The organism is Herbaspirillum rhizosphaerae, from assembly GCF_046025915.1.
GTDB lineage: Bacteria > Pseudomonadota > Gammaproteobacteria > Burkholderiales > Burkholderiaceae_D > Herbaspirillum > Herbaspirillum rhizosphaerae_A.
Genome location: NZ_JAQQFR010000015.1, coordinates 1 through 57,543, shown reverse-complemented (window position 1 = coordinate 57,543; position 57,543 = coordinate 1). Strand labels below are relative to the sequence as shown.

Annotated in this window: 51 protein-coding genes and 1 tRNA gene; 24 read left to right on the top strand and 28 right to left on the bottom strand. The window is 56.5% G+C overall.

All coding sequences use genetic code 11. The features are described from left to right. Positions 1-86: 86 nt before the first annotated feature. The 3 genes from PQR63_RS20325 to PQR63_RS20315 all read right to left on the bottom strand — a co-directional run bounded on the left by PQR63_RS20325 (position 87) and on the right by PQR63_RS20315 (position 2,340). On the bottom strand, positions 87-575 hold the full coding sequence (locus PQR63_RS20325) for a PAAR domain-containing protein (protein ID WP_408169763.1): 489 nt from the start codon (positions 573-575) through the stop codon (positions 87-89). Further along, on the bottom strand, positions 572-1,003 hold the full coding sequence (locus PQR63_RS20320) for a PAAR domain-containing protein (RefSeq protein WP_408169762.1): 432 nt from the start codon (positions 1,001-1,003) through the stop codon (positions 572-574). Before PQR63_RS20320 ends, PQR63_RS20325 begins: the two co-directional genes overlap by 4 nt. Before the next feature lie 269 nt (positions 1,004-1,272). Continuing rightward, positions 1,273-2,340 carry a type II asparaginase gene (locus PQR63_RS20315; protein ID WP_408169761.1) on the bottom strand — a complete coding sequence of 356 codons (1,068 nt, stop codon included), beginning with the start codon at positions 2,338-2,340 and terminating at the stop codon, positions 1,273-1,275. Between the two features lie 617 nt (positions 2,341-2,957). On the opposite strand from PQR63_RS20315, the gene PQR63_RS20310 reads away from it, so the two are divergent. Further along, positions 2,958-4,457, top strand: a complete 1,500-nt coding sequence (locus tag PQR63_RS20310) for an AMP nucleosidase (RefSeq protein ID WP_408169760.1) — start codon at positions 2,958-2,960, stop codon at positions 4,455-4,457. A gap of 92 nt (positions 4,458-4,549) precedes the next feature. On the opposite strand, the gene PQR63_RS20305 is transcribed toward PQR63_RS20310, so the two are convergent. Continuing rightward, positions 4,550-5,767 (bottom strand): YbfB/YjiJ family MFS transporter, encoded by a 1,218-nt coding sequence (locus PQR63_RS20305; RefSeq protein ID WP_408169759.1) that lies wholly within the window; start codon positions 5,765-5,767, stop codon positions 4,550-4,552. Positions 5,768-5,972: 205 nt separating this feature from the next. Between PQR63_RS20305 and PQR63_RS20300 the strand changes: the two genes are divergently transcribed. Further along, positions 5,973-6,836: a LysR family transcriptional regulator gene (locus PQR63_RS20300; protein WP_408169758.1), complete on the top strand. Its 864-nt coding sequence runs from the start codon at positions 5,973-5,975 to the stop codon at positions 6,834-6,836. Positions 6,837-7,058: 222 nt separating this feature from the next. Here the strand turns inward: PQR63_RS20300 and nhaR are convergent, their stop codons facing one another. Continuing rightward, entirely contained in the window at positions 7,059-7,970 is a 912-nt protein-coding gene (gene nhaR, locus PQR63_RS20295) for a transcriptional activator NhaR (protein ID WP_408169757.1), read from the bottom strand. A gap of 114 nt (positions 7,971-8,084) precedes the next feature. Between nhaR and PQR63_RS20290 the strand changes: the two genes are divergently transcribed. The 6 genes from PQR63_RS20290 to PQR63_RS20265 all read left to right on the top strand — a co-directional run bounded on the left by PQR63_RS20290 (position 8,085) and on the right by PQR63_RS20265 (position 18,719). Beyond that, complete coding sequence (locus PQR63_RS20290; protein WP_408169756.1) at positions 8,085-8,405, top strand: TFIIB-type zinc ribbon-containing protein; 321 nt, start codon at positions 8,085-8,087, stop codon at positions 8,403-8,405. A 36-nt stretch (positions 8,406-8,441) separates the two neighbouring features. Then, complete coding sequence (locus PQR63_RS20285; RefSeq protein ID WP_408169755.1) at positions 8,442-9,407, top strand: TerC family protein; 966 nt, start codon at positions 8,442-8,444, stop codon at positions 9,405-9,407. 123 nt (positions 9,408-9,530) lie between these two features. Further along, a complete protein-coding gene (locus PQR63_RS20280; protein WP_408169754.1) occupies positions 9,531-10,268 on the top strand; it encodes a transposase in 738 nt (245 codons plus the stop codon). A 173-nt stretch (positions 10,269-10,441) separates the two neighbouring features. Beyond that, the gene (locus PQR63_RS20275) at positions 10,442-15,118 is read left to right on the top strand and encodes a glutamate synthase-related protein (RefSeq protein ID WP_408169753.1); all 4,677 of its coding nucleotides are present in this window, start codon (positions 10,442-10,444) and stop codon (positions 15,116-15,118) included. Between the two features lie 123 nt (positions 15,119-15,241). Next, a complete protein-coding gene (locus tag PQR63_RS20270) occupies positions 15,242-16,705 on the top strand; it encodes a glutamate synthase subunit beta (RefSeq protein WP_408169752.1) in 1,464 nt (487 codons plus the stop codon). Between the two features lie 226 nt (positions 16,706-16,931). Then, the gene (locus PQR63_RS20265) at positions 16,932-18,719 is read left to right on the top strand and encodes a M61 family metallopeptidase (RefSeq protein ID WP_408169751.1); all 1,788 of its coding nucleotides are present in this window, start codon (positions 16,932-16,934) and stop codon (positions 18,717-18,719) included. A gap of 159 nt (positions 18,720-18,878) precedes the next feature. Here the strand turns inward: PQR63_RS20265 and PQR63_RS20260 are convergent, their stop codons facing one another. The 6 genes from PQR63_RS20260 to PQR63_RS20235 all read right to left on the bottom strand — a co-directional run bounded on the left by PQR63_RS20260 (position 18,879) and on the right by PQR63_RS20235 (position 24,265). Beyond that, positions 18,879-19,487, bottom strand: a complete 609-nt coding sequence (locus PQR63_RS20260; protein WP_408169750.1) for a 50S ribosomal protein L25/general stress protein Ctc — start codon at positions 19,485-19,487, stop codon at positions 18,879-18,881. A 136-nt stretch (positions 19,488-19,623) separates the two neighbouring features. Beyond that, positions 19,624-20,574, bottom strand: a complete 951-nt coding sequence (locus PQR63_RS20255; RefSeq protein ID WP_007880734.1) for a ribose-phosphate pyrophosphokinase — start codon at positions 20,572-20,574, stop codon at positions 19,624-19,626. Positions 20,575-20,706: 132 nt separating this feature from the next. Continuing rightward, positions 20,707-20,783, bottom strand: a tRNA-Gln gene (locus PQR63_RS20250). Between the two features lie 81 nt (positions 20,784-20,864). After that, a complete protein-coding gene (ispE, locus tag PQR63_RS20245; protein WP_408169749.1) occupies positions 20,865-21,734 on the bottom strand; it encodes a 4-(cytidine 5'-diphospho)-2-C-methyl-D-erythritol kinase in 870 nt (289 codons plus the stop codon). Between the two features lie 72 nt (positions 21,735-21,806). Then, the gene (lolB, locus tag PQR63_RS20240; RefSeq protein ID WP_408169748.1) at positions 21,807-22,436 is read right to left on the bottom strand and encodes a lipoprotein insertase outer membrane protein LolB; all 630 of its coding nucleotides are present in this window, start codon (positions 22,434-22,436) and stop codon (positions 21,807-21,809) included. Between the two features lie 23 nt (positions 22,437-22,459). Further along, entirely contained in the window at positions 22,460-24,265 is a 1,806-nt protein-coding gene (locus PQR63_RS20235) for a tetratricopeptide repeat protein (protein WP_408169747.1), read from the bottom strand. Between the two features lie 198 nt (positions 24,266-24,463). Between PQR63_RS20235 and mutM the strand changes: the two genes are divergently transcribed. Both mutM and mutY read left to right on the top strand, forming a co-directional pair. Beyond that, positions 24,464-25,285 (top strand): bifunctional DNA-formamidopyrimidine glycosylase/DNA-(apurinic or apyrimidinic site) lyase, encoded by an 822-nt coding sequence (gene mutM / locus PQR63_RS20230; protein ID WP_408169746.1) that lies wholly within the window; start codon positions 24,464-24,466, stop codon positions 25,283-25,285. Continuing rightward, positions 25,282-26,433 carry an A/G-specific adenine glycosylase gene (gene mutY / locus PQR63_RS20225; protein ID WP_408169745.1) on the top strand — a complete coding sequence of 384 codons (1,152 nt, stop codon included), beginning with the start codon at positions 25,282-25,284 and terminating at the stop codon, positions 26,431-26,433. Before mutM ends, mutY begins: the two co-directional genes overlap by 4 nt. A gap of 24 nt (positions 26,434-26,457) precedes the next feature. Here mutY and rapZ read toward each other — a convergent pair whose 3' ends face one another. The 6 genes from rapZ to ilvA all read right to left on the bottom strand — a co-directional run bounded on the left by rapZ (position 26,458) and on the right by ilvA (position 32,698). Further along, positions 26,458-27,321 (bottom strand): RNase adapter RapZ, encoded by an 864-nt coding sequence (gene rapZ, locus PQR63_RS20220; protein ID WP_408169744.1) that lies wholly within the window; start codon positions 27,319-27,321, stop codon positions 26,458-26,460. Between the two features lie 121 nt (positions 27,322-27,442). After that, a complete protein-coding gene (gene hprK / locus PQR63_RS20215; RefSeq protein ID WP_408169743.1) occupies positions 27,443-28,381 on the bottom strand; it encodes an HPr(Ser) kinase/phosphatase in 939 nt (312 codons plus the stop codon). A gap of 108 nt (positions 28,382-28,489) precedes the next feature. After that, positions 28,490-28,963, bottom strand: coding sequence for a PTS sugar transporter subunit IIA (locus PQR63_RS20210; RefSeq protein WP_050476568.1), 474 nt, complete (start codon positions 28,961-28,963; stop codon positions 28,490-28,492). 189 nt (positions 28,964-29,152) lie between these two features. Then, positions 29,153-29,659: a hypothetical protein gene (locus PQR63_RS20205; RefSeq protein ID WP_094566135.1), complete on the bottom strand. Its 507-nt coding sequence runs from the start codon at positions 29,657-29,659 to the stop codon at positions 29,153-29,155. A gap of 616 nt (positions 29,660-30,275) precedes the next feature. Next, a complete protein-coding gene (queF, locus tag PQR63_RS20200) occupies positions 30,276-31,115 on the bottom strand; it encodes an NADPH-dependent 7-cyano-7-deazaguanine reductase QueF (RefSeq protein WP_408169742.1) in 840 nt (279 codons plus the stop codon). Positions 31,116-31,171: 56 nt separating this feature from the next. After that, positions 31,172-32,698, bottom strand: coding sequence for a threonine ammonia-lyase, biosynthetic (gene ilvA / locus PQR63_RS20195; RefSeq protein WP_408169741.1), 1,527 nt, complete (start codon positions 32,696-32,698; stop codon positions 31,172-31,174). A 272-nt stretch (positions 32,699-32,970) separates the two neighbouring features. Here ilvA and PQR63_RS20190 point away from each other — a divergent pair, with 272 nt between their 5' ends. Further along, positions 32,971-33,462: a YqaA family protein gene (locus PQR63_RS20190; protein WP_094562642.1), complete on the top strand. Its 492-nt coding sequence runs from the start codon at positions 32,971-32,973 to the stop codon at positions 33,460-33,462. On the opposite strand, the gene PQR63_RS20185 is transcribed toward PQR63_RS20190, so the two are convergent. After that, positions 33,454-34,398 carry a ZIP family metal transporter gene (locus tag PQR63_RS20185; RefSeq protein ID WP_408169740.1) on the bottom strand — a complete coding sequence of 315 codons (945 nt, stop codon included), beginning with the start codon at positions 34,396-34,398 and terminating at the stop codon, positions 33,454-33,456. The two genes, PQR63_RS20190 and PQR63_RS20185, sit on opposite strands and share 9 nt — an antisense overlap. A gap of 369 nt (positions 34,399-34,767) precedes the next feature. Between PQR63_RS20185 and PQR63_RS20180 the strand changes: the two genes are divergently transcribed. From PQR63_RS20180 to PQR63_RS20140, 9 genes are all read left to right on the top strand, one after another. Next, complete coding sequence (locus PQR63_RS20180; protein ID WP_408169739.1) at positions 34,768-38,769, top strand: DUF3683 domain-containing protein; 4,002 nt, start codon at positions 34,768-34,770, stop codon at positions 38,767-38,769. 2 nt (positions 38,770-38,771) lie between these two features. After that, the gene (locus PQR63_RS20175; protein ID WP_408169738.1) at positions 38,772-39,209 is read left to right on the top strand and encodes an HIT family protein; all 438 of its coding nucleotides are present in this window, start codon (positions 38,772-38,774) and stop codon (positions 39,207-39,209) included. Positions 39,210-39,297: 88 nt separating this feature from the next. Next, positions 39,298-39,726 (top strand): gamma-butyrobetaine hydroxylase family protein, encoded by a 429-nt coding sequence (locus tag PQR63_RS20170; RefSeq protein WP_408169737.1) that lies wholly within the window; start codon positions 39,298-39,300, stop codon positions 39,724-39,726. Continuing rightward, on the top strand, positions 39,704-40,219 hold the full coding sequence (locus PQR63_RS20165; RefSeq protein ID WP_408169736.1) for a GNAT family N-acetyltransferase: 516 nt from the start codon (positions 39,704-39,706) through the stop codon (positions 40,217-40,219). The genes PQR63_RS20170 and PQR63_RS20165 overlap by 23 nt, the downstream gene beginning before the upstream one ends. A 64-nt stretch (positions 40,220-40,283) precedes the next feature. Further along, positions 40,284-41,018 carry a bifunctional demethylmenaquinone methyltransferase/2-methoxy-6-polyprenyl-1,4-benzoquinol methylase UbiE gene (gene ubiE / locus PQR63_RS20160; RefSeq protein WP_408169735.1) on the top strand — a complete coding sequence of 245 codons (735 nt, stop codon included), beginning with the start codon at positions 40,284-40,286 and terminating at the stop codon, positions 41,016-41,018. A 25-nt stretch (positions 41,019-41,043) separates the two neighbouring features. After that, positions 41,044-42,006 (top strand): Tim44 domain-containing protein, encoded by a 963-nt coding sequence (locus PQR63_RS20155; protein ID WP_408169734.1) that lies wholly within the window; start codon positions 41,044-41,046, stop codon positions 42,004-42,006. Positions 42,007-42,151: 145 nt separating this feature from the next. Next, the gene (locus PQR63_RS20150) at positions 42,152-42,718 is read left to right on the top strand and encodes a ubiquinone biosynthesis accessory factor UbiJ (protein WP_408169838.1); all 567 of its coding nucleotides are present in this window, start codon (positions 42,152-42,154) and stop codon (positions 42,716-42,718) included. Beyond that, positions 42,718-44,289, top strand: coding sequence for a ubiquinone biosynthesis regulatory protein kinase UbiB (gene ubiB / locus PQR63_RS20145; protein ID WP_408169733.1), 1,572 nt, complete (start codon positions 42,718-42,720; stop codon positions 44,287-44,289). The genes PQR63_RS20150 and ubiB overlap by 1 nt, the downstream gene beginning before the upstream one ends. 89 nt (positions 44,290-44,378) lie before the next feature. Beyond that, positions 44,379-45,821, top strand: a complete 1,443-nt coding sequence (locus tag PQR63_RS20140; protein WP_408169732.1) for a DHA2 family efflux MFS transporter permease subunit — start codon at positions 44,379-44,381, stop codon at positions 45,819-45,821. A gap of 4 nt (positions 45,822-45,825) precedes the next feature. Here PQR63_RS20140 and PQR63_RS20135 read toward each other — a convergent pair whose 3' ends face one another. Next, the gene (locus PQR63_RS20135) at positions 45,826-46,758 is read right to left on the bottom strand and encodes a LysR family transcriptional regulator (protein ID WP_408169731.1); all 933 of its coding nucleotides are present in this window, start codon (positions 46,756-46,758) and stop codon (positions 45,826-45,828) included. Between the two features lie 175 nt (positions 46,759-46,933). Between PQR63_RS20135 and PQR63_RS20130 the strand changes: the two genes are divergently transcribed. Further along, entirely contained in the window at positions 46,934-47,695 is a 762-nt protein-coding gene (locus PQR63_RS20130; RefSeq protein WP_408169730.1) for a 3-oxoacyl-ACP reductase family protein, read from the top strand. A gap of 78 nt (positions 47,696-47,773) precedes the next feature. On the opposite strand, the gene trpC is transcribed toward PQR63_RS20130, so the two are convergent. From trpC to rpe, 7 genes are all read right to left on the bottom strand, one after another. Further along, entirely contained in the window at positions 47,774-48,574 is an 801-nt protein-coding gene (gene trpC / locus PQR63_RS20125) for an indole-3-glycerol phosphate synthase TrpC (RefSeq protein WP_408169729.1), read from the bottom strand. Positions 48,575-48,621: 47 nt separating this feature from the next. After that, the gene (locus tag PQR63_RS20120; RefSeq protein ID WP_408169728.1) at positions 48,622-49,254 is read right to left on the bottom strand and encodes a LysE family translocator; all 633 of its coding nucleotides are present in this window, start codon (positions 49,252-49,254) and stop codon (positions 48,622-48,624) included. Between the two features lie 27 nt (positions 49,255-49,281). Beyond that, positions 49,282-50,319, bottom strand: a complete 1,038-nt coding sequence (gene trpD / locus PQR63_RS20115) for an anthranilate phosphoribosyltransferase (RefSeq protein WP_408169727.1) — start codon at positions 50,317-50,319, stop codon at positions 49,282-49,284. A 37-nt stretch (positions 50,320-50,356) separates the two neighbouring features. Then, a complete protein-coding gene (locus tag PQR63_RS20110; RefSeq protein WP_408169726.1) occupies positions 50,357-50,932 on the bottom strand; it encodes an aminodeoxychorismate/anthranilate synthase component II in 576 nt (191 codons plus the stop codon). Further along, positions 50,933-52,444: an anthranilate synthase component I gene (trpE, locus tag PQR63_RS20105; RefSeq protein ID WP_408169725.1), complete on the bottom strand. Its 1,512-nt coding sequence runs from the start codon at positions 52,442-52,444 to the stop codon at positions 50,933-50,935. Between the two features lie 295 nt (positions 52,445-52,739). After that, positions 52,740-53,408: a phosphoglycolate phosphatase gene (locus PQR63_RS20100; RefSeq protein ID WP_094562658.1), complete on the bottom strand. Its 669-nt coding sequence runs from the start codon at positions 53,406-53,408 to the stop codon at positions 52,740-52,742. A 29-nt stretch (positions 53,409-53,437) separates the two neighbouring features. After that, positions 53,438-54,100, bottom strand: coding sequence for a ribulose-phosphate 3-epimerase (gene rpe / locus PQR63_RS20095; RefSeq protein ID WP_408169724.1), 663 nt, complete (start codon positions 54,098-54,100; stop codon positions 53,438-53,440). Between the two features lie 147 nt (positions 54,101-54,247). On the opposite strand from rpe, the gene apaG reads away from it, so the two are divergent. Further along, positions 54,248-54,622 carry a Co2+/Mg2+ efflux facilitator ApaG/CorD gene (apaG, locus tag PQR63_RS20090; protein WP_094566138.1) on the top strand — a complete coding sequence of 125 codons (375 nt, stop codon included), beginning with the start codon at positions 54,248-54,250 and terminating at the stop codon, positions 54,620-54,622. 31 nt (positions 54,623-54,653) lie between these two features. Here the strand turns inward: apaG and PQR63_RS20085 are convergent, their stop codons facing one another. Beyond that, complete coding sequence (locus tag PQR63_RS20085; protein WP_408169723.1) at positions 54,654-54,797, bottom strand: hypothetical protein; 144 nt, start codon at positions 54,795-54,797, stop codon at positions 54,654-54,656. A gap of 15 nt (positions 54,798-54,812) precedes the next feature. Here PQR63_RS20085 and mltA point away from each other — a divergent pair, with 15 nt between their 5' ends. Then, the gene (gene mltA, locus PQR63_RS20080; RefSeq protein ID WP_408169722.1) at positions 54,813-56,012 is read left to right on the top strand and encodes a murein transglycosylase A; all 1,200 of its coding nucleotides are present in this window, start codon (positions 54,813-54,815) and stop codon (positions 56,010-56,012) included. A 127-nt stretch (positions 56,013-56,139) separates the two neighbouring features. Here the strand turns inward: mltA and PQR63_RS20075 are convergent, their stop codons facing one another. Continuing rightward, a complete protein-coding gene (locus PQR63_RS20075) occupies positions 56,140-56,577 on the bottom strand; it encodes a universal stress protein (RefSeq protein ID WP_408169721.1) in 438 nt (145 codons plus the stop codon). 169 nt (positions 56,578-56,746) lie between these two features. On the opposite strand from PQR63_RS20075, the gene PQR63_RS20070 reads away from it, so the two are divergent. Continuing rightward, a complete protein-coding gene (locus PQR63_RS20070) occupies positions 56,747-57,523 on the top strand; it encodes an enoyl-CoA hydratase (protein WP_050476592.1) in 777 nt (258 codons plus the stop codon). The last annotated feature ends 20 nt before the right edge of the window (positions 57,524-57,543 follow it).

The following is a 57,543-nucleotide window of genomic DNA, read 5'->3' as shown; positions in this document are numbered from 1 at the left end:
TCCCGCTCTGCTCTTTCAGGTGTTTGTGTATCGTTGTTCGCTATTTTTAGATTTTTCTTCACGGTAAATTTGACCGCTTGCGGCGTCTAGGCACGCTCAGTTTTTCCATCCTTGTCTGTGAAACCCTCAAGGCGGTGACCGTCGGCAGACTCCATGACATAGGGATAATTTGTCAGCGGACGCCCTTTTTTTGACCTAAGAATGAATTGCACACTGTGTTCGCGCATCTCCGCTGCTGGCGTTGCAGCGTCTTGAACTGTGCCGAAGCCTTGGGCAGCCATTTCTTCCACAGTCATCATTTGCCAATCGTTATCCTGATAAGCGATCAGTTTTGGCGCCGGCCTGCAACCACAGACACATATATCGTCATTGAGGGCGGGACGCTTTCCCATCCAGTTGTCATTCAGACGCGCGCCTTGTCCAACGACAGTGCCGGTCTTCTTACACGCTGGGCAGTAGACCTTATCGTTCAGCATGATGTACTTGCGACCATGCCAGGTAGAGTGGTCTTGCGACGCTATCGGTGTCCCGCCAGATGAGGTCTTGTCACCTTCGAAAATGTAGAAGCGCCTCATGCCAGCGAGGCTTCCAAAGGAGGCGGTACGTATCCCTCTTCGAGAAAACCGGGGATGGGTGGCATGCCTGCTCGAATAACGATACCGTGACCTTTCTGGTCACTGGTTTCGATTACGTCGCCATTGCTGACATGGCTACCCTCAACGGCAAGGGACTTTCCGTCATATATCGACGCAGCGCCCGCGCCTGAGGTGATATAGGCAATTTCCCCATTCGGATAGCGCACCTCATCGCCAACTAACGCCACTGAAATACCATTAATGGTTCGGCCTGAGGTGGCTGTGTGAACTACGCCGCCATTCTTGGTTTTTGAACCTAAAGTGATGAAATCATGCTTACTAATGATGGGTAACGCTTTTATTCGCTGATTTTCTTCTATCCACCAAATCGCGTTTAGATCAGTTACTTCGATTCCGTCGTACAGCATGCATGCCCCTCAGTCTTGAGTTATCAAATTGGCATGTTAGTCATATAAAAGTTTCCGGCAACCCCCAATGCTGTCCGGTTAAAACAAAAAAGCGCCGCTGCGAAGTTATTCGCAGCGGCGCCCCTTATTTTTACGACTCTTTCGCTTCAAAAATCGAAGCTGATTGAGCTTAACTGAACAGCATTATCGGCAAGCCCCTATTTCCTGTGGGCTGCGCCACAGGCCAGGGTGAGGGGAGCGGTAAAACGGAGGACAGGCGGAGCCAGCGATCAATACGAGTAGAAAATCTTTTGGATTTCTTTGGTATCGGATGTCTTGGTCAGTGCCAGCATCAGCAGGATGCGTGCTTTTTGCGCGTTCAGCGTATCCGAGACAACGAAGTCCAGCTTGTCGTCATCCGCTTCGCCGTTACGCGCCACGATGCCTTGGCCGACGCGGCTGGCACGAACGATCACAACGCCTTTCTTACGTGCTTCAGTCAGCGATGGCGCAACCATGTTGTTCAGGCTGCCGTCACCCACACCAGCGTGGATGATGCCCTTGGCGCCAGCGGCGACGAAGGCGTTCAGCGCGATCGGGTTCATGTTGGCATAGCCGTAGACGATGTCGACTTGCGGCAGGACGTCCAGTTTCGAGATGTCGAATTCCGAATCAACAGTGTGTTTGCGTGTCGACTGACGATAGAAGAATGGCTTGCTGCCTTGGATGTAGCCCAGGAAACCCAGTTCAGGTGTCTTGAAAGTATCCAGTGTGGATGTGTTTGTCTTGGTCACTTCGCGAGCAGCATTGATCTGGTCGTTCAGTGTCACCAGCACGCCCTTGCCGATGGCTTCCTGGCTGCCTGCCAGCAACACGGCGTTGTACAGGTTGATCGGGCCGTCGGCGCTGATCGCTGTCGATGGGCGCATTGCGCCGACGATCACCACCGGCTTCTTGCTGTGCACGGTCAGGTCGAGGAAGTAAGCTGTTTCTTCGATCGTGTCGGTGCCGTGGGTGATCACGATACCGTCAACATCGCTTTGCGCCAGCAGTGTATTCACGCGTTTGGACAGCTTCAGCCAGTAATCGTTGTTCATGTTTTCGCTGGCGATCTGGAACACTTGCTCGCCCTTGACGTTCGCGACTTTCTTCAGTTCAGGCACGGCATCGATCAGTGCTTCAACGCCAATTTTTGCTGCGGTGTAGCCGACGGTTGTCGTGCTGGTGGCGCCGGTGCCTGCGATAGTGCCGCCGGTTGCCAGGATCATCACGTTAGGGAGTTTTTGTGCGTGTGCGACGGATACCAGAGCAGCACAGGCCAGGATCAAAAACTGGCCGAAGATCTTTTTCGAATACATGTCGTTCCTCTTGGTGAAAGTATGTTTTTTAGTCTCTTCCCCGTTTGTACCGACGCGAGCAGAACTCGTCGGAAGCAGCCCTCGTGAGGCGCGGAGAGCAGCCACGATAGCACTCATTAACGCTTCTTAGAAGATCTCTTGAATAAAATCGGGAACTATTTTTTCGCGCAAATAATCGCTTGTCATATTTGCCCGCAAGGAGTGCATGCGCAGCGCTTTTTAAGGGCACGAAAGCGAGGGATTTGCACTCAAATTGCTCGTGCGGAGCAATATGGAAACGGCGTCAGGGTGACGCAAATTACATACTCAAAAGAATGGCGAATACAGATGTTTTGGATTTGCGAGTATTTTGAATTTTTGATGTTTCTTTATTTTGCTAAATCCAAAAAAACAATGTCGAATTCTTAATTCTATTCAAGAATTTAGCTGTCCGGGGAATTGAATGAAATACCGTTGTTGCCCACAGTCAGTTTTCCTTTCCGCGTTCGGAATTGAATTGGCCTTTTTGTTTATATAGGTACAATGAAATCGGACGTTGCCACTCTATGTGAATCGAGAAAATCAGTGAAGTCACACAGACGGCAGCGCGTCGAGAACTGGAATTGATTGGAGAAAAGTTGTTGACCGAAAAATTTACCGATCCGCAAGCGGCGGTCGATCGCGTGATCGAGATCTATGAGCACAACACCGCCATCCTTCGCGATGCCTTCAAACAATTCGCCAAAGGCGAAGTGTTGCAGGAGCGTGTGCGAGCGTGCTATCCCTTTGTGCGCATTACAACCGAAAAGGTGACCCACACTGACACGCGCCAGTCATTTGGTTTTGTCGCCGGGCCGGGAACGTACCAGACGACGTTGACGCGTCCGACGCTGTTCAAGAATTATCTGCTGAGTCAGTTCAAGCTCTTGCTGGCCAATCATCAGGAGCCGCTGGAAATCGGCGTCAGCGATTTGCCGATTCCGGTTCACTTCGCGTTTGCCGAGGGCATTCACGTTGAGGGGGATCTGGATCCGGACCATTTGCGTCTGTTGCCGGACGTGTTTGATTTGCCCGATCTGGCCGAGATGGATGATCGCATCGTCAACGGTACCTATGAAGTTGACAACGGCGGCTGGCGCGATGGCGTTCATCCGCTGGCATTGTTCACCGGGCCACGCATTGATTACTCGCTGCATCGTCTGCGTCATTACACGGCGACGGCGCCGCAGCAGTTCCAGCGCTATGTGCTGTTCACGAATTACGCGTTCTATGTCGATGAGTTCGTGCGCATGGGGCGCGAGCTGATGCAGGCGACCGACGATCCTGAGCTGCGCACTTATCGTCAGCAGTACACGGCCTTCGTTGAGCCGGGCAACGTGACGACACCGAATGCCAATGTCGAAGGAATGAAGGGCATGCCGAGTACCGGTACGCCGCCGGTGCGTCAGCCGCAGATGCCGGCTTATCACTTGCAACGCGCAGACGGCACCGGTATCACGCTGGTCAATATCGGCGTGGGCCCGTCAAATGCAAAGACGATTACAGATCACATTGCCGTGCTGCGTCCGCATGGCTGGATCATGCTTGGCCATTGCGCAGGTTTGTCGTCGTCGCAACGTATGGGCGATTACGTTTTGGCCCATGCTTACGTCCGCGACGATCATGTGCTGGATGATGACTTGCCGCTGTGGGTGCCGATTCCGGCGTTGGCGGAAGTGCAACTTGCGTTGCAGGATGCCGTTGCCGGCATCACGCAACTGGAAGGATATGAGTTGAAGCGCATCATGCGCACCGGTACCGTGGCCTCGGTAGATGATCGTAACTGGGAACTGCGCGATCATCGCACGCCCTTGCTGCGCTTCAGTCAGAGTCGGGCAATTGCGCTGGATATGGAAAGCGCGACGGTAGCCGCCAACGGTTTCCGTTTCCGCGTTCCGTACGGCACCTTGCTGTGCGTGTCCGACAAGCCTTTGCATGGTGAGATCAAGTTGCCGGGTATGGCGAATCGCTTTTATGAGCAACGCGTCGCTCAGCATTTAAAGATCGGTATCCGCGCGCTGGAGTTGCTGCGTAATCACGGCATCGAGCAATTGCACAGCCGCAAGCTGCGCAGTTTCGGCGAACCGGCATTCCGTTAACTCTGCAGTCTTAGCTGTTGTCGTTGTTATAAGCGAGCCGATACTGATGATTCAGCATCGGCTCGTTGCATTTCAAGGCCGTTTATTTAACGTCAGGTTGCGGTTGTTGTCTGATCCGGGCGTGAGCGCAGGCTCAGCCACACATACAAGGCGGCACCGGCGAGCAATGCAAGCGCGGCGATACTTAGCGAAGGCGTGAACGAGCCGGTCGCATGCACTAGTCGTGTCGCCAGCGGCGGTCCGGCAATCTGGCCGATGCCGTAGGATGCCGTCATCAATCCCATCAGTCCCGCCGCGTAATGGCTGCGCAGGCGGCGTGCTTCGCGCATGGCAAATAGCGTGATGGCGGTGAACGGTAAACCGAGCAAAATACTGCCGAGTGCGAATCCGACTTCATTAGGGAAAATCGCGCTGCTGACCACGCCGATTGCCTGCATCACATAACTGATCGCCAGCAGCAAGCGCTGATCAAAGTGCACAGGAATCCGTGTCGCACCAAGCGCACCGAGCGCTACGCACAAACCAAACAACGGCCAGAAAAAATCCGGCCACGCCGAACCGGGCGGCAATGCCTGGCGTGCAATGACAGGGAGGAAGGTGGCGGTGATGATGTAGCCGAATCCTGCCATGCCGTAGGCCAGCACTTGCCAGCGGACTTCCTGACTGATCGCTGCGGGTTCGGCACTCTCTGTTCCCGCTTGGGTGGTATTGCCTGCGCGCAAATCAAGATTGCCGCTGAAGGTGCTCCACACTGCCGCCGTCAACACGGCCGCCAACAAGCCGAATGCGATCCAGCCGGTATCGGCATGCCAGCCGTTGCTGACCATGCCGCTGCTGGACAAGCCGGTGAGCATGATGCCGATGCCGGGACCGCAATAGATGATGCCGCCCAGAGCAGGCAATTGCAGTTGCGCCAGACGTTGCAGACACCATCCCGAGCTGTAGACGAATACCAGTGCGCTGGCGATGCCGGATAGCAGGCGCAACGCCAGCCAGATCGCTTGTGCATGCAACAAGCCCATGCCGAGCGTCAGCAACACCGTGGCAATCAGCCCGGCGCGAATCGTGCGCGTCGGCGGCAAGCCTCGCCAGAACGCGCATAACATGGCGCCGATGAAATAACCGAGATAGTTCGATGTCGCCAGCCAGCCGCCGCTGTTGAGGTCGATGGTCTGGTCATGCAGCATCATCGGCAGCAGCGGGGTGAAGGCGAAGCGGCCGATGCCCATGGCTGCAGCGAGCGCAATCAGGCCGGCGAAGGCGATGCGCAGGGCGCTTTTACGGTTGTGACTTGCGTCCGGAGTAGTCATTGCTTCCTGTTCTTGAGGCGCTGTCGGGGATTGATCGCCGGGCGTCATTATTATTGAGTGGTGTCTGTTGCGACCTTGCTAACTTAGCTGAGGTTGTCGCGAATGTTGCAATGTTAGCTTGTCTTTATCATTCTAAAAAATGAATAATTAGAATGTAATCATCTTTTTATGAGATGGTGGGTGAGGATTTTTAATCGGAGTCAGCATGGAACTTGCCGAACTTGAAATTTTTCGCGCGGTCGTGGCCGAGGGTGGCGTCACGCGCGCTGCCGAGCGTCTGCATCGTGTGCAGTCGAATGTGACCACGCGCCTGCGGCAGTTGGAGGAGTCAGTGGGTGTTTCGCTGTTTATCCGCGATCGCAAACGTCTGGTGTTGACGCCTGCCGGTGAAATATTGCTCGACTATTCCGAACGCATCCTCGGTCTCGTGCAAGAAGCCAGGCATGCGATGGTGCCGCAAGAGCCGCGCGGCAGGCTGCGCGTTGGGGCGATGGAGAGTACTTCCGCAAGTCGTTTGCCAGGACCGCTGGCAGCATTCCATCAGCGCTGGCCGGAAGTGCAACTGGAGTTGACCACGGGAGCAACGAAACATCTGATCGATCAGGTGCGCAGCTTCAAGCTTGATGCTGCACTGGTGGCAGGGCCGATTCCGGAAGATGTTTTTTTCTCAACGCCGTTATACCAGGAAGAACTGATGATCACCGTGCCGCGTGGTCATGGGCGGGTGAAGACACCGGATGATTTGAAGGTGGAGACATTGATTGTCTTTGAACAAGGTTGCACCTATCGCAGCTTCGCAGAACAATGGTTTGCTTCCGGCAGCATCAAGGACCGTCGTCCTCTGCGGATTCTGGAGCTTGGCTCATATCACGCGATGCTTGCTTGCATCGCGGCGGGCATCGGTATGGCTTTTGTTCCGCGTTCGATATTAAATATGCATGGACAACAGAATTTTTCCGCCTATTCTTTAGGTAAGGACGGGCGGATTACGACCTCCCTGATTTGTCGCCGTGAGCAACAGACCATGGTCTTCAATGCGTTGCGAACCCTTTTGCTGACTGAGTCCTGACGGAATATGTTACGAAGCGGAGGGTGGCGTAACAATTTGTAAAAAACACTGCGACGCTACTCTGCTTTTCTTATAGTTGGTTTTCCCCCTCCATTCTCTCCCCCGAGAATGGGATTTACCCCACGATCCGCAAGGAGCGTGGGGTTTTTTCTTTGTGCTTCCGCTTTGTTTGGATATTGCCGCAATGGCATGTTGGTAGATGACGTCCGCGTTTCCCTGCGTTTACTTTCCCTTTGGAATGATCAGACTCTCACGCGCTGCCGACTGTATCGCCAGCACGGCAGGATGTGTCAGTCGCCGCTCAACCGAGATGGCGTAGAACTGTTCAGTGATCTGCTCGGTTTGTCCGATCTGCACGACGCCGAGTTGTTGCTTCAATTGCATGGTCACCGCCGAGGGAGCCGCGAAGATACCGGTACCGGCTTCCCCGAAAGCATTCAGCAGCGCGCCATCATCGAACTCACCGGCGATTCGCGGGCGTATCTTTTCCTTTTCAAACCAGCGCAGCAATTTTGGCCGAACCGCAGCATCTTCTCCCGGCATCAGGAATGGCGCGTCATCAAGGCTCTGCGGGAAATTCTTCTTGTAGTGTTTAGCCAGTGCTGGCGTGGCGAAAAAACTGGTATTGCACTCACCCAGCAGATGGCTGTAACCGCGCACGTCAATATTGGCAGGCATGGGGCTGTCGGCGATGACGATATCCAGACGATGGATCGCCAGATCGCCGAGAAGGCTGTTGAGCTTGCCTTCACGGCAAACGATGCGTACCGGGTCATCAAGTTTCAGCGCCGTCTCCAGCAGCAGATACGCGATCGTTTTGGGGACCGCATCAGCGACGCCGACTCTGAATTGCAAAGGACTGCCGCCCGGGCGAAAGCGCATGACTTCCTCCAGCTCTTCGCCGAGCGTGAAGATTTGATCGGCATAGGCGAACACGGTGCGGCCGACATCGTTGAGTTCCAGTTTGCGACCGATACGGTTGAACAACTTGTAGCCCAGGCTGTCTTCGAAGAGCGTAATCTGACCGCTGATGGTCTGTGCCGTCAGATGCAGGCGCTCGCCGGCACGCGCAATGCCCCCGGTTTTGGCGACGACCCAGAAATAGTGAAGATGTTTGTAATTGAGCGCGGCCATGGCTTGTCCTATTCATCGTTTTTTCCGAAGATAAATGAAAGTATATTCGAATTTTCAATAGGCTAGGATCCAGCTACAGTACGGCTTGTCTATTGCAAAGCCATGGAGGCCGTCATGAAGTGTCCTGTCTGTACTACCGTCAATCTGAACATGAGCGATCGTCAGGGCGTCGAGATCGACTATTGCCCGCAATGCCGTGGCGTCTGGCTGGATCGCGGTGAATTGGATAAGCTGATTGAGCGTTCACAGGCTGCCGCGGCGCCGATGCAACAAGCGATTCCGCAGCCGCATCATCAACCAGCTCAGCAGCGCGCACCGGCACCGCAATACGCGCCGCAACAGCAGCGAGGCTACGACGATGGTCATCGTTACAACAAGGATTATCAGTCGCGCAAGAAGAAGGGATTTTTGGGCGAATTTTTCGACTTCGATTAATCAACTAATCAGTCGTTATAAATAAAGGGGAATACCGTGAACGGTGTAGAAAGTTTTGCAAGTCCGCTGATGTGGGGCGGATTTATCGTGTTTGTACTTGGGATGCTGGCGTTCGATATGCTGGTGCTCGGTGGCCGTCATTCGCATAAGGTGACGGTCAAGGAGGCACTGGGCTGGTCGATCGCATGGGTGATGCTGGCATTGCTCTTCAGTGGCTTGCTGTGGTGGTATCTGGATCACAGCATCGGCCGCGAATTCGCCAATCAGAAGAGCCTGGAGTTTCTCTCCGGTTATCTGATTGAAAAGTCGCTGTCGGTGGATAACATCTTCGTCTTCCTGGTGATCTTCGGCTACTTCGCCGTGCCGGCCGAGATGCAGCGCCGTGTGTTGTTGTACGGCGTGGTCGGTGCGATTGTCATGCGTGCCGTCATGATTTTGCTGGGTGCCTGGCTGATCGCGCAGTTCAGCTGGATCATGTATCTGTTCGGCGCTTTCCTGATCATCACCGGCATCAAGATGCTGATCTTTGCGGACAAGGAGAGTGATCTCAACGACAATCCTTTGCTGAAGTTCTTGCGCAAACATATGCGTATCAGCAATGAGTACGACGGCGAGAAGTTCTTTACGATGCGCAACGGCGTACGCTATTTCACGCCGCTGATGCTGGTGCTGATCCTGATTGAAGTGACGGACCTGATTTTTGCAGTCGACAGCATTCCGGCGATTTTCGCGATCACGACTGACCCGTTCATCGTGTTCACGTCGAACATGTTTGCGATCATGGGTTTGCGGGCGCTGTACTTCTTGCTGGCTGATGTGGCAGATCGCTTCCACTATCTCAAATACGGTTTGGCGCTTGTGCTGGTATTTGTGGGTGGCAAGATGCTGCTGGCGTACTGGTTCCACATTCCAGTGATGATTTCGCTGCTGGTGGTTGGCCTGATCCTGCTGGCGTCTGTGTTGATCAGTCTGGTGCTCTCACGCAAGAAGGTTGTGGCTTAAGTTGTAAGTTGTCGCTTGAACCGATAGATCCACAAAGGATCGGGCGAAACGAGCAAAAATTGGGGTCGGAGTTGATTTACAATCGTGAATCGCCTCCGGCCTTTTTTGTTTTAGTCGTCATCTATGGCTCGCTTACCCCGCCTCGTCGTCCCGAATCAACCGCATCACATCATTCAGCGTGGACATGACAAACAATCAATATTTCGCGATTCTGCGGATCATGCGGCGTTCCTGGACTGGCTGAAAGAAGGGGCCAAGCGCTTCAAGGTCGCCGTACACGCTTATGTACTCATGCCCGACCACATCCATGTGCTGGCGACACCTGTCGATGCCGACGGGCTGGCACGAATGATGCAATGGGTTGGGCGGTATTACGTTCCTTATTACAACCAGAAATATGAAAGAGGCGGCACCCTGTGGCAGGGGCGTTACCGAGCCACGGTGCTGGACGCCGAGCGTTACCTGCTGTTGTGCAGTCGCTACATCGAGCTGAATCCGGTCCGTAACGCACTTGTCGCAGGGCCGGCGGATTATCCATGGTCGAGTTACATGCATCACATTGGCGCAAAGTCGGATCCGCTGATCACCGACCACCGCTTGTATTGGGCTTTGGGCAATACGCCGTTCGACCGCGAGATCGCCTACAAACTGTTGGCCGAGCAGTCGCTGGCCAGTCAGGAAGTGGAGGCGATCACGCAGGCGACCTTGAAGGGCTGGGCCTTGGGTGCCGACGACTTTAAATCAGGCCTGGAAAAACAGGTCAGCCGCCGTGTTAGTCCTGCCAAGCGGGGGCGTCCAGCTAAGAAAGTGGATATTGCACCGGTGCAAGATGATGATGCCGATGAACTGAAAGTCGAATAAAAGTCTTTTAATACAAAGAGTTAACGCGGTTGTTAATTTACTCTGTCCCCAATTAAAAAATATTAAAAATTCTGAGGTTTTTAATTTTACTCTGACCCCTTTTGTTCTTATTGAAGATTTGGGTGCAGTGCACTATCCTTAAATCCTTACTCTCAAAGTGGTGGAGCACCGTTATGCATGCGCAAGGCCTATACGACCCAGCTAATGAACACGACGCCTGTGGTGTCGGTTTTATCGCCCATATCAAGGGGAAGAAAAACCATTCTATCGTTGAGCAAGGCTTGCTCATTCTGAAGAATCTCGACCACCGGGGTGCTGTCGGCGCTGATCCGCTCATGGGCGATGGTGCCGGTATCCTGATCCAGATTCCGGATCAGTACTACCGCGAAGAAATGTCCAAGCAAGGCGTCGAACTGCCGCCACCAGGTGAATACGGCGTCGGCATGATCTTTCTGCCTAAGGAAAACGCTTCCCGCATCGCCTGTGAGCAGGAAATCGAGCGGTCGGTATTGGCTGAAGGCCAGGTTGTGCTGGGCTGGCGCGATGTGCCGGTCGACATGGACATGCCGATGTCGCCGACCGTGCGTGAAAAAGAGCCGGTCATCCGTCAGATCTTCATCGGTCGCGGCCCGGACATCATGGTGACTGACGCACTGGAGCGTAAGTTATATGTGATTCGCAAATCATCCGGTCACGCCATTCAGGCCCTGAACCTGATCCACGGCAAGGAATTCTTCGTGCCGTCTATGTCGGCGCGCACCGTGGTCTACAAGGGTCTGTTGCTGGCTGATCAGGTTGGCGTGTACTACAAGGATCTGCAAGACCCGCGCTGCGTTTCTGCGCTGGCGCTGGTGCATCAACGTTTCTCCACCAATACTTTCCCTGAGTGGCCACTGGCTCACCCATACCGCCTGATCGCTCACAACGGCGAAATCAACACGGTCAAGGGCAACTTCAACTGGATGCGCGCACGCGAAGGCGTGATGCAGTCGGCCGTGCTGGGCGACGATCTGAAGAAGCTGTTCCCGCTGATCTATGAAGGTCAGTCCGACACTGCTTGCTTCGACAACGCACTGGAACTGTTGCTGATGGCGGGCTATCCGCTGGCGCAAGCCATGATGATGATGGTGCCGGAAGCCTGGGAAAACCACACCCTGATGGACGACAACCGTCGCGCCTTCTACGAATACCACGCCGCGATGATGGAACCATGGGACGGTCCGGCCGCCCTGGCCTTCACCGACGGCCGTCACATCGGCGGCACGCTGGACCGTAACGGTCTGCGTCCTGCACGTTACATCGTGACTGACGACGACCTGGTCGTGATGGCTTCCGAATCCGGCGTGCTGCCGATTCCAGAATCCAAGATCATCCAGAAATGGCGCCTGCAACCGGGCAAGATGTTCTTGATCGACCTCGACGCCGGCCGCATCATCGATGACAAGGAACTGAAGGACACTTACGCCAACGCCAAGCCATACAAGCAATGGATTTCGTCGGTGCGCGTCAAGCTGGACGAACTGAAGGCCGAGCCGTTTGAATCCGGCTCGACCATTCCGCTGCTGGATCGCCAGCAAGTGTTCGGTTACACCCAGGAAGACGTCAAGTTCCTGATGGCGCCGATGGCGTCGGGTGGCGAAGAAGCGATCGGCTCGATGGGCAACGACTCGCCGCTGGCAGTCATGTCCAACAAGAACAAGACGCTCTATAACTACTTCAAGCAATTGTTCGCGCAAGTGACCAACCCGCCGATCGACCCGATCCGCGAAGCGATGGTCATGTCGCTGGTGTCCTTTATTGGCCCACGTCCGAACCTGCTCGACACCAACAACATCAACCCGCCGATGCGTCTGGAAGTGTCGCAGCCGATTCTCGACTACGCCGACATCGCCAAGCTGCGCAACATCAGCGCGCATACCGGCGGCAAGTTCAAGTCGCATGAGCTGAATATCTGCTACCCGGTCGCATGGGGCAAGGAAGGCATCGAAGCACGTCTGGCATCGCTGTGCGCCAAGGCAGTCGACGCCGTCAAGTCGGGCCACAACATCCTGATCATTTCGGATCGCAAGGTAGACTCCGAACAAGTCGCGATTCCTGCATTGCTGGCGACTTCCGCAATCCACTTGCACCTGGTGAGCAAGGGCTTGCGTACGTCGACTGGTCTGGTCGTCGACACCGGCTCTGCACGCGAAACGCATCACTTCGCACTGCTGGCGGGCTACGGCGCCGAAGCGATCCACCCGTACCTCGCAATGGATACCCTGACCGAAATGGCCAAGGGTTTGCCGGGTGATCTGTCGGGCGACAAGGCGATCTACAACTTCCAAAAGGCAATCGGCAAGGGCTTGCTGAAGGTCATGTCGAAGATGGGTATTTCGACTTACATGTCCTACTGCGGCGCGCAGATTTTTGAAGCCATCGGTCTGAACAAGGCGCTGGTCGACAAGTACTTCAAGGGCACTGCATCGAATGTCGAAGGTATCGGCGTGTTCGAAGTCGCCGAAGAAGCGCTGCGTCTGCACCGCGCTGCCTTCAGCAACGATCCGGTTCTGGCCAATGCGTTGGACGCGGGCGGCGAATATGCCTTCCGTATCCGTGGTGAAGAGCACATGTGGACACCAGATGCGATCGCCAAGCTGCAACACTCGACTCGCGCGAATAACTTCAATTCGTACAAGGAATACGCGCAGATCATCAACGATCAATCCAAGCGCCACATGACATTGCGCGGTCTGTTCGAATTCAAGATCGATCCGTCGAAGGCGATCTCGATCGATGAAGTCGAGCCAGCCAAGGAAATCGTCAAGCGTTTCGCTACCGGCGCGATGTCGCTGGGTTCGATCTCGACCGAAGCGCATGCCACGCTGGCAATTGCGATGAACCGCATTGGCGGCAAGTCCAACACCGGCGAAGGCGGCGAAGACGTCAATCGTTACCGCAACGAACTGAAGGGCATCCCGATCAAGCAAGGCGCAACCCTGGCATCGGAAATCGGCAAGGACGTCATCGAAGTCGACATCCCGCTGCAAGCCGGCGACTCGCTGCGCTCACGCATCAAGCAGGTGGCATCCGGCCGTTTCGGCGTGTCGGCCGAATACCTGATCTCTGCCGACCAGATCCAGATCAAGATGGCGCAGGGCGCGAAGCCGGGCGAAGGCGGTCAGCTGCCAGGCCACAAGGTCACTGATTACATTGCGACATTGCGCGTGTCGGTACCGGGCGTTGGTCTGATTTCGCCGCCGCCGCACCATGACATCTATTCGATCGAAGATCTGGCACAGCTGATCCACGATCTGAAGAACGTCAATCCGCGCGCATCGATCTCAGTCAAGCTGGTGTCGGAAGTCGGCGTCGGTACGGTTGCCGCAGGTGTTGCCAAGGCCAAGTCGGATCACGTCGTAATCGCCGGCCATGACGGCGGCACCGGTGCATCGCCGCTGTCCTCGATCAAGCATGCCGGTTCGCCATGGGAACTCGGCCTGGCCGAAACCCAGCAAACTCTGGTGCTGAACGGTTTGCGTAACCGCATCCGCGTGCAGGCCGACGGTCAGATGAAGACCGGTCGCGACGTCGTTATCGGCGCACTGCTGGGCGCGGACGAATTCGGTTTTGCTACGGCACCGCTGGTCGTCGAAGGCTGCATCATGATGCGCAAGTGCCATCTGAACACTTGCCCGGTCGGCGTGGCGACTCAGGATCCTGTCCTGCGCGCCAAGTTCTCCGGCAAGCCTGAACACGTGGTCAACTTCTTCTTCTTCATCGCGGAAGAAGCACGTCAGATCATGGCGCAACTGGGTATCCGTACTTTCAACGAACTGATCGGCCGTTCCGATCTGCTGGACCGTACCAAGGCTATCCAACACTGGAAGGCGCAAGGTCTGGATTTCAGCAAGATCTTCTATCAACCTGTCAGCGCGACACCGTACTTCCACACCGAGAATCAAGACCACGGTCTGGATAAGGCGCTGGATCACAAGCTGATTGCACAGGCACGTACCGCACTCGATAAGGGCGAGAAGGTTTCCTTCATTTCGCCGATCCGCAACCTGAACCGCACCGTCGGCGCCATGTTGTCGGGAGAAGTGGCCAAGCGTTACGGCAATGAAGGTCTGCCGGACGACACCATCCACATCCAGTTGCAGGGCACCGCAGGCCAATCGGCAGGCGCGTTCCTGGCGCACGGCGTGACGCTGGATCTGGTCGGCGAAGGCAACGATTATGTCGGCAAGGGCTTGTCGGGTGGTCGCATCATCGTGCGTCCAAACACCGAGTTCCGCGGCCGCGCAGTCGACAACATGATCTCCGGTAACACCGTGCTGTACGGCGCGACCTCCGGCGAAGCATTCATCAACGGCGTGGTCGGCGAGCGTTTCGCCGTGCGTAACTCCGGCGCGATTGCAGTTGTTGAAGGCACCGGCGACCACGGTTGCGAATACATGACTGGCGGCACCGTCGTTGTACTGGGCGCCACTGGCCGTAACTTTGCGGCGGGTATGTCGGGCGGCATCGCTTATGTCTACGACGAGGCAGGTGACTTCGCGGGCAAGTGCAACATGGCCATGGTCGCACTGGACAAGGTCTTGTCCGATACCGAACAGGAAGCCTCGACCGATCGCGCCATCTGGCACAGCCTGCAACGCGGCGGCAACGGCCAGACCGATGAAGTGATATTGCGTGGTCTGATCGAGCGTCACTTCAAGTACACCGGCAGCACGCGCGCGCGCTATCTGCTGGACAACTGGGCGGCATCGCGCGGCAAGTTCGTCAAGGTCTTCCCGACCGAGTACAAACGTGCACTGGGCGAACTGAATGCTGCCAAAGCGACGCCTAAGGACAAGATTCCGGCATAAACAAGTAAGTGCCGAATCAGTCCGAACGATCAATATCAATATACGCAAGGCTGACGATTTCCGAGTTCTCCAAGTACAACGAATCGTCAGCCACCTATCCTTAGCGAAGAATGTGAGTGGAAAATGGGTAAAGTAACCGGCTTTATGGAATATGAGCGCCTGAAAGAGGCGAGCGAAGCGCCACCGTCGCGCATGAAGCATTACAAGGAATTTGTCCTGCATCTGGGTGATGCAGAAGCTAAAGTGCAAGGCGCACGCTGCATGGATTGCGGCATCCCGTTCTGCAACAATGGCTGCCCGGTCAACAATATCATCCCCGACTGGAATGATCTGGTCTATCGCGGCGACTACAAGGAAGCACTGGACACGCTGCATTCGACCAACAACTTCCCCGAATTCACCGGCCGTATCTGCCCGGCGCCGTGCGAAGCAGCTTGCACGCTGGGTATCAACAGCGACGCTGTCGGCATCAAGTCGATCGAGCATTTCATCATCGACAAGGGATGGGAAAACGGCTGGGTCACGCCGCAACCGGCCGCCGTCAAAACCGGCAAGAAGGTCGCCGTGGTCGGTTCCGGTCCCGCAGGCCTGGCCGCTGCACAACAGCTGGCGCGCGCCGGCCATGACGTGACCGTGTTCGAAAAGAACGATCGCGTTGGCGGCTTGCTGCGTTACGGCATCCCCGATTTCAAGATGGAAAAGTCGCACATCGACCTGCGCGTCGAGCAGATGCAGGCAGAAGGCGTCGTCTTCCGCACCAGCACGCTGGTAGGCAAGGACTTCCCGGCCAACATCACCAACTGGTCCAAGGAAACAGTTTCTCCCGACGACCTGAAGAAAGATTTCGACGCTGTCGTCATCGCCGGCGGTGCAGAACTGCCGCGTGACTTGCCGGTGCCGGGCCGCGAATTGAAGGGTGTACATTTCGCCATGGAATTCCTGCCGCTGCAAAACAAGGTCAATGCCGGCGACAAGCTCAAGGGCCAGATCATGGCGACCGACAAGCACGTGGTCGTGATCGGTGGCGGCGATACCGGTTCAGACTGCGTTGGGACTTCGAACCGTCACGGCGCTGCTTCGGTGGCCCAGTTCGAACTGATGCCGCAACCACCGGAAACAGAAAACAAGCCAATGGTCTGGCCTTACTGGCCAACTAAGTTGCGCACATCGTCGTCGCATGAAGAAGGTTGCGACCGCGATTGGGCCGTGGCGACCAAGCGCCTGGAAGGCAAGAACGGCAAGGTTGAAAAGCTGATCGCCGCGCGTGTCGAATGGAAGGACGGCAAGATGCAGGAAGTGCCTAATTCCGAATTCGAAATGAAGGCTGATCTGGTGCTGCTGGCCATGGGCTTCGTCTCGCCGGTGCAGCAAGTGCTGGAATCGTTCGGCGTCGACAAGGACCAACGCGGCAACGCCAAAGCGACAACCGATGGCGAAGGCTGCTACAAGACTTCGGTCGACAAGGTGTTTGCGGCAGGCGACATGCGTCGCGGCCAATCACTGGTGGTGTGGGCGATTCGCGAAGGCCGTCAGTGCGCGCGCGCAGTGGATGAGTTCCTGATGGGATCGTCGGTACTGCCACGCTGACACCTGGAAGTAAAAAATGCGGTAAAGAAGCCGGATTGACGAAAGTCTTTCCGGCTTTTTACTTGGCGGCTCAGGTCCCGGAATGGCAGCGGGCCAAGCGAAATCAGCCTGGTGTCAGCCCGGACTCGCCTTGCTCAAGTACAATGGAATTTCACTTTTCAGATACGGCTTGTCGTCGCGATTATTGGCGATTGTTGGCGATAACCCGCGATAACCGAAGAACAACATGACTACCCCGATTCGCTACAGCATCACCTCCAACGATTGCGCCGCCCACGTGTTCGACGTCACCCTGACAGTCGATACGCCGGCTGCCGACGGACAAGTATTTTCCTTGCCGGCGTGGATTCCCGGCAGCTACATGATTCGCGAATTCGCGCGCAATATCGTGCAAATCCGCGGCGAAGCCGGCGGCAAGAAAGTCGTACTGCGCAAGCTCGATAAACACACCTGGCGCGCTGCGCCGTGTACCGGCCCGCTGACGTTGAGCTATCAGGTCTACGCCTGGGATTTGTCGGTGCGTACCGCACATCTGGATCAGACCCACGCTTTCTTCAACGGCACCAGCGTGTTTCTGCGCGTCGAAGGGCAGGAGCTATCGGAGCACATCGTCGATATCCGTCGCCCCGAAGGCGACGCCTACAAGCGCTGGCGCGTAGCGACTTCCATGCAGGAACTCAAGGCCAAGCGTTATGGTTTTGGCACTTACGTCGCCGGTGATTATGACGAGTTGATTGACCATCCGGTTGAGCTGGGGGACTTTGCGCTGGCTACTTTTACGGCACATGGCGTACCCCACGATATCGTGATTACCGGCAATGTGCCGAATCTGGACATGGCGCGCCTGTCCTCCGATCTGAAGAAAATCTGCGAAGCGCAGATTGCCTTCTTCGAGCCGAAAAGCAAACGTGCGCCGATGTCGCGTTACGTCTTCATGACCATGGTCGTTGGTGATGGCTACGGCGGTCTGGAGCATCGTGCATCGACTGCGCTGATTTGTGCGCGCAGCGATCTGCCGGTGAAGGGCAAGTCGGAATCGACCGATGGCTATCGCACCTATCTCGGCTTGTGTAGCCACGAATATTTCCACACGTGGAACGTCAAACGCATCAAGCCTGCGATGTTCGCACCCTACGATTTGCGGGAAGAGGGTTACACCTCGTTGCTGTGGTTGTTCGAGGGTTTCACCAGCTACTACGACGATCTGTTCCTGGTGCGTACCGGTCTGATCGATACACCGGACTATCTGAAGATGCTGTCGAAGACCGCCAATGGCGTCTTGCGTGGCAGCGGCCGACGCAAGCAGAGCGTGGCAGAATCGAGCTTCGACGCCTGGGTCAAATACTATCGCCAGGATGAAAACGCACCGAACGCCATCGTCAGCTATTACACCAAGGGTTCGCTCGTGGCGCTGGGTCTCGACCTGACGATCCGCGCCGAAACCAATGGCCGCAAGTCGCTGGACGATGTGATGCTGGCGTTGTGGCAGCGCTTTGGCCGTGATTTCTATAGCCGCAAAGGTGGCAAGGGCATCGGTGAGGAAGAGGCCGAGGCTTTGTTCGAAGAAGTCAGCGGCGTGAAGTTGAAGCGCTTCTTTGATCGTTACATTCGCGGCACCGAAGACCTGCCGCTGGAATCGTTGATGGCGCCGTTCGGCGTCGCCTATGCGGATGTGCGCAAGGATGCCAAGCCCGGTATGAATGTTCGTGTGACGCGTGACGGCGGAGATGCCAAGCTTGCCAATGTGTATGAAGGCGGGGCAGGGCAGCGTGCCGGATTGTCGGCAGGTGATCGTTTGGTAGCGCTGGATGGGGTTCGTATCCCACCGGCAGGCATGGATGGTTTACTGGCCCGTTATAGCGAGAACGACGTGGTCGAGTTGCACGTGTTCCGTCGCGACGAGCTGATGTGTTTCAAGGTCAAGCTGAAGAATGACGGCGCGCCGCAAGTGATGCTGACTGCGCAAGATAAGCCGCTTGCTCTTGTACGCAAGCGCAAGGCTTGGCTCGGTTAATTAACCGAGGTTGTTTTGACGGCTTTGGCATTGGCTAGTTGCTGGTGCCAATACCGATTCTGATGCTGCCAATGTTGATGTACTGCTGAAATTGCAGGCAATAAAAAACCCGCCGAAGCGGGTTTTTTATTTGATGCGTCAGCTTTGCTGAATCGAAGATTACTTCGCTTCTGCGTCGCCTGCTGCTGGGGCTGCGCCTTCAGCTTCAACCTTGCCTGCTGGTACCGAAGCGGTAGCAACTGTCAGGTTTTCTTGCGAAACAGCGGTCACGCCGTTTGGCAATTGCAGGTCAGCCAAGTGGATCGAGTGACCGACTTCCAGCTTCGACAGATCAACGGAAACGAATTCCGGCAGATCCTTAGGCAAGCAGGAGATGTCCAGTTCGCTCATGACGTGGCTGATGATGCCCGATGCCAGTTTGACGGCTGGGGAGATTTCAGCGTTCACGAAGTGCAGTGGCACCTTGACGTGGATCTTTTGCGATGCATCGACGCGTTGGAAGTCAACGTGCAGAACCAGTTGCTTGTATGCGTGGACTTGGAAGTCGCGCAGCAGAACTTGTTCAACCTTGCCTTCGATTTCCAGGTCGAGGATCGACGAATGGAATGCTTCTTTCTTCAACGCATGGTACAGCGCGTTGTGGTCCAGAGCGATGTTCAGCGGTGCTGCTGTACCACCGTAGACGATGGCTGGTGTTTGACCAGCAATACGCAGGCGGCGGCTCGCTCCGGTCCCCTGCTCTTTGCGTGGAAATGCGATAACTTTCATGTGAAACTCCAAAGGTTGCGGGACTTTCGTCTCGCGTTAAAAATCCCCCGCGACCAGGGGATTCAAGGATCCCGTCATTTGCATGACGGGATTAAAACTGAAATCGAATTTGAAACTAAAGCTGAATCTTTAAAGCTTATTCTGCAAACAGCGACATCACCGAGTCGCCCTTGCTGATGCGCTTGAATGTCTCGGCCAGCAGGCTGGCGCAGGTCAGTTGGCGAATCTTGCCACAGGCTTTGGCGGCGTCCGACAGGGGAATCGTGTCGGTGACGACCAGCTCGTCCAGCGGCGAATTGGCGATGCGATCCAGCGCAGGGCCGGACAGAACAGGGTGCGTACAGTAAGCAACAACCTTCTTGGCGCCGCGCTCTTTCAACACTTCAGCAGCCTTGGTCAGCGTGCCGGCGGTGTCGACCATGTCATCCATGATCACGCAGTTACGGCCTTCGACTTCACCGATGATGTTCATGACTTCCGACACGTTCGCCTTCGGGCGGCGTTTGTCGATGATCGCCAGATCGCAGCCGAGGCGCTTCGCCAATGCACGGGCGCGCACCACGCCGCCGACGTCAGGCGACACGACCAGCAGGTCGTCGTAGTTCTTGCTCACCAGGTCGCCCAGCAAAATCGGCGATGCGTAGATGTTGTCGACCGGAATGTCGAAGAAACCTTGAATCTGGTCAGCGTGCAAGTCCATGATCAGGACACGTTCAACGCCGGCTTCCTGCAGCATGTTGGCGACGACCTTGGCCGAAATCGCAACACGGGCGGAACGCGGGCGGCGATCCTGACGGGCATAACCATAGTACGGGATTGCAGCAGTGATACGGCCGGCGGAAGCGCGCTTCAACGCATCAACCATGATCATGATTTCCATCAGGTTGTCGTTGGTCGGTGCGCAGGTCGACTGCAGCACGAAAACGTCTTTACCGCGGACGTTTTCGTTGATCTCGACCATGACTTCACCGTCGGAGAACTTCGAAACATTGGCCTTGCCCAGCGGGATACCTAATTTTTCGACGACGCCTTGCGCCAGTTCTGGGTTGGCGCTGCCGGTAAAAACCATCAGGTTTTCGTATGCCATATGGGTATCCCTGAATGCAATCGTTTAAAAGTCGAAAAGCCGACAATGCTTGACTGTACAGTCTTGCGTTGGCGGCTTATCTCTTTGGCTTCTTTTTTCTTTATCGGGCGATGTAAAACTGCCCAAATTTAATGGCAGGGGAACAAGGATTCGAACCTTGGAATGCTGGAATCAAAATCCAGTGCCTTAACCAACTTGGCGATTCCCCTACGCAATCTGCTGTTTGCCGCTGAATTACACCAATCACACTTTTAACATCGTGTGCAATTCATCGTCAAACCAATTCTTGGTTACGAACTTATCAAATGGGCGAGAGGATGTTCCTGCATCGCTTTGGCTTTCCAGGCAATCCATTTCGAAGGTACTTGTTTCAGTACTTCGTCTGCTTGATGTTCATGTTCAAAAGAACAAAATACACAAGCGCCGGATCCTGTCATCCTTGCGTTTCCGTATGTCTTGAGCCACTTGATGGCTTCAGCGACAGGAGGAAACTGCTTGGCAGCCACCACTTCTAAGTCGTTTTTTCCGAAGTCGCTATCGAGAAGATTATGCGCTTCAGGAAAGTCCGTTATTCTGACGACTTTTGTATCCCTTGTCAATTCTTCTGACGAAAAAATTATCGCGGTTGGTACGGATACACCGGGTTCGATCACCACGAACCAGCGATTGGCGGTTTCCAGAGCAATCAGGTCTTCGCCAACACCCTCGGCAAACGCATTGCGGCCAAACAAAAAGAAGGGGACGTCGGCCCCTAATTGCAGCCCCAGCGCCATTAATTGCGTGCGGTTTAAGCCGGTTTGCCACAAATGATTCAAGACCGTCAACGTAGTTGCAGCATCGGATGACCCGCCACCCAGACCGCCTCCCATGGGAAGTTGCTTATGGACGGTAATGTCGGCGCCGAGATGTGGCTTGCCGGCGGCGGTTTGCAGCAACCGGGCGGCACGAACCACAAGATCGGTTTCTTCTGGTACGCCCGGGACATCATTGGTGCGACGAATGCGCCCATCGTCGCGCACGGAAAAATCCAGCGTATCGCTGCGATCAAGCAGCTGAAATACCGTTTGCAGCAAATGATAGCCATCGGCGCGACGGCCGGTCACGTGCAGGAACAGGTTCAGTTTTGCCGGCGCGGGGCAGTTGGACAGGCTTGCTTGCATGAATCAGGTTGGAATGTCGTTGGTACTGCCATGATCTGCGCCAATCAGGCGTTGGCGCAATGGGCTGAATAGTTAATGACTCTGCCAGTCATCGATCACGATACGGATCGATACCGGGCCGGCCTGTTTGGTTTCGCGCGTCAGATCGATGCGTTTAGGACGATTCTTCTCTGTTTTGGCGGCATCATCCTGCCATTCGCCGTAACTCAGATTCCAGCCGTCGCGGGTGGTAAAACGCACCGTGTCGCGGGATGGCTGGGCGACGAAGGCTTTGCCGTCGGCACCGCGTCCGAAACCTTGCAGCCAGTCACGCAGACCGGATACCGGCAACGGCCAGCCCAGGGCTTGCTCAGTCAGGACGTCGACATCGGCTGCCGATAACGGTGGTTTGCCTGATTGCGTCAGTACGGCGATGCCCGGCTTGATGTCGATGGTCGCCAGCGTCTGGCCCAGCGGCGACAGCAGGCTGAGGACGATATGACGTGCGCTCTGGTTCCAGGTAAAACTGCCGTGGACGGCTTGTTCGCGGCGATCTTGTTCATAGCGGATCGACAGGCGTCCGCTCAGATCAATGCTGTCGTTATAGCGGCGTTCTACAGCAGGGCCGCTGTCCGCGCTCTCAGGCGGAGCAACGGTGGCGCAACCGGCGGCCAGCATGACCAGGCATGCTGCCGCAACGTGTTTCAATAAATTGATCGTCATGGTCGAGATAGGCTGCGAGCGGATCAGAGCTGAACCTTGAGGCGCTCCAGCGTGCTTTTCAGGACGTCGTTTTTCGGATCCTTGCTTTGCGCTTCGCGCCACAGCTTCTTGGCCTCGTCCTGCTTGCCGCGTGTCCAGAGGATTTCGCCGAGATGGATGCCAATTTCCGGATCGGGGCGCAGACCATATGCTCGGCGCAGTTCTTTTTCTGCCTCATCCATGTTGCCCATGCGGAATTCTGCCCAGCCCAGGCTGTCGGCAATGAATGGATCTTCAGGCGCCAGTTCGACCGCTTTCTTGATCAGCGACACGGCTTCCGGCAGGCGAATGTTGCGGTCGGCCAGTGAATATCCCAGCGCGTTGTAAGCATGCTGGTTATTCGGCGCGAGTTCGATGATCTTGCGTAGCGACGTTTCCATATCCTTGTAGTTGCCGGTCTTGTCGGTCACCATTGCATAGTCGTACAGCAGGTCGGTGCTATCAGGAAAGCGCTTCAGGCCGGCCGACAACACGTCCGCTGCATCCTGATAGCGTTCGCTGTCGCGCAGGATCTGGGCTTCGCCCTGAATCAGCTGTAACAGTTCGCGATCATTGCCGGCATCTGATTGTGCTTGTTGCAGTACCTTGCGGGCGCCATCGATGTCGCCGCTCTTGGTCATCAATTGCGCACGGCGGATTTGTACGGCGTTATACGATTCGCCCGGTTCGACTTGTTCCAGATACTTCAATGCGGTCGGGATGTCGTTACGTTCTTCGGCGATTTGCGACAGCAGCAATAGCGCTTGTGTCGGATCGCGTTCATCTTCCGGCTGGGCTGCCAATACTTCCAGATAGCGCTTCAGGTAGGTTTCGCCTTCGGTCAGATGATTGGTTTGCACGTTCAGGATGCCCAATGCGTACAGCGTGGTCAGGTCATCCTTGTCGTCTTTGAGCAAGGTCTGGAATTGGCTGCGCGCTTGTTCGAACTGTTTTTGCTCAACCAGTCCGCGGGCATAGGCAACACGTACTTCGCGCGAATCCGGATACTTTTTGAGGAAGTCCGACACCAGCTTCATCGCTTCATTGCCATCGGGCGTCACTTGCGCCAGCGTCAGGATTGCAAGTTCGGAATCAGGTTTGATCTTCAGCGCCTGCTTTGCTTCATCACGTGCACGTTCGCCGTCACGATTGGAAAAGGCGCCTTGCGCCAGCGCGACGTGAGTTTCGAGCAGCGTCGGATAGGGCGCAACGATGTCTTGCAAGATGGTGTAAGCACCGGCCTTGTCTTTGGCGCGCATCAGCAAACGCTGGATTTGCAGAATCATCGGGCCGCGTGCTTGCGGATCAGCTTCTGCAAGGCGTTGCGCCATCAGCGGCTGGATTTCTGAAATATTGTCGCCCAACATGATCAGGCCAAGGTAGTTCTGCAAGGCCTCATCCGAATGCGGCGCCAGTTCGGTCCAGAGACGGACGGCGGCAAGTGCTTCGTTGGGATGGCGCGCGGCCAGTGCCATTTCGGCAGCGCGTTTTGCCAGACGCGGGTCACGGGTTTGCTGGGCCGCGCCGAGCAAGGTGACATAAGCCGCCTGCCATTGGCCGCGTTGGAAGGCGATTTCAGAACTCATGATTCTGAACAGGACTTCATCGCTCAGCTCAGGTGTCGGCAGCGGATCTTCCGGCTGCGCCTTGGCTTTGGCTTGCCCCTTGCGGGCCGGTGTCGCCTTGACCAAAGTTTGTTTCTTGCTGGTTGCAGCCGCAGCCGTAGTTGCATCGGTCTCGCTGGGTTGCCGCAGGCTTGCACACGCGGAGAGCATGACGGAGAGCGTTACAATGGCGAGAGGTTTTTTCAAGGGAAATCCTGAGTAATTTGGCAAATGAGCGAGCAAATATTAATTTTACGCTCAACGGCATGCTTCTTGGTGTAAGCGAGTGTAAACCATCTGCCTTATCATAGTGTCTATAGCGGCTGTAGCCTCTTCGGTTGTAGACGGCTGTTCGCCGCTATCCTGCAATTTTTCTTGCCGTTCCATTCAAGAGTCCGTGTTTCCATGCCTGAATTACCAGAAGTAGAAGTTACCCGCCGCGGTGTCGCTCCCCATCTTGAGGGACGCAAGGTCACCGCCGTGGTGATGCGCCATACCGGCTTGCGCTGGCCGTTTCCGGTCGATCTGGAGGTGCGGCTTGCCGGTCGTGTCGTGCGTTCGACTGGACGGCGCGGCAAATATCTCCTCATTAACTTTGACCATGGCACGTTGATCGTGCATCTGGGAATGTCGGGGCATTTGCGTATTCTGCCCTTGGGAATAACACCGCAAAAGCATGATCACTTCGATCTGGTGGTCGGCAAGCAAGTCATGCGTATGACCGATCCACGTCGCTTTGGTGCCGTTTTATGGCACGACGCTGCCGATGGCGACATCGAGGAGCACATACTTTTGCGCGGCCTTGGGCTTGAGCCGCTGGAGGATAAGTTTTCGGCGAAGGAGCTGCATCGTCAGACGCGCAACCGCAGCGCACCCATCAAGCAGGTCTTGCTGGCCGGCGACATCGTCGTCGGCGTCGGCAATATCTATGCTTCGGAAAGCCTGTTCAAGGCCGGTATCAATCCAAAAACTGCCGCCGGCAAGATCAGCCTGCCGCGTTACGAAAAACTGGAGGCGGCAATTCGCGAGACCCTGGCAGCCGCGATTGAACAGGGCGGCAGCAGCTTGCGCGATTTCATTGCCGTCAACGGCCAGTCGGGATATTTCCAGCAAAGCTATTTCGTCTATAACCGTACCGGGCAGGATTGCCGTATCTGCGCGACGCCGATACGTCAGATCAAGCAAGGCCAGCGTTCTACCTTTTACTGTGTGATTTGCCAACGATGAAACGTGTACTCACCAAGACGGATACGACGCCCGGCGTCGCCCAGGCAGGCGCACTAACAGCTGCAGATAACTTTGTCGATCCAGGTTTTTCGGCCGCCGTTATTGGCTGGCAAAAGCAACATGGCCGGCACGCGTTACCGTGGCAAAACACCCGCGATGCCTATCGCATCTGGCTCTCCGAGATCATGCTCCAGCAGACGCAGGTGACGGCGGTGATTCCTTATTATCAAAAATTCCTGCAGAGTTTTCCGACCGTCGAGAGCCTCGCGGCGGCGCCGTCGGAAGCCGTGATGTCGCACTGGGCCGGATTGGGCTACTACACGCGTGCGCGCAATCTGCATCGCTGCGCGCAACGTGTGACGGCCGAATACGGCGGCCGCTTTCCCGATGATCCTGACCAGTTGGCCGATTTGCCGGGTATCGGTCGCTCGACAGCAGCGGCCATTGCCGCTTTCGCGTATGGCAAGCGTGCAGCCATTTTGGACGGCAACGTCAAGCGCGTGTTTGCGCGTGTGTTCGGGGTGGAAGGCTTTCCCGGTTCGAAGCCGGTAGAGGATTTGCTGTGGCGACGTGCGGTGGCTTTGTTGCCGCAAACCGATATGGAATCCTATACGCAGGGTTTGATGGACTTGGGCGCGACGCTGTGCGTGCGCGGCAAGCCGGCTTGTGATCGTTGTCCGCTGGCCCAGCGCTGCGTGGCGCTGGCCACAGGCCGTACTGCTGAACTGCCGGTGCGCAAACCGAAGAAGGCGGTTCCCGAGAAAGATACAATGATGCTGGTCATCAGCGAGGGCGAAGACGTTTTGTTGCAGCAGCGTCCGGACAGCGGCATCTGGGGCGGATTGTTATCGCTGCCGGAGCTGCCGGTGAGCCAGAATGCCGAGGAGTTTGAGCTCGCCGTTGACAGTGCGACACGGCCTTTCGGCACGATTGCCGCCTGTCGCAAGCTGCAACCGTTTTCGCACGTCTTCACGCATTTCAAATTGCATGTGTCGCCATTTCAGGTCGTGCTGAAAAAGCGCCTGCTTCAGGCTGCGGAATCCGTGTATGTCTGGTACCCGGTTGCCGGCTTGGCGGATGCGCCCTTGCCTGCGCCAGTCAAAAAACTGTTGCTGGGCGTGTTGCGCACCGACGATTTGCTGAATTGATTGAGTGAACTGGCTGAGATGAACTCAGCTTAGTTGGCGATGGCGTATCACCACGTTCTCGTTTGCCGAGAAGTGTTTGGCCAGTTGCTCGACAATATAGACCGAGCGGTGCTGGCCGCCGGTACAACCGATCGCCACCGTCAGATAGCTGCGGTTGTCGCGCTTGAACGAGGGTAGCCATTTTTCGACGAAATTGCGGATGTCACCGAGCAGATCATTCACGGCAGGCAGATCAGCAAGAAATTCGATGACCGGCGCGTCCCTTCCGGTGAGCGGGCGCAGGCGCGTATCGTAGTGCGGATTGGGCAGCATGCGCACATCAAACACCAGATCCGCGTCCAGCGGCACACCAAATTTAAATGCAAAAGACTCGAACAGCAAGGTGAGACTGGCTTGCTCCGTATCGATCAGGTCGCGAATCCAGGCGCGCAGCTTATTGGCGCTCAGGTTGGACGTGTCGATGACATGGCCAAGCCCTTCGACCACACTCAACATTTCTCTTTCCTTGTGAATGCACTCGGTCAGCGTCAGGCGATCAGTTGGGTTTTGGTTGGGCAGCAAACGATGCGACAGCGGATGGCTGCGGCGCGTCTCTGAAAAACGCGTGATCAGCGATTCGGTCGTGGCCGTCAGGAAGAACAGCTTGACGTCGTGTCCTTGCTCCTTGAGCAAGACTATATCTGGCCCCAGACCTGCAAGCGAATCGGCGCTGCGTGCGTCGGTGGCGACCGCCAGCGTCTCATCGCCTTCCTTTAAACGGGTTTCCACCAGACTGCGCAGCAGTGCAGGCGGTAAATTGTCGACGCAAAAATAACCGGCGTCTTCCAGAACATGGAGAGCGACCGATTTGCCGGAGCCGGAAATGCCAGTGATGAGGACGATACGCATGAGTATGATGATACCTCAAGCAGAGCTGATAGGTCAGTGTCGTGTCAGCTTACCGTGTGATCGACCCGGTTGTCGATAGTCAAATCAGTCGATTGCCGGGGCGTCCTGAAGGTTTGTCCGCTTATTCGCCATTCATTGCTTTGCGCTGGCGATCGATAAATTCCTTGAGCGTATCGATGCCGCGCAATTGCAAGATGGTATTGCGTACCGCCGCTTCCAGCAGAACCGCGATATTGCGGCCGGCAGCCACAGGGATGACCACCTTGCGGATCGGCAGGCCGAGCACGTCTTCAAATTGCGCATCGAGCGGCAGGCGTTCGTAATTTTCTTCCAGCGTGCTGCGACGAACCAGATGGACGATCAGCTTGAGGCGCATTTTGCGGCGTACGGCTGTCTCGCCGAAAATGGCTTTGATGTCGAGCAGGCCAAGGCCCCGGACTTCCAGCAGATTTTGCAGCAAAGGCGGGCAGCGGCCTTCGATCATGTTCGGCGCAATGCGCGCGAACTCGACGGCATCGTCGGCCACCAGGCCGTGGCTGCGTGAAATCAGTTCCAGACCCAATTCGCTTTTGCCCAGGCCGGACTCACCGGTAATCAGCACGCCTACGCCAAGCACGTCCATGAATACGCCATGCATGGTGATTTGCTGCGCCAGTTTTTTGGACAGATAGACGCGCAGATAATCGATCACCTGTGCAGCAGGCAATGGCGTGGAGAACAATGGAATATTTTTTTCGTCGCAGATCGCCAGAATATCGGCCGGCGTGGACAAACCTTGCGCGATGATAAAAGCGGGCGGTTCACCGGCGACCAGCTCAGCAGTCTGATAGGCGCGGGAGGTATTGGAGAGGCGTTGGTAGTACTCGGTTTCCTGATGGCCGAAGACCTGGATACGGCCCGGGTGGATCAGATTCAAGTGGCCGACCTGATCGGCTGCAGAGGCGGCGTCGCCGGAAATCAGTCGTTCTCCACCGGGGAAACCTGCAAACCAGCCCAACTGCAGCGATTCGCGATTTTCTTCATACAGTTGCTGTATCGATAGCGCGGTGTAGGCAGGCATGGTTCTCCGAAAGACGGTGGTTACAGTGGCGGTGGCGACATCAATTTACGTTAATGCGTGCGCGGACGCTGCGGATCCTGATTAATCAGGATCCGTGCGTTATTTTGCTTAATTGGTTTTTTCCAGCGACGGCTGCCAGGTGACGAGGCGCGAATAGACAGAGGCTGCGTCAGGGTCGGCAATCAGTTCAGCGCGAAAAGCATTGTCGGAAAACATCTCTGCAATTTCAGACAGGATTTCCAGATGCTGTTGGGTCACATTGTCGGGGATCAGCAAAAAGATCAACAGCTTGACCGGCTCGCCGTCTGGTGACTCAAAAGGAATCGGCTCGGCCAGGCGCATGAATAGCGCTAATGGAGCCTTGAGTCCCTTGATGCGGCCGTGCGGAACGGCCACGCCGTGACCCAGTCCTGTCGAACCAAGGCGCTCGCGTGCAAACAGGTTTTCAGAAACAGTGGAGCGGGCGATACCGCTGTTGTTTTCAAAGGTAAGTCCGGCTTGTTCGAATGCTCGTTTTTTGCTGGAGACTTCAAGGTCCAGAATGACGTTCTCTGGGGACAGGATTTTTGCTAGATTTGTCATGACACAAAAGAAAGGCGCTAGATAGGCTTTTGTGCAGGATTATAGGCTTCTTTGGGAGTTACGCAATGAATTCCGTTGTTGCTCCGGGGTAAATGTGAGGCAGTGTTGCAGCCGTGCGAAAGGCCCGGATGGAGCACGTTTCCCCGGTGGGAGGAGGTCGTTTTGCCGGGGAAACGAGGGTGCGCATTTTTACATTTCGATGCGGCCAAAAACCAACAATACGTCGCCGCTGTTTTTGTTGGGCGAAAGACGCGGGACATAAGAGAACATGATCTTGGCCTTTTTGGTACCGATCGATGCCAGCGGCAACGGCACCGGGAAAGGCACGCCGCCAAAATAATCCTGGCGGCTCATCAGCATTGCGGTGCCGCCGATGCCGACTTCCAGCGGCGTGTGGCTGATCGGGAACACCCACTCATACGCGTAACCGGCCATGATCTGTGGATGGCGGTGCGAATCCTTCAGTACGAAGCCATAAAGCGACTCGTCGTTGCCATCCTCATTACGCATAGTTTTGCCGTAGCCGAGACCCCATGCATGTTCGTTGAGCTCGTTCAGTTTTTCTTTGGTATAGGTGCTGCGGCCGTGATGCGCCCATCCGGAGACGTAAACCGCATCGTCGCCTTTGTCGATGATTTCTGAAGCGTGGTTCTTTGCGGATTGCCACCAGCTGGAATCGTCGCTCTGTTGCGCCATCGCAGGCAGCGATGTGCCGACGCAGGCAGCGGCAACTATTCCTGCAAGCAAAGCACGATGAGGAAGTCGGTTCGAGGTTGGAAGTAATTGGCTCATATTTTTATTGGGTAGGAATGGTCGATTGCAATTGGCGCGGCATGATCGGATTAACCGGATACATGCCAGAAGGAAATTGACCGTTTTCCTTGCCATGAAAAAAAAGACGTGGTCGTGCCGTTGTATAGCGAAGGTTTACGGCGAAAACTGAGTTGGTGCACAAACAAAAATTGTCGGCGAGGAACAAGTAAAACGATGCACTTGAGGAGGTTTTGAAGCGATTTCTTCAAAACACTGCAGATGCTAGGTTGTCATTGTCCGTTTCGAATCTTGTTGAATGCACTTGGATGATGCTTGCGATGCATCGTCCGTTGAACTGTCCATGGTTGAGACAAGATCATGGCATAAGAAGTTTTATGCAAAAGGAAGAAATCGTTTCAAAATGTTGCTGAGCAGGCTTTGTTGACAAGGCAGGCAGAGGGGAATGCTCTGCACGCCGACGATGCGCAGGATGTAATGTCTTTGTAACTACGACGTTACAAAGACATTGTCCCTGTGGCGGAGATGTCTTGCGATAGGCCTATTGACGGGCATTTCGCAGATTGGATGGTGCACGGCCCGCCGAAAAATTGCTGCGCCATGGATTGATGTCCAGGCCGCCGCGTCGTGTGTAGCGCGCATAGACCGACAATTTTTGCGGTTTGCACTGGCGCAGGATGTCGACAAAAATACGTTCCACGCATTGCTCGTGGAATTCATTGTGTTCACGGAATCCGATCAGATATTTCAATAAGGCTTCCTGATTGATTGGTGCACCTGCGTAATGAATCTGTACGCTGCCCCAATCCGGCTGTCCGGTGACTGGACAATTGGATTTCAGCAAGTGCGAGAGCAGTGTTTCTTCCACCATTGCTTCTTCATGATTGGCGAACAACAGTGCCGGGTTCGGGTGATGATCGACGACTTCAATATCAAGTCGATCCAACAGCAGGCCGCTGAGTTCGCCCATATGCAATCCGGAGAATGCGCCCGGTTCCGTCAGTGTGACTTGCACGCTGGCGCCTGCTGCCAAGGACAAATCCTTTTGCACGATATCGACCAGCGCCTGCTGATCGTCGAGCCGCGTCTGGTTGAACGAGTTCAGATAAAGCTTGAACGATTTTGATTCGATGATGTTGGCGGAGTCGGCCGGAATCATGAAGGTCGCAATCGCAATCTGTGGCTTGCCGCGTTGATTCAGCCACGACACCTCATACGCATTCCAGATGTCGATGCCGAAGAACGGCAGCGTGCCTTGCAGTCCGAGTTCATCGCGCTTGGCCTGGCGCGGAATCGGGAACAGCAAAGTCGGATCGTAAGCGCAGGGGTAGGCGGAGGCCTTGCCCAGCGGTGAGGTATCAGGTGAATTCGGGTGCATCATGGTCTTGCTTCCTTCGTGCTTCGGGTGTTTCAGTTTCTTGAAATATGCCGGGCGGTTTAGCCCAGGAACAATTTGTAGAGCGGGTTCTTGCTCTCGTCCCAATGACGGTACCCGAGATTGTCGAGGAAGGCGCGGAAGGTTTTCATTTCCTTCTTCGGCACCTGCAGCCCGACCAAAATGCGGCCGACATCGCCGCCTTGATTACGGTAGTGGAACAGGCTAATGTTCCAGTTCGGATTCATGTTACTCAGGAAGCGCATCAGCGCGCCCGGACGTTCCGGAAATTCAAAGCGATACAGTAATTCGTCCTGCGCCAGCGAGCTTTTTCCGCCGACCAGATGGCGGATGTGAACCTTCGCCAGTTCGTCGTGCGTCAGGTCCAGCGTGCTGAAACCGCTCTTTTCAAATGTTTTGGCGATCTTGGCCGGTTCATCCGCGCTGCTGGTCTGGATACCGACGAAGATATGCGCCGACTTGGCATCGCTGATGCGGTAGTTGAATTCGGTGACGTTGCGTGGTCCGACGACTTCGCAGAAACGCTTGAAGCTGCCGTGTTCTTCAGGAATCGTAACGGCGAACACTGCTTCGCGCGCTTCACCGACATCGGCCATTTCTGCGACGAAGCGCAGACGGTCGAAGTTCATGTTGGCGCCGCAGGCGATAGTGATCAGGGACTCATTTTTGATCGGCTTCTTGCTGTTCTTGGCGCGTTCAATGTAAGCCTTGGCGCCGGCAACAGCCAAGGCGCCGGCCGGTTCGACGATGCTGCGCGTGTCCTGGAAAATATCCTTGATCGCGGTGCAGACGGCATCGGTGTCGACGAGGATGATGTCGTCGACCAGTTGTTTGGTGATGCGGAAAGTTTCTTCGCCGACCAACTTGACCGCGGTGCCGTCCGAGAACAGGCCGACATCCGGCAAGGTGATGCGGCGACCGGCTTTGATGCTGCGCGCCATGGCGTCGGAGTCCGTAGTTTGCACGCCAATGATCTTGATGTCCGGACGCACTGCCTTGACGTAAGCCGCGATACCCGAGATCAATCCGCCGCCGCCGATGGCGACAAAGATCGCATGGATAGGGGCAGAATGCTGGCGCAGGATTTCCATGCCGACAGTGCCCTGACCGGCGATGACGTAAGGATCGTCAAACGGGTGGACGAAGGTCAGCTTGAGTTTCTTTTCCAGCGTCAGCGCGTGGTTGTAGGCATCGGTGAACGAATCGCCGAACAGCACCACTTCACCGCCACGGCCTTTGACTGCTTCAATCTTCACGGTCGGCGTGGTGGTCGGCATGACGATGACGGCGCGGCAACCGAGCTTGGCTGCCGAGAGCGCGACACCTTGCGCATGATTGCCTGCCGAGGCGCAAATCACGCCGCGCTTCAATTGCACCGGGCTCAGATGCGCCATCTTGTTGTAGGCACCGCGCAGCTTGAAGCTGAAGACGCTCTGCATATCTTCGCGCTTGAAGTAAATCCGGTTTTCCATCCGCTGCGACAGGCTGGTAGCAATCTCCAGCGGTGTTTCAACAGCAACGTCGTAGACACGGGCGGTAAGGATTTTCTGCAAGTAGTCGGTGGTCATGGTCTGTCAGGGCAGGGGTTCTGCGTTGTTCACACAGTTTTGGTTACGCGATTTTTGCCCCGTTTTGCCTCACTCTCGTGTGGAAAACGGTAAAAGACAAGGTCGCGGCGAACTGATCATTATAATGTAGCCGCCGCACGGACTTATATTGGTGCGCGCATGCGACGTATCTGTCGCAGGGGAACAAGGCTGAAAAAACCGGTTATTGAAACCATTTGCCGTCAAATTTCTCTTATTTCCTTCAACCCTTCCTAACTTACTTCCCAGCCTGCATGATTGAAAACGCCATTCTCTGGTTATTGAAAACCCTTGCCGTTCCGACCGTCGGGCTGACGTCCGTTTTTATCATCAGTTTTGTTTCGGCAACATTGTTGCCGCTCGGCTCCGAGCCTGCTGTTTTTGCTGTCATCAAAGCCAATCCGGAAATATTCTGGCAGGTGATTCTGGTGGCGACCGTCGGCAATACCTTAGGCGGCGTGGTGGATTACTGGATGGGGTATGGGGCAAAGCAGACTTTCGCCAAGGAACGCACCAGCCGCTGGTTTCACTGGCTGGAGCGCTTTGGCGCCAAGACCATGCTGCTGGCCTGGTTGCCGGGGGTGGGTGATCCGATTTGTACGCTGGCGGGCTGGCTCAAGCTGCCGTTCTGGCCGTCCGTGTTTTACATGGCGATCGGAAAGTTTTTCCGCTATATCTTCATGACATGGCTGTTGCTGAACGTGCCGGATGGTTTTTGGCGCGCGGTCGCAGACTGGCTAGCCTAGCAGCGTATCGAGCAGCATCATCGTCACGAAACCCGCCAGCAAGCCCAGTGTGGCTTGCGTTTCGTGTCCCTGGCGATGTGACTCCGGAATTACTTCGTGACTGATCACAAACAGCATCGCACCGCCGGCACCCGCCAGCGCCCATGGCAAAGCGGTTGCGGATATGCCGGTTGCGAGTGCGCCGAGTACGCCGCCGATAGGTTCGACTAATCCGGACAGGATGCCGGCGCCGGCCGATTTCCACGGCGAGTAGCCCAACGTGCGCAACGCCAGCGCCACGACCAGACCCTCCGGAATATCCTGAATTCCAATGCCGGTCGCCAGTGCAATCGCCTTGCCCATCTCATCGCCGCCGAATCCCACGCCGATCGCAAGACCTTCCGGAAAATTATGAATGGTGACGGCCATCACAAACATCCAGATGCGGCTGGTGCGTGCGGAATGTATTTCAGGATTGGGCGCAATGAAATGCTGATGCGGCACCAGGTGATTGATTGCCAGCACAAACAGGCCACCGAGCATGATTCCGGTTGCTGTCAGCAGCACGGCCGCAGTTTTGCCGTAACCGAGTGTCTGCGCCTGATTCATGGCGGGAATGATCAGCGAGAACACACTTGCGGCCAGCATGATGCCGCCGCCGTAGCCCAGCATGATGTCTTGCGTGCGCTCCGAAATGCGGCGTGCGAACAGCACCCCAAGCGCGCCCAGCGCCGTCAATCCGGCCGCGGCGGAGGAGCCGAGCAAAGCCGGCATGACCTGAGGGTGCGCAAGAAAGAAGCTGCTCAGTCCCTCGTAGGATTTGACCAGAATGAAGATGAGGCCAATCGACAGCATGGCAATCTGGCGCGGCCGCAAGCGGAAACGGGGCGCGTTATGTTCAGCGGATGTCGGGGTGGAGCGGTATGAAAGTGGATTGCGCAATTGTGCTTGTATCATGGCAGTCATCCCTGTCTGTGGATTGGCGGATGGCTGTCCTAAGCTTTGCACTCGGCGTATTCAGCGAGGGTGATGGCTAGATTTTCCAGAAATTCGGTAATCAGTAATTGCAACATAGCATTCTCCGTAGTGCTTGGGTGAAATTTCGATGGTCAATAATAAATTTAAACAATCAATATTGAAAAATTAATTGTATTTATTAATTCAATAGAGATTTTTATATTGCAATGCGGAAATTCGTGCAAAAGCCATCATTGCTTCGCAAATAAGAAGCATTTCTCATTGTTCTGCCAAAAGTAAGGGCATTCCCTCGCGAGGGGCGGCAATAAGATAAAATGCACATCCGGCAGCAGATTTTTTTCCAAATTAATGAACGCCCCCGCAAAAATCCAGGCTTTGCTCACTGATGCGCCTCAAGGCGCAACTCCAACGCGCTTGCGCGAAATTCCCTACAACTACACCTCGTTCTCCGATCGCGAAATTGTTATTCGCTTATTGGGCGAGGATGCATGGCGTCTGCTCGATGAGCTGCGCGCCAAGCGTCAGACCGGGCGATCTGCGCGCATGTTGTACGAGGTGCTGGGCGACATCTGGGTGGTGCGCCGCAACCCTTATTTGCAAGACGATCTGCTCGACAATCCCAAGCGCCGCGCTGCGCTGATTGACGCGCTCAATCATCGTCTGGCCGAAGTCGACAAGCGCCGCATCGATATCAATCAAGGTGAAGCTGGCGACGCCGATGCCGCGCGCCGCAGCGCCAGTGTTGAATCGCTGGTGCATGCGGCGAAGAAAGCGATTGTCGAATTCGCCGAAGAATTCAAGCGGACCTACGACCTGCGCAAGCGTTCCAACAAGGTGCTGGGACGTTACACGGCAAAAGACAACATCAAGTTCGACGGCTTGTCGCGCGTCTCGCACGTGACCGACGCTACCGACTGGCGCGTCGAGTATCCTTTCGTCGTGCTGACCCCCGACACCGAAGACGAAATGGCCGGCCTGGTCAAAGCCTGTATCGAACTTGGCCTGACCATCATTCCGCGCGGCGGCGGTACCGGTTACACCGGCGGCGCGATTCCGCTGACGCCGATGTCGGCTGTCATCAATACGGAAAAGCTGGAACAGCTCGGCGCCGTCGAGATGGAAGTGCTGCCCGGCCTGGATACGCCGTACGCCACGATTTACTCGGGCGCGGGTGTGGTCACCAAGCGTGTATCCGATGCCGCTGAAAAAGCCGGTTTCGTGTTCGCAGTCGATCCAACCTCTGCTGAAGCCTCATGCATCGGCGGCAACGTCGCCATGAACGCCGGCGGCAAGAAGGCTGTGTTGTGGGGCACTGCACTCGACAACCTGGCCAGCTGGCGCATGGTTGATCCGCAGGGCGACTGGCTCGAAGTCACGCGTCTGGATCACAACCTCGGCAAGATTCATGATGTGGAACTCGCGCGCTTCAAGCTCGAGTGGTCGCATCCTGGCGAAAAAGGCCAGAAGACCGAAGTCTTCAAAACCGAGATCCTCGAAATCGCCGGTCGCAAATTCCGCAAGGAAGGCCTGGGCAAGGACGTCACCGACAAATTCCTGTCGGGTCTGCCCGGCATCCAGAAGGAAGGTTGCGACGGCCTGATCACCTCGGCGCGCTGGATTCTGCACAAGATGCCGAAGCAGACGCGCACCGTCTGTCTCGAATTCTTCGGCCAGGCGCGCGATGCGATTCCGTCGATCGTCGAAATCAAGAACTACCTCGACGCTGAAACCAAAAAGGGTGGTGCGATTCTGGCCGGTCTGGAGCATCTGGACGAGCGCTATCTGCGCGCGGTCGGTTACGCCACCAAATCCAAACGCGGCGTGCTGCCGAAGATGGTGCTGATCGGCGATATCGTCGGCGACGACGAAAACGCCGTGGCGCAAGCCGCGTCGGAAGTGATCCGCATGGCCAACAATCGCGTCGGCGAAGGTTTCGTCGCGATCAGCCCTGAGGCTCGCAAGAAATTCTGGCTTGACCGTTCGCGCACCGCTGCGATTGCGAAACACACCAACGCCTTCAAGATCAACGAAGACGTGGTGATTCCGCTTAATCGCATGGGCGAGTACACCGACGGCATCGAGCGCATCAACATCGAACTGTCGATCAAGAACAAGCTGCAATTCCTGGACGAACTCAACGCATTCTTCGCCAAGGGCAATCTGCCATTGGGCAAGAGCGATGACGGCGAAGGCGAAGACATTCCGGCTGCAGAAATGCTGGAAGACCGTGTGCATCAGGCTGAAGACCTGATCGCCTGCACGCAGGCGCGCTGGACCTATCTGCTGGCTAATCTCGACAAGCCGCTAAGCGTGGCCAAGGACGAAATGGCCGCGCTGGGTCTGGACAAGCTGTTGCCGGTATTTGACCAGCGTCTGATCGAGCAACCTGACGCCAACGTTTTTCACGTCGTGCAAGACCGTACCGTGCGCGTGACCTGGAAGCAGGAAGTGCGCGCGCAATTGCGCCAGATTTTCAGCGGCGCGGCGTTCAAGCTGATCCTGGAAGAATGCAACGCCGTCCACAAGCGCGTGCTGCGTGGTCGTGTGTTTGTCGCGCTGCACATGCATGCGGGCGATGGCAACGTGCACACCAACTTGCCGGTTAATTCCGATCACTATCAGATGTTGCAGGATGCCCACGAAGCCGTGGCGCGCATCATGACGCTGGCGCGTTCGCTGGACGGCGTGATTTCTGGTGAGCACGGCATCGGCATCACCAAGCTGGAATTCCTGACTGAAGATGAGATCAGCGAATTCCGCGACTACAAATTGCGCATCGATCCGGAAGGCCGTTTCAACAAGGGCAAGCTGTTGAACCTGCCCGGTTTTGAAGCCGACCTGAGCAATGCTTACACGCCGTCTTTCGGTCTGATGGGGCACGAGTCGCTGATCATGCAGCAAAGCGATATCGGCGCCATCGCCAATAGCGTCAAGGACTGCCTGCGTTGCGGCAAGTGCAAGCCGGTGTGTGCGACGCACGTGCCGCGTGCGAACCTGTTGTACTCGCCGCGTAACAAGATTCTGGCGACCTCTTTGCTGGTCGAAGCCTTCTTGTACGAAGAGCAGACTCGTCGCGGCATCTCAATCAAGCATTGGGAAGAGTTCGAAGACGTCGCTGATCACTGCACCGTCTGCCACAAATGCGTGACGCCTTGCCCGGTCGATATCGACTTCGGCGACGTCTCGATGAACATGCGCAATCTGCTGCGCAAGATGGGCAAGAAATCGTTCAACCCGGGTACGGCGACGGCGATGTTCTTCCTCAACGCGACGGATCCGGCGACCATCAACGCAACGCGCAAAGTCATGACCGATTGGGGCTTCAAGGCTCAGCGTCTGGGTAATGACATCTTCAAGAAATTCGCCAGGAAGCAGACGCAAAAACCTGCTGCGACGGTTGGCAAGGCGCCGATCAAAGAGCAGGTGATCCACTTCATCAACAAGAAGATGCCGGGCAATCTGCCGAAGAAGACCGCGCGCGCCTTGCTGGATATCGAAGACGACAAGATCGTGCCGATCATCCGCGATCCGAAGACGACCACGGCCGATACCGAAGCCGTGTTTTACTTCCCGGGTTGTGGTTCGGAGCGCCTGTTCTCGCAAGTCGGCCTCGCCACGCAAGCCATGCTGTGGAATGTCGGCGTGCAGACGGTTCTGCCGCCGGGCTACCTGTGCTGCGGTTATCCGCAACGCGGCAGCGGCGATTTCGACAAGGCTGAGAAGATCATTACCGACAACCGCGTGTTGTTCCATCGCATGGCCAACACGCTGAACTACCTCGACATCAAGACCGTCGTGGTGTCTTGCGGTACCTGTTATGACCAGCTGCAAGGCTATGAGTTCGAGAAGATCTTCCCGGGTTGCCGCATCATCGACATCCACGAATATTTGCTGGAGAAGGGCGTGCGTCTGGAAGGCGTGACCGGTACCCGCTATATGTACCACGATCCTTGCCACAGCCCGATGAAACTGCAGGATCCGCTGAAGACCGTCAATTCGCTGATCACCACCATCGATGCGCAAAAGATCGAGAAGAACGATCGCTGCTGCGGCGAGTCGGGTACCTTCGGCGTGAGCCGTCCGGATGTCTCGACCCAGGTGCGCTTCCGCAAGGAAGAAGAAATGCGCAAGGGCGCCGACAAGGTGCGTGCCGACGGCTTTGACGGCGACGTCAAGATCCTGACATCGTGCCCGTCGTGCTTCCAGGGTTTGTCGCGCTACAACGAAGATTCGGGCACGACAGCCGACTACATCGTGGTCGAAATGGCCAAGCATCTGCTCGGTGAGAACTGGTTGCCTGACTACGTGGCGCGTGCCAACAACGGCGGTATTGAACGCGTGCTGGTGTAAGCATGAGCAATGTCAGCGCTTGTGATTTGTGCGACGGCGACGGCGGCCAGCTGGTATTCAGGAGCGATGGTTATCGCGTTGTGCTGGTCGACGAAGCTGCTTATCCCGGCTTCTGCCGCGTGATCTGGAATGGTCACGTCAAGGAAATGACCGACCTGTCGCCGGTCGACCGAAACGCCCTCATGCAAGCAGTGTGGGCGGTTGAAGCGGCCGTGCGCGAAGTCATGCAGCCGGAAAAAATCAACGTCGCCAGCCTTGGCAACATGACGCCGCACGTGCACTGGCACGTGATTCCGCGCTATGCCGACGATGCACATTTTCCCAGCCCGGTCTGGGCGGAGGTCAAACGTGACACACCGGCGGCAACGCTGGAGCAACGCCGCGCGAAACTGCCGCAACTGCGCACCGCCATCGAACGTCATCTGGCAACGCCATCCTGATCTGACGATCTTCATGAGGACCGGTTGGCCCGCAAAGAATAAGAGCCAAGCAGTCGGTCTTCGTTTTACAGAATAGAAAGCGCAAGCAATGAGTTCTGGTCCTACGCCCGTATCCTTCAAAGTCCGCACGCAATCGCGCGTCATGGAAGTCGCCTTCGACGATGGCGCGATGGTTTCGATTCCTTTCGAACTGCTGCGCGTGTATTCGCCTTCCGCCGAAGTGCGCGGCCACGGCCCCGGCCAGGAAACGCTGCAAACCGGCAAGCGCGATGTCGGCATCGTCGGCGTCGAGCCGGTCGGTAACTACGGCATCAAACCGATTTTCTCCGACGAGCATTCCAGCGGCATTTTTACCTGGGAATACCTCTATCAGCTCGGCCGCGACCAGGATGCAATGTGGGAAACCTATCTGCAAAAACTGGAAACCGCCGGCTTCACCCGCGACAGCGGCAGGGATCCGGGCGCTGTCGTATCAAGCGACAAGGGAAACGGCCATGCCTGTGGACACAATCACTGAACCAGCCGGTTTCATCGTCCGTGCCGCGCACCCCGGCGATGTCGATGGCCTGACCAAACTGATCAATCAGCCCGGTTTTCGCCACGGCACCTTGCGTTTGCCGCATCAGACTTTCGAGACCGTACGCACATGGCTGGAAGCACCGTCCATCGGCGGTTTGCATCTGGTCGCGGTGGAAGCGGGAACGGTCATCGCTCAGGGCAGTCTTACCCGTTACGCGGGACGGCGCAGCCATGCGGCGTCGATCGGGATGGGCGTGCACGACGCACACTGCGGCAAGGGTGTCGGCTCAGCGTTGCTGAAAGAATTGGTTGATGCTGCCGACAACTGGCTCGATATCCGTCGCCTGGAACTGACGGTCTTTAGCGACAATGCCCCGGCCATCGCGCTGTACCGCAAGTTTGGTTTTGCAACGGAAGGCGAGCACAAGGCGTTTGCCTTCCGTGCCGGCGAGTACGTCGATGCACTCGCGATGGCGCGTTTGCATGACTGATGCCGGACGGCATCGTGTCACACTGACCTTATATAATGTCGTATTACTCTTAACAGCTTGCCTCATGACCAACACCACTCACTTCGGTTACGAAACCGTCGCAGAAGAAGAAAAAGTACATAAAGTCGCCGAAGTCTTCCACTCCGTCGCCGCCAAGTACGACGTCATGAACGACTTCATGTCGGCCGGCCTGCATCGTGTGTGGAAGGCCTTCACCATCGCTCAGGCGGGTATCCGCCCGGGCTTCAAGGTGCTCGACATCGCTGGCGGCACGGGCGACCTGTCCAAGGCGTTCGCCAAACAGGCGGGGCCGACCGGCGAAGTCTGGCTGACCGACATCAACGAATCGATGCTGCGCGTAGGCCGTGATCGCCTATTGAATAAGGGCATTCCGACCCCCACCTTGCTGTGCGACGCGGAGAAACTGCCATTTCCGGACAACTATTTCGACCGCGTTTCGGTAGCCTTTGGCCTGCGCAACATGACGCACAAGGATGCGGCGCTGGCGGAAATGCGCCGGGTGCTCAAGCCGGGCGGCAAGTTGCTGGTACTGGAATTCTCCAAAATCTGGGAGCCGCTGAAGAAGCCTTACGACGTGTATTCCTTCTCGGTGCTGCCATGGTTGGGTAAAAAAGTTGCCAATGACGCTGAAAGCTATCGTTACCTGGCTGAATCGATTCGCATGCATCCCGATCAGGAAACTCTGAAAAAGATGATGGAAGACGTCGGTCTGGAGCGCGTGCAGTACTACAACCTGACAGCCGGCGTGGCGGCATTGCATACCGGCATCAAACTCTAGCCTGAACAAATTTGTAGGAGCTTGTGTGAAAAAGTTATTCGTAATCCTGATGCTGGCCCTGACGACCATGACGGTCGCGATGTCCGGCGCCGAAGCCAAACGCCTCGGCGGCGGCGGCTCTTTCGGCAAGCAGTCCTCGAACTATTCGCGCCAGGTGCCGACACGCCCTGCGCAATCGCCGTCCAATGTCGCTCCTGCCAAGCCGGCAGCACCTGCCGCGGCTCCGCAGACGGTGCCGCCTAAACCGGCAAGCCCATGGAAGGGTATCCTCGGCGGCGCCTTGCTGGGCCTTGGCCTGGGCGCGTTGCTATCGCATTTCGGCATGGGCGGCGCGATGGCGGGCATGATCAGCACTATTTTGATGGTGGCTTTGCTGGCATTCGTGGCAATGTTCCTGTTCCGCATGTTCAGCCGCAAGAGCGGTAGTACAGCCAGCAATGGTAACGGCTTCAATCCGCAGCCGGCGTACGCCAGTGCCGCTGAACCGACCGTCTATACGCCGGAAATCGGCTCGCGCATCGAGCCAACCGGCGTGCAGGCACCTGCAGCATTGCAAGCGAATGAGTTTGGCTCGACTGCCGCTGCTGCGGCCAATGCACCGATCATTCCATGGGGAATCCCGGCTGACTTCGACGTTGCCGGTTTCGTCCGCAACGGAAAAAGCTACTTTATCCGTCTGCAAGCGGCATGGGATAAGGCTGACATCAACGACATCCGCGAATTCACCACGCCGGAAATGTTCGGCGAACTGCGCCTGCAACTGCAAGAACGCGGCGCGGCAGCGAACAACACCGACGTCGTGCAGATCGACGGCGAGCTGCTCGGCATCGAAACGCTGGAACACGATTACCTGGCGACCATCAAGTTCACCGGTCTGATCAAGGAAGCACCCGATGTCTCGGCTGAGCCATTTGCCGAAATCTGGAATCTGTCCAAGCCGGTCAACGGCAGTGGCGGCTGGGTGCTGGCAGGAATTCAGCAGGTGTAGCGGATAGGCTCATGGGCTGCCCGCACACCCTGCTCGGAGCCCGTAGTCACTTGGCAGCGCCAAGAACTGTTAAACTTGAAACCGCCCGACTCCTCTCGGGCGGTTTTCTTTTTTGATGCCGCACATTCCCATGCTCTCTAATTTCATGCGCCCCGTCGCTGCCGTCATCAACCATTTGCTTGCTCAGGAACCGTGGGCGCAAGCCCGGCTGGTCGCGCATCGCGACAAGACTGCGTGCATCGACGCCGGTCTGGCGCAACTGATGCTGACAGTGACCGGTGATGGTTTTCTCAAGCATGCCGATGAAAACGCCGTACCGGCCGTAACGATCCATGTGAAATTGTCCGACGTGCCGCTGATTCTGGCGAACCGCGAACGCGCTGTTTCTTATGTGAAGATCGAAGGCGACGCCGATTTTGCCAACGCCATTTCCCAGTTAAGCCAGTCGCTGCGTTGGGACGTCGAAGAAGATCTCAGCAAGGTGGTCGGCGACATCGCCGCCACGCGCATCGTGTCCGGTGCCAAGTCGGCGTTCTCCGCCGTGCAAACCACGCAAAAACAACTCGCTGAAAATGTCGCCGAATACTTTCTGGAAGAACAGCCGATGCTGATACGTCCTCACGTCATGACCGAATTTTCCGGTGACGTCGTCAAACTGCGCGATGACCTTGAACGCCTGTCCAAACGGATAGAGAAGCTGGAGCGTCGCTGATGTTTCTGCGTTCCCTGCGTTTGTTCAAGATCGTTCGTGTCGCGATCCGTTACGGCCTCGACGAAATTGCGATCTCCGGTTTCGATACGCCGCGTATCACCCGTTTTCTGAATGCGATTTTTTTCTGGCGCGATATTTCGACACCACGCGGCGAGCGTTTGCGCCGCGCGCTGGAAGACCTCGGTCCGATCTTCGTCAAGTTCGGGCAAGTGCTGTCGACGCGCCGTGACTTGCTACCGCTGGACATAGCCGACGAGCTGACACGCCTGCAGGATCGCGTGCCGCCGTTCGATTCCGAGCTGGCCATTGCGCAGATTCAGAAGTCGCTGGGCGCGCATCCTGATGACTTGTTCGCTACCTTTGATCGCACGCCGATTGCCTCCGCGTCGATCGCCCAAGTGCACTTCGCCACATTGAAGGACGGCACCGAAGTTGCGGTCAAAGTGCTGCGTCCGGGTATGCGCAACACCATCGACCACGACATCGGTCTGATGCATATCGCCGCCGATTGGGTTGAGCGTCTGTGGGCCGATGGCCGCCGTCTCAAGGCTAAAGAGGTGGTTGCCGAGTTCGACAAATATCTGCACGACGAACTGGATCTGATGCGCGAAGCGGCCAACGCCAGCCAGCTGCGCCGCAACTTCGCCAACTCAGATTTGCTGATGGTGCCGGAGATGTATTGGGATTACTGTTCTTCGTCCGTGATTGTGATGGAGCGTATGCACGGTATCCCGATCGGGCAGACGGCGCGCTTGCTGGAAGAGGGCGTCGATCTGGGCAAGCTGTCACGCGACGGTGTAGAGATTTTCTTTACGCAGGTGTTCCGCGACGGGTTCTTCCACGCCGACATGCATCCGGGAAATATCCTGGTGTCGACTGCGCCGGCGACGTTCGGCCGCTACATTGCGCTGGATTTCGGCATCGTCGGTACGCTGACTGACTTCGACAAGGATTATCTGTCGCAGAATTTTCTGGCCTTCTTCCAGCGCGATTACAAACGCGTGGCCGAAGCGCATATCGAATCCGGCTGGGCGCCGAAAGAAACGCGCGTCGACGAACTTGAAGCCGCCGTACGTGCCTGCTGCGAACCGATCTTTGATCGTCCGCTGAAAGACATCTCGTTCGGCCAGGTGCTGTTGCGCCTGTTCCAGACTTCACGTCGCTTCAACGTTGAAGTGCAGCCGCAACTGGTGCTGCTGCAAAAGACCTTGCTCAATGTCGAAGGCCTTGGCCGCCAGCTCGATCCGGATCTCGATCTCTGGAAAACCGCCAAGCCTTATCTGGAACGCTGGATGAATGAGCAGATCGGCTGGCGCGGCTTTGTGCAGCAATTGAAGATTGAGGTTCCTCGCTACAGCCGCCTGCTGCCGCAATTGCCGCGGCTGGCGCATCAGGCGCTGACGATGGCGACGGAAAATAATCAGAGTTCGCAAAACGCCGAGTTGCTCAAGAAGCTGGTGAGCGAGCAGCGCCGCACCAACATGTTGTTGGGAGTGATCGTGTACTTTGGCGGCGGCTTGATTGGCGGCATCATCGTCGTGCAATTGCTAATCCATTTCCTTCGTTTCTGACGACGACAATGCGGGAGATCGCATTTCTGCATGCATGAAAGCGGTCGGATGTTCATAGAAGAATAAACAAAGACAGATACGGGACAGGGATGACAGCCGGACAGAGTTCATCGCGCTTACATTGGTTGCCTTTCATCGTGGCCGCGACCTTCTTCATGGAATACCTCGATACCACCATCATCGCGACGGCGTTGCCGCAGATGGCGCAGGCGTTCAAGGTGGGACCGAATGAACTGAGTCTGGGCATGACTGCCTACATGCTGACGCTGGCGGTGTTCATCCCGATCAGCGGTTGGGTGGCGGACCGTCTTGGTTCGCGCACGGTGTTCGGCTCCGCGATTGTAATTTTTACGCTGGCGTCGGTCTTGTGCGGCATATCCAGCAGCGTGTTCGAGTTCACGGCAGCGCGTATCCTGCAAGGTATGGGCGGTGCGCTGATGGTGCCGGTCGGTCGTCTGATCGTGGTGCGCAATACCAGCAAAGACAAGCTGATGCAGGCGATCTCGACCATTACCTGGCCGGCGATTGTGGCGCCGGTGGTGGGGCCTTCTCTCGGCGGATTCATCACCACCTATTTTTCCTGGCATTGGATCTTCCTGATCAATGTGCCGTTCGGCATTGCTGCGCTGATCGCGGTGGCGAAGCTGGTTCCCAATGAGCGCGGCACACAGCGCCGTCCGCTGGACATGGTCGGCTTCTTCCTGAGCGGTACGGCGCTGACCTCGCTGCTGTATGGCACCGAGCTGGCCAGCCATACCGAAACCAACCTGACCGTCGCGATTCTGTTCATCCTCGCGGGCATTGTGCTGGGCGTGTTTTCGTATCGCCACGGTATGCGCAGCGAACATCCTTTGCTCGATTATTCGACGCTCAAGGTACCGACTTTCAACGTCACCATCGTCGCCGGTTCATTCACGCGCATCGGTATCGAAGCGGTGCCGTATTTATTGCCGTTGCTGTTTCAGATCGGGTTTGGCTTGTCTGCCTTCCACTCTGGGTTGTTGTTGCTGGCGAGCGCGCTGGGCAACCTGGGCATGAAAATGTTCACCACGCGCGTGCTGCAGCGTTTCGGGTTCCGCCGCGTGGCGCTGAACAATGCGGCCATTGCCGGCGTGTTCGTGCTGGCTTGCGGCCTACTCACTGCGACTACCCCGGTGCCGGTGGTATTGATGACGATCTTCATTTACGGTTTGTCGCGCTCGATGCAATTCACTACGCTGGCGACCCTGGCTTATGCGGATGTGAGTGAAGCGCAAAAGAGTGCAGCGTCAACCTTGTGGAGTGTGGCGCAGCAGATGACCATCGGTATGGGGATTGCGTTCGGCGCGCTGGCGTTGCGTATTGCTTCTTACTTTAATGGCGGTACCGATCTCGCCAGCGGCGAAGCGCATTTTTCGGTGACCGATTTTCACTGGGCGTTTGCCATGGCAGGTGTGGTGACGCTGTGCTCGGCGCTTGGCTATCGGATGCTCGCGAAAGATGCCGGTAATAACCTTGGCGGTGGCGCACGCGCCAATGCCAAGGGGCGCTAAGCCGCTAGACTGATTCGATGGCAGAGAACCGCCGCGCCAGTTCTTCGCGGCGGAAGTGTTCCACCACATAGTCGACGAACACGCGCGTCTTGGCCGGCAACAGCCGCGCCGCAGCGAAGTAGAGCGCCAGCATGCCGCCGTCGACATGCCAATCCGGCAGCACGCGTACCAGTGCGCCGCTCTTCATATACACCACCGCATGGGGCATCGCCGTCAGTGTGATGCCCAGCCCCATCTGCGCGGCCTCGCATGCCGCATTCGGGTCACTCATCGTCATCTTCACTTTCAGATTGATCAGCGACTGCGCGCCATCGCGATTGCGCAAGGTCCAGGCTCGGATGCGGCCGGTTTGCGGTGAGCGGATCAGGATGCCGTCGTGCTGTTCCAGATCGTCGGGAGTATTGATGGCAGGGCGTTGGGCCAGATAGGCTGGCGAAGCCAGCAGCACCCGATGTGCCGGCGCCAGTTCACGCGCGACGATGCCGGGAGGCAGTTCGATGCCACCGCCGATGGCGGCGTCAAAGCCTTCTGTAATCAAATCCACAGGTCGATTGTCAAAATGCCAGTCCGGTGAGATGGCCGGGTAGCGCTCCAGAAATCCACTCAGCAGAGGCACGATGTATTCGCGCCCGAAACCCGTCCCCATGCTGACCTTCAACACGCCAGCCGGCTGACCGCCTGCGCTGGCGAGATTGGCGACCGCGCTCTGAATGCTGGACAAGCCGCCGCTGACTTCCTGCAGAAACCTTTCCCCGGCTTCGGTCAGGCGCAGGCTGCGCGTGCTGCGCTGAAACAGCCGTACGCCGAGATTGGACTCTAGCCGCGCGACGTTTTTACCGACGGCCGCAGAGGTCAGGCCGAGTCGCCGTGCGGCTGCGGAGAAGCTGCCGGCTTCGGCGGAGGCGACAAAACACTCAATGCTGGTCAGGGATTCCATAGGCCTATTTTAAACATAATGTTTAAAAAGAAGATAGTGATTGCCAGCTAGTTTAAACATAATCGCTACCCCATACTTCAGTCCAAGCCAAACGGAATTCGAGTCCAACCCAAGAAAACCGCAGGCCATTTATTCAATTTGTTCATTCTCTCTTACCCAAACAAGGAGCAATATCATGACTGCAAACACCAACACCAATCTGACCCTGTCCAACAAAGTTGCCTTCGTGCAAGGCGGTTCGCGCGGCATCGGCGCCGCCATCGTCAAGCGCCTGGTGCGCGAAGGCGCTACCGTTGCCTTCACTTATGTCAGCTCGCCTGACAAGGCGCAGGCATTGGTCACCGAAGTTGAAGCCAAGGGCGGCCGCGCACTGGCGATCCAGGCTGACAGCTCGGACACCCCAGCACTGCAACAAGCGATTCGTATTGCCGCTGAAACCTTCGGCCGTCTCGACATTCTGGTCAACAACGCCGGCGTGCTGGCCATGGGCCCGGTAGAAGAGTTCAAGCTGGAAGATCTGGACCGCACACTGGCAGTGAATGTGCGCAGCGTATTCGTCGCAACACAAGAAGCCGTGCGCTTCATGGGTGAAGGCGGCCGCATCATCACTATCGGCAGCACCAACGCAGATCGCATGCCGTTTGCCGGCGGCGCTGTGTACGCCATGAGCAAGTCGGCCATCGTCGGCCTGACCAAGGGTTTGTCGCGCGACCTTGGTCCACGTGGCATCACCGTCAACAACGTGCAGCCTGGTCCGGTCGACACCGACATGAACCCAGCCAACGGTGATTTCGCTGAAGCACTGAAGGGTTTGATGGCATTGCCACGTTATGGCAAGGACGAAGAAATCGCCAGCTTCGTGGCATATCTGGCTGGTCCTGAAGCGGGCTATATCACTGGCGCCAGCCTGACGATTGACGGCGGTTTCTCTGCTTAATCCAATCTGAAAGCAGCAGACGTAAAAAAAGCGGAGCTTCGTGCTCCGCTTTTTTATTGCTTGAGAGAGATCGAGTGATCAGGCAAACAAGCGCGCCAGTTCGACGCCCGGTTCCGGCGCGCGCATGAAGGCTTCGCCGACCAGGAAGGCATTGACCTTGGCTTCACGCATGCGCTTGACGTCTTCCGGCGTGGCGATGGCCGATTCCGTGACGACCAGCTTTTCCGAAGGAATGCGCGGCAGCAGATTCAGCGTCGTGTCCAGCGTGGTTTCGAAGGTGCGCAGGTTGCGGTTGTTGATGCCCAGCAGCGCGGTCTTCAGTTTCAGTGCCGCGTCGAGCTCGGCGCCGTCATGCACTTCCACCAGCACGCTCATGCCGAGTTCGTGGGCGCAGGCTTCGAGTTCAGCCATCAGGCCGTGATCGAGCGCGGCGACAATCAGCAGGATGGCATCGGCGCCCCAAGAGCGCGCTTCGTAGACCTGATACAGATCCATCATGAAATCCTTGCGCAGCACCGGCAGCGCACAGGCGGCACGCGCCTGCTTGAGATATTCAGGCGCACCCTGAAAGAATTGCACGTCAGTCAGTACCGATAAGCATGCCGCGCCGTGGGTGGCGTAGCTGACAGCGATTTCGGCCGGCTTGAAATCGGGACGGATCACGCCCTTGGAGGGCGAGGCTTTTTTGACTTCGGCGATGATGCCGGCATGACCCGCGGCGATCTTGCCGCGTACGCTGGCTTCGAAGCCGCGCAATTGCGCACGCGCCTCGGCATCGGATTCAACGTCGCGACGCAGGCTGGCGAGGTCGCGATGTTTCTTCGCCGCTTTCACTTCGTCAGCTTTGACGTCGAGGATCTTGTTGAGGATGTCAGACATAAATATTCCTTGGTTGCTGCTTGTTTAAATTTGCTTATTTACGTTGCTTACTTGCGTTGATCAATGGTAAGTCGAACCGCCAGTGCGCCGAGTGTCAGTCCCATGACGTAACGCTGCGCCCGCATCCAGCCCGGATTGTTCGAAAAGAAGCTGGCAATGGCGCTGGCGGTCAGAATCAGCAAGCCGTTGACGACGAAGCTGACGGTGATCTGCGTCACACCCAGTGTCAGGCTTTGCAGCATGACATGGCCGTGTTCAGGGTGAATGAACTGCGGCAGAAAAGACATGTAAAACATGGCTGCCTTGGGATTGAGCAGATTGGTCAGAAACCCCATGCGGAACAAGGTCGCGTTGCTGTCGTGCGGCAGGTTCTGCGTCTGAAACGGCGAGGCACCGCCCGGTTTGAGCGCATTCCACGCCATCCACAACAGATAGGCTGCGCCGAGATACTTGATCAGGTCGTAAGCCAGCGGCACTGCGAGAAACAATGCCGTCAATCCAAACGTGGCCGCCAGCATATGCACGATGAAACCGGTCGCCACGCCCAGGAGCGAAATCATGCCCGCCGCGCGACCCTGGCAAATCGAGCGCGACACGCAATACATCATATTGGGGCCGGGCGTGAGCACCAGCACCAATGCGGCCAACGCAAAAATCATCAGGTCGTTCAAGGGGATCATGGTGCGCGCCTTTCCATTACTGAAAGATTAGTGTTTGCCGCCCAGTTGCTTGGTGACATTAATAAATTGCTCAAGCTTGCTCAGCGCTGCGCCGGAACTGATGGCGGCGCGTGCCTTGATCAGACCGTCCTCTATGGAGCCCGCTACACCGGCTGCGTACAGGGCAGTGGCGGCATTCAATGCGACGATATCGTGTACTGGACCCGGCGTGCCCTTGAGTGCTTCAAAAATCTTTTCTTTCGATTCGGCTGCGTTGGCGACTTGCAGATTGCGGCTGGCAAACATGCTCATGCCGAAGTCTTCCGGATGAATTTCGTATTCGCGGATTTCACCGTTGACCAGCTCGCCGATCATGGTGGCGCCGCCCAATGTGACCTCATCCAGATTGTCGCGGCCCCAGACCACGATCGCATGCTGTGCGCCCAGACGCTGAAGTACGCGCACCTGGATGCCGACCAGGTCGGCATGGAATACGCCCATCAGAATGTTGGGTGCGCCGGCCGGATTGGTCAGCGGGCCCAAGATGTTGAATATCGTACGCACACCGAGTTCTTTGCGCACCGGTGCCGCGTGTTTCATGGCTGAATGGTGGTTGGGCGCGAACATGAAGCCGATGCCGGTCTGAGCGATCGATTGCGCCACTTGTTCCGGTTGCAGGTTGATGTCGGCACCAAGTGCTTCGAGCACGTCGGCGCTACCCGACGAAGACGATACGCTACGGCCGCCATGTTTGGCGACGCGCGCACCGGCAGCGGCAGCGACGAACATGGTTGCAGTAGAAATATTGAAGGTATGTGCGCCATCACCTCCGGTACCGACGATGTCGAGCAAGTTGCTGGTGTCGGCCATCGGTACTTTGGTGGCGAACTCGCGCATGACTTGCGCTGCGGCGGCGATTTCGCCGATGCTTTCTTTCTTGACGCGCAGGCCCATGGTGATCGCGGCGATCATGGTCGGCGACATTTCGCCGCTCATGATCTGGCGGAACAGCGTCAGCATTTCGTCGTGGAAAATTTCGCGGTGCTCGATACAGCGCAGTAAGGCTTCTTGTGGCGTGATGGACATAATCTTTTCTCGAATGGTGTGATGTGATCGGCCGCGCTTAAGAGCGTGCTGTGCCGGTCAGGAAATTTTTCAGCAAGGCGTGGCCGTGTTCGGACAGGATCGACTCGGGGTGGAACTGCACACCCTGCAAATCGAATTCCTTGTGGCGCACGCCCATGATTTCACCATCGTCGGTCCATGCGGTGACTTCGAGGCAATCGGGCAGTGAGGCACGCTCGATGGCCAGCGAGTGATAGCGGATCACGGTGTAAGGGCTGGGGATATCCTTGAAGACGCCGACACCGGTGTGGGCGATCTTCGATGTCTTGCCGTGCATGACTTGCTTGGCGCGTACGACATTGCCGCCGAAGGCTTCGCCGATGGCCTGATGGCCGAGGCAGACGCCGAGGATAGGCAGCTTGCCGGAAAAATGCTTGAGCAAGTCGATGCAGATGCCGGCTTCTTTCGGGCTGCATGGGCCTGGCGACAGGCAGATGCGTTCTGGATTCAGTTTTTCGATTTCCTCGAGTGTGATCTCATCGTTGCGGATGGTCAGCACTTCTTCACCGAGCTCTCCAAAATACTGGACGATGTTGTAAGTGAAGGAATCGTAGTTGTCGATCATCAGCAGCATTTAGATTTCTCCATCCAGTCCGTCTTGCACTTGTTCGGCAGCGCGCAGTACAGCCCGCGCTTTGTTTTCGGTTTCTTCCCATTCCATTTCCGGCACCGAGTCGGCAACGATGCCGGCCGCAGCCTGCACGTACAGCGTGCCGTCTTTGATAACGCCGGTACGGATCGCGATCGCCACATCCATCTCGCCGCCGAACGACAGATAGCCGCAGGCGCCGCCGTAGATGCCGCGCTTGGTTGGTTCGAGTTCATCGATGATTTCCATCGCGCGCACTTTCGGCGCGCCCGACAGCGTGCCGGCGGGGAAGGTGGCTTTCAGGACATCCAGATTCGACAGGCCGGGTTTGAGCAAGCCTTCGACATTGGAGACGATGTGCTGCACGTGGGAATATTTTTCGATGACCATCTGGTCAGTGACCTTGACGCTGCCGGTGGTAGCGATGCGGCCGATGTCGTTGCGCGCCAGATCGATCAGCATGACGTGTTCAGCAATTTCTTTCGGATCGGCTAGCAGTTCGGTGGCCAGTTGCGCGTCGCGTTCCGGGGTCGAGCCGCGTGGACGGGTGCCTGCCAGTGGCCGGATGGTGATTTTCTTTTGCGCCTGACCGTCGGAGGTTTGGCCGATGGTTTCATTGCGCACCAGAATTTCCGGCGAGGCGCCGACAATCTGCATGTCGCCGAAGTTGTAGAAGTACATGTATGGCGATGGGTTCAGCGAACGCAGCGCACGGTACAGCATCAGTGGCGAATCGACGTAGGACTTCTTCAGACGCTGGCCGATCTGGACTTGCATCAGATCGCCGGCCATGACGTATTCCTTGGCTTTGGCAACGGCCTTCAGATATTCATCTTTAGGGAATTCGCGGATGGTTTCGGTGCGCACCGAGCCGCTGGTGACCGGCGCATCGGCGGCGCGGCGCAGCGAGGCGCGCAGATCCTTGAGGCGTTGGCGGCCTTTGCTGAAGGCTTCCGGTTGCGATGGGTCGGTGTAGACGATGAGGTAGAGTTTGCCGGAGAGATTGTCGATGACCGCCAACTCTTCGGTAACGAGTAATTGGATGTCGGGCAGGCCGAGGTCGTCTTTCGGCGCGCTGTCGGCCAGGCGCTTCTCGATGTAACGCACGGCGTCGTAGCCAAAGTAGCCGGCCAGACCGCCACAGAAGCGCGGCATGCCGGGGCGGATCGCGACTTTGTAGCGCGATTGGAATTCGGCGATGAATTCGAGCGCGTTGCCTTCGAGCGATTCGATGACCTTGTCGTTTTTCAGGACTTCAATCTTGTTGCCGAAGCTGCGCAGCTTGGTCGTGGCCGGCAGACCGATGAAGGAATAGCGGCCGAAGCGTTCGCCGCCGACGACTGATTCCAGCAGGAAAGTGTTCTTGCCGGCGTTCTGGGTTTGCGCCAGTTTGAGGTACAGGGTCAGCGGCGTTTCCAGGTCGGCGAAAGCTTCGGCGATCAAGGGAATGCGGTTATAGCCTTGCGAGGCCAGCGATTTGAATTCGAGTTCGGTCATTGTTTCTCTCCAGGACCGCTATTGTAAGACGGCTTGCGGGTGGCCGGACGACTTGATGCGTCCTGGCAAGCGCGTGCCTAATAACAGTAAGCAGTATTTTTAAACAGGGGTGTGTTGCAAAAAACTTGCTGGTCGCAGGGGAAGAAGAGGAGCGGCCAGCAGCTGACGTGGGTTAGTTAGCCCAGGATTGCCAGCGTCGCCACAGCCAGGCCTCAGGGGCGGCTGATTTGTTGGCGTTGAGTTTTTTGTCGAGAAACATTTGTCAGTGGTCTTTAGATAATGACTACGCTAATGCTTAAGAAATTTGGTGCGCTGCATCTAGCAGCGTTGGAACTATACCATCGGAATCAACATTGTGTATAGGTTCGCCGTGGTTATAGCCATACGGCACGTTGAGCACGCGGCAACCCGCAGCCCGTGCGGCTTGCGCGTCGTTGGACGAATCGCCGATGGCGACCACTTGCGCCGGTTGCAGGGAAAAATCTGCGCAAACCTGCAGCAAAGGCAAGGGATCCGGTTTCTTTTTCGGCAAGGAATCGCCGCCGTAGATCACATCGAAATACGGATACAGACCTTTTTTATCCATCAGCGGCAGGGCGAAGGCGATCGGCTTGTTGGTCACGCAGGCCAGGCGCAAGCCCTTGGCTTTGAGCGCCTGCAGGCCCTCGATGACGTTCGGATACAGCGTGGCGTAATCCCCGTTGATGGCGAGGTAATGCTCCTGATACGACGCCAGGGCTTCTTCGAAGCGCTGCTCCACGCCGTCTTCGTCGTAATCAACGGCCAGTACGCGGCGCATCAGGTTTTCCGATCCCTTGCCGACAAAATTGACGATGGTTTGCATCGCCAGCGGCCCCAGGCCCAGGTCGGCGCGCATGCGGTTCACGGCGACGTGGAAATCCGGCGCGGTGTCGAGCATGGTGCCGTCGAGGTCGATGATGGCGGCTTTGATGTTGTCGAGCATGGGATCTTCTTGGGGTGGATTACGTCGGATTACTTGGCCAGTTCGCTGCGCATAGCGTCAATGACGGCCTTGTAGTCAGGCTTGCCGAAGATGGCGGAGCCGGCCACGAAGGTGTCGGCACCGGCCTTGGCGGCTGCGGCGATGTTCTCGATTTTGATGCCGCCGTCGACTTCCAGCATGATGTCGCGGCCGGATTCGTCGATGCGGCGGCGGACTGCGGCGATCTTCTTCAGTGCTTCAGGAATGAAGGATTGACCGCCGAAGCCTGGATTGACCGACATGATCAAAATGATGTCGATCTTGTCCATCACGTGATCGAGGAAATGCAGTGGTGTGCCGGGATTGAACACCAGACCGGCTTTACAGCCGTTGTCGCGGATTAACTGCAGCGAACGGTCGATGTGTTCCGAGCCTTCCGGATGGAAGGTGATGATATTGGCGCCGGCTTTGGCGAAGTCGGGAATGATGCGATCCACCGGCTTGACCATCAGATGCACGTCAATCGGCACCTGCACGTGCGGGCGGATGGCTTCGCAAACCAGCGGGCCGATCGTCAGGTTGGGAACATAATGGTTGTCCATCACGTCGAAGTGAATAATGTCGGCGCCGGCAGCGACGACATTGCGGACTTCTTCGCCCAGACGGGCGAAATCGGCGGACAGGATACTGGGGGCGATACGGTAGTTGGGCATGGCGATATGGCTCTGGTAGGGCGATGGTACGATTAAAGATGCGCTATTTTACCCGTTCGCCGTGCCTCGGTTTTGTTGCAAACCTTGCACTTGCGGTTGTTTTCGTGTGGAATGGGCTTGGCTTTTTACAAAATCGAGGAAATCCGCATGGCGACGTATGAGTTTACGGTGACGGTCAAGACGCAGTACCTGGAAGAGCAATCCGACCCGGCACGTTCACATTATGTGTTTGCCTACGCGATCACTATCGTCAATACCGGACAGGTTCCCGCCCAGCTGATTTCGCGCCACTGGATCATCACCGACGCGAACAATCACACGGAAGAAGTGCGTGGATTGGGCGTCGTGGGGCATCAGCCGTTCCTGCAACCGGGGGAACAGTTCGAGTACACCAGCGGGACGTCGCTGAAGACGCCGCAGGGCTCGATGCACGGAGAGTATTTCTGCGTCGCCGAAGATGGCGAGCAATTCGACGTGAAGATTCCGGAATTTATCCTGTCGCTGCCACGCACGTTGCACTAAGCGTTGAGCTTATTGGTGCCACATTAAGCGTTCAAGCTTGGGTATCGTCTTTTTTATCGCTTGGATTTTTTGTCTGAACCTGTTGATCCGGCTTGCGTCCGGAAAACATGGTCCACCAGACGATGAATACGAAGATAAAGAAGGCGCCGCCGGCTTCGAGTATTAACCACCACATTTTCACGTTTCCTCAATGTCACTTATTCAAAAGAGCACTCGTACCAGTTTACCTGCATTAGCCGTCATCGTCGCTTTATGTCTTGCAGCCTGCACGACGACGCGCCCGCTCCCGCCGGTGACGCCGCCGACTACTCCCACCAAGCCGACAACGCCGACCACGCCTGAAGCCCAGGCGCAGACGCTGCAGCGAAGCACGTTCGCCGCCATGCCGGGCTGGGATCGCGACGAAGTGCGTGAGGCCTGGCCGGCTTTTCTGACTTCTTGCCAGACGCTGATTCGTCGTCCCGAGTGGAAAAACGCGTGTACGACGGCACGCCAGGTGAATGGTAATGACGAAGGCGCCATTCGCGCGTTTTTTGAGTCCGGCTTTACGCCTTACAAGGTATTCAATCCCGACGGCAGCGATACCGGCCTGGTCACCGGTTATTACGAGCCTTTGCTGCGCGGATCACGCAAACGCGGCGGGCCGTATCAGACTCCTCTCTATAAGGCACCGGATGATTTGCTGACGATCGATCTGGCAAGTCTGTATCCGGAACTGAAAAACATGCGTCTGCGCGGCCGTGTGGTCGGCAACAAAGTGGTTCCATATTTCTCGCGCGCGGAGTTGCTGCAATCGGGAGCCTTGAACGGTAAGGAGCTGGTCTGGGTGGATGATCCGGTGGAAGCCTTCTTCCTGCAGGTGCAAGGTTCCGGCCGTGTGATTCTGGATGGTTCGCAAGAGACGGTGCGTCTTGCCTATGCCGATCAGAACGGTTATCCCTACAAGTCCATCGGGCGTTATCTGGTTGATAAAGGTGAAATGACGCTATCGCAGGCTTCGGCGCAAGGCATCAAGGCTTGGGTGATTGCCAATCCGTCGCGTCAGAATGAGCTGCTGAACGCGAATCCTAGCTATATCTTCTTCAAGGAAGAGAAGGTCGGAGATCCATCCAAGGGCCCGAACGGCGCGATGGGCTTGCCGCTGACCGGCCAACGCTCGATTGCCGTTGATCGCCAGCATATTCCGCTGGGCGCGCCAGTGTTTTTGGCGACTACGCAGCCAAATAGTGATGCGCCTTTGCAGCGCCTGGTGCTGGCTCAGGATACGGGTGGGGCGATTCGCGGCGCAGTGCGGGCGGATTACTTCTGGGGGTTTGGCAATGAAGCCGGCGAAAAGGCGGGAGCGATGAAGCAGCGCGGCATGATGTGGGTTTTGTTGCCGAATCCCTGAGTTGTCCTATATAAGAGGTTTGATGTCTTTTAGCCTCCCTTAATACAATGCTGTAGCGGACAAAGAAAACCCGGCTTGCCTATGTAAGGCAAGCCGGGTTTTTTATTACGCGAAGGCTTTGTATTGATTAGCGCAGAACCAAGACGGGGATGGAAGAGTGTGCCAGCACCTTTTGCGTCTTGCTCCCAAGAAATAATCTGCTCAAGCCGCTGCGTCCATGTGACGCCATGAAAATCACGTCGCAATTGAATTTCTTGGCGGCGTTGACGATTTCCTCGTCTGGGGCGAACGAGAGAACCGTGGTCGTTTCGCAGTCCACACCGGCAGCCTGGGCGGCGTCGGAGATTTTCTTCACGTTTTGTTCGGCGAGATTGCGAACGTTTTCTTCATAGATGCCGGGATCGATTGCCATGGAGCTTTCGGCCAATGGTGAGAAGGGATAGGGTTCTGCGACTGAAATCCCGATAATCTTGGATTTGCAGTGCTGCGCGTAGTCGATGGCGTTGGCGATGGCCTTGTCCGAGCGCTCCGATCCATCCGTTGGTACAAGAATGGTCTTGAACATGTGATCCTCCTTTGTTGTGGTGAAGGGGGTAGTCTCAGTATAGGCTCTGACATCAGCTGTGCGAACTAATTCCTGGCGTTCCTTTGATCTCGCGCAAGTTTCATTGGCGGTACAATCGTCGGAGCAAGAATATTTCACTTCCGTGCTACCCCTATATAGAGGAGACAAGATGAGTTACGAGAACATTTTGACCGAGACACAAGGCAAAGTCGGCGTGATACGCCTTAACCGACCGAAAGCGCTCAATGCCCTGAATGATCAGTTGATGACCGAGTTGGGTGAGGCCTTGCTGGCATTTGATGCCGACGAAGCGCTGGGCTGTATCGTGATCACCGGCAGCGAGAAAGCGTTTGCCGCCGGCGCCGATATCACCGTTATGGCCGGCTACAACTATATGGACGTGTTCAAGGGCGAGTTCATCACGCGCAACTGGGAAACCATTCGCCGCGTACGCAAGCCGGTGATTGCCGCAGTGGCCGGGTACGCCCTGGGCGGCGGTTGCGAACTGGCAATGATGTGCGACTTCATTATTGCTGCGGATACTGCCAAGTTCGGTCAACCCGAAGTGAAACTGGGCATCGTGCCTGGTGCTGGCGGTACACAACGTCTGCCGCGCGCAGTCTCGAAGGCCAAGGCGATGGACTTGTGCCTGACCGGTCGCATGATGGATGCGCAAGAAGCCGAGCGCGCGGGCTTGGTGTCGCGCGTTGTTGCCGCGGACAAGCTGATGGACGAAGCGCTGGCTGCCGCCATCACGATTGCCGACATGTCGCAGCCGGTGGTCGCCATGATTAAAGACTCGGTGAATCGTGCATATGAATCGACGCTGTCTGAAGGCATCAAATATGAGCGCGCGATGTTCTATAGCTGCTTTGCCACGGAAGATCAGACCGAAGGCATGAAAGCGTTCATGGAGAAGCGTCCCCCGAACTTCAAGAACCAATAATTTGCCGTTCTGATTTAGGT

Excerpts from the sequence above, each read along its gene's own strand:
- PQR63_RS20260 (WP_408169750.1), bottom strand. The coding sequence starts at position 19,487 with ATGAAAGTTATCGCATTTCCACGCAAAGAGCAGGGGACCGGAGCGAGC.
- ispE (WP_408169749.1), bottom strand. The coding sequence starts at position 21,734 with ATGCAAGCAAGCCTGTCCAACTGCCCCGCGCCGGCAAAACTGAACCTG.
- PQR63_RS20185 (WP_408169740.1), bottom strand. The coding sequence starts at position 34,398 with ATGATACAAGCACAATTGCGCAATCCACTTTCATACCGCTCCACCCCG.
- PQR63_RS20135 (WP_408169731.1), bottom strand. The coding sequence starts at position 46,758 with ATGGAATCCCTGACCAGCATTGAGTGTTTTGTCGCCTCCGCCGAAGCC.
- PQR63_RS20315 (WP_408169761.1), bottom strand. The coding sequence starts at position 2,340 with ATGTATTCGAAAAAGATCTTCGGCCAGTTTTTGATCCTGGCCTGTGCT.
- PQR63_RS20110 (WP_408169726.1), bottom strand. The coding sequence starts at position 50,932 with ATGCTGCTGATGATCGACAACTACGATTCCTTCACTTACAACATCGTC.
- PQR63_RS20070 (WP_050476592.1), top strand. The coding sequence starts at position 56,747 with ATGAGTTACGAGAACATTTTGACCGAGACACAAGGCAAAGTCGGCGTG.
- mutY (WP_408169745.1), top strand. The coding sequence starts at position 25,282 with ATGAAACGTGTACTCACCAAGACGGATACGACGCCCGGCGTCGCCCAG.
- PQR63_RS20175 (WP_408169738.1), top strand. The coding sequence starts at position 38,772 with ATGAGCAATGTCAGCGCTTGTGATTTGTGCGACGGCGACGGCGGCCAG.
- mltA (WP_408169722.1), top strand. The coding sequence starts at position 54,813 with ATGTCACTTATTCAAAAGAGCACTCGTACCAGTTTACCTGCATTAGCC.
- PQR63_RS20210 (WP_050476568.1), bottom strand. The coding sequence starts at position 28,963 with ATGACAAATCTAGCAAAAATCCTGTCCCCAGAGAACGTCATTCTGGAC.
- PQR63_RS20280 (WP_408169754.1), top strand. The coding sequence starts at position 9,531 with ATGGCTCGCTTACCCCGCCTCGTCGTCCCGAATCAACCGCATCACATC.
- PQR63_RS20275 (WP_408169753.1), top strand. The coding sequence starts at position 10,442 with ATGCATGCGCAAGGCCTATACGACCCAGCTAATGAACACGACGCCTGT.
- ubiE (WP_408169735.1), top strand. The coding sequence starts at position 40,284 with ATGACCAACACCACTCACTTCGGTTACGAAACCGTCGCAGAAGAAGAA.
- PQR63_RS20190 (WP_094562642.1), top strand. The coding sequence starts at position 32,971 with ATGATTGAAAACGCCATTCTCTGGTTATTGAAAACCCTTGCCGTTCCG.
- rpe (WP_408169724.1), bottom strand. The coding sequence starts at position 54,100 with ATGCCCAACTACCGTATCGCCCCCAGTATCCTGTCCGCCGATTTCGCC.
- PQR63_RS20325 (WP_408169763.1), bottom strand. The coding sequence starts at position 575 with ATGAGGCGCTTCTACATTTTCGAAGGTGACAAGACCTCATCTGGCGGG.
- PQR63_RS20130 (WP_408169730.1), top strand. The coding sequence starts at position 46,934 with ATGACTGCAAACACCAACACCAATCTGACCCTGTCCAACAAAGTTGCC.
- PQR63_RS20170 (WP_408169737.1), top strand. The coding sequence starts at position 39,298 with ATGAGTTCTGGTCCTACGCCCGTATCCTTCAAAGTCCGCACGCAATCG.
- hprK (WP_408169743.1), bottom strand. The coding sequence starts at position 28,381 with ATGCCTGCCTACACCGCGCTATCGATACAGCAACTGTATGAAGAAAAT.
- PQR63_RS20270 (WP_408169752.1), top strand. The coding sequence starts at position 15,242 with ATGGGTAAAGTAACCGGCTTTATGGAATATGAGCGCCTGAAAGAGGCG.
- PQR63_RS20265 (WP_408169751.1), top strand. The coding sequence starts at position 16,932 with ATGACTACCCCGATTCGCTACAGCATCACCTCCAACGATTGCGCCGCC.
- trpE (WP_408169725.1), bottom strand. The coding sequence starts at position 52,444 with ATGACCGAACTCGAATTCAAATCGCTGGCCTCGCAAGGCTATAACCGC.
- PQR63_RS20320 (WP_408169762.1), bottom strand. The coding sequence starts at position 1,003 with ATGCTGTACGACGGAATCGAAGTAACTGATCTAAACGCGATTTGGTGG.
- PQR63_RS20300 (WP_408169758.1), top strand. The coding sequence starts at position 5,973 with ATGGAACTTGCCGAACTTGAAATTTTTCGCGCGGTCGTGGCCGAGGGT.
- queF (WP_408169742.1), bottom strand. The coding sequence starts at position 31,115 with ATGATGCACCCGAATTCACCTGATACCTCACCGCTGGGCAAGGCCTCC.
- ubiB (WP_408169733.1), top strand. The coding sequence starts at position 42,718 with ATGTTTCTGCGTTCCCTGCGTTTGTTCAAGATCGTTCGTGTCGCGATC.
- PQR63_RS20180 (WP_408169739.1), top strand. The coding sequence starts at position 34,768 with ATGAACGCCCCCGCAAAAATCCAGGCTTTGCTCACTGATGCGCCTCAA.
- ilvA (WP_408169741.1), bottom strand. The coding sequence starts at position 32,698 with ATGACCACCGACTACTTGCAGAAAATCCTTACCGCCCGTGTCTACGAC.
- mutM (WP_408169746.1), top strand. The coding sequence starts at position 24,464 with ATGCCTGAATTACCAGAAGTAGAAGTTACCCGCCGCGGTGTCGCTCCC.
- PQR63_RS20140 (WP_408169732.1), top strand. The coding sequence starts at position 44,379 with ATGACAGCCGGACAGAGTTCATCGCGCTTACATTGGTTGCCTTTCATC.
- PQR63_RS20165 (WP_408169736.1), top strand. The coding sequence starts at position 39,704 with ATGCCTGTGGACACAATCACTGAACCAGCCGGTTTCATCGTCCGTGCC.
- lolB (WP_408169748.1), bottom strand. The coding sequence starts at position 22,436 with ATGACGATCAATTTATTGAAACACGTTGCGGCAGCATGCCTGGTCATG.
- trpC (WP_408169729.1), bottom strand. The coding sequence starts at position 48,574 with ATGTCTGACATCCTCAACAAGATCCTCGACGTCAAAGCTGACGAAGTG.
- PQR63_RS20085 (WP_408169723.1), bottom strand. The coding sequence starts at position 54,797 with ATGTGGTGGTTAATACTCGAAGCCGGCGGCGCCTTCTTTATCTTCGTA.
- PQR63_RS20120 (WP_408169728.1), bottom strand. The coding sequence starts at position 49,254 with ATGATCCCCTTGAACGACCTGATGATTTTTGCGTTGGCCGCATTGGTG.
- PQR63_RS20290 (WP_408169756.1), top strand. The coding sequence starts at position 8,085 with ATGAAGTGTCCTGTCTGTACTACCGTCAATCTGAACATGAGCGATCGT.
- PQR63_RS20305 (WP_408169759.1), bottom strand. The coding sequence starts at position 5,767 with ATGACTACTCCGGACGCAAGTCACAACCGTAAAAGCGCCCTGCGCATC.
- rapZ (WP_408169744.1), bottom strand. The coding sequence starts at position 27,321 with ATGCGTATCGTCCTCATCACTGGCATTTCCGGCTCCGGCAAATCGGTC.
- trpD (WP_408169727.1), bottom strand. The coding sequence starts at position 50,319 with ATGTCCATCACGCCACAAGAAGCCTTACTGCGCTGTATCGAGCACCGC.
- PQR63_RS20205 (WP_094566135.1), bottom strand. The coding sequence starts at position 29,659 with ATGGCGCAACAGAGCGACGATTCCAGCTGGTGGCAATCCGCAAAGAAC.
- apaG (WP_094566138.1), top strand. The coding sequence starts at position 54,248 with ATGGCGACGTATGAGTTTACGGTGACGGTCAAGACGCAGTACCTGGAA.
- nhaR (WP_408169757.1), bottom strand. The coding sequence starts at position 7,970 with ATGGCCGCGCTCAATTACAAACATCTTCACTATTTCTGGGTCGTCGCC.
- PQR63_RS20255 (WP_007880734.1), bottom strand. The coding sequence starts at position 20,574 with ATGGCATACGAAAACCTGATGGTTTTTACCGGCAGCGCCAACCCAGAA.
- PQR63_RS20150 (WP_408169838.1), top strand. The coding sequence starts at position 42,152 with ATGCGCCCCGTCGCTGCCGTCATCAACCATTTGCTTGCTCAGGAACCG.
- PQR63_RS20100 (WP_094562658.1), bottom strand. The coding sequence starts at position 53,408 with ATGCTCGACAACATCAAAGCCGCCATCATCGACCTCGACGGCACCATG.
- PQR63_RS20075 (WP_408169721.1), bottom strand. The coding sequence starts at position 56,577 with ATGTTCAAGACCATTCTTGTACCAACGGATGGATCGGAGCGCTCGGAC.